The organism is Pseudomonas azotoformans (genome assembly GCF_900103345.1).
Lineage (GTDB): Bacteria > Pseudomonadota > Gammaproteobacteria > Pseudomonadales > Pseudomonadaceae > Aquipseudomonas > Aquipseudomonas azotoformans.
The window spans coordinates 6074946-6130776 of sequence record NZ_LT629702.1 but is presented as its reverse complement, the minus strand read 5'-3'; the positions used below and the strand labels follow the sequence as shown (position 1 = coordinate 6130776).

Genomic DNA, 55831 nt, shown 5'->3' with positions numbered 1-55831 from the left:
GTCTGCTCCAGCACCACCGCACCGCGCAGTTGGCGAACCATATGCTGCACCGCATCCAGGCCGACGCCGCGCCCTGACACTTCGGTGACCTTGTCGCGCAGGCTGAACCCCGGCAGGAACAGAAACGTCAGGAGCTCTTCTTCGCTCAGGCGCAGGGCGGTTTCCAGCGGCGAGAGGTGCCGATCGACGATGGTGCCGCGCAGGCGCTCCAGGTCGACGCCGTTGCCGTCATCGCTCAGTTCCAGTACCAGCAACCCGGCCTGATGGGAGGCGCGCAGGCGTATCAAGCCTTCCGCCGGCTTGCCCGCCAGCAGGCGTTGCTCAGGCATTTCGATGCCGTGGTCGACAGCGTTGCGCAATAAATGAGTGAGCGGCGCTTCGAGCTTTTCCAGCACGTCGCGGTCAACCTGGGTCTTTTCGCCTTCGATCTCCAGGCGCACTTGCTTGCCGAGGCTGCGGCCGAGGTCGCGCACCATGCGCACTTGCCCGGCCAGCACATCGGCAAACGGGCGCATGCGACAGGCCAGCGCGGTGTCATACAGCACTTGCGCACGCTGGCCGGCCTGCCAGCCGAACTCGTCCAGCTCGGCGGTTTTTTCCGCGAGCAGGGCCTGGGCTTCGCTGAGCAGGCGGCGGGTGTCGGCCAGGGCTTCCTGGGCTTCGAGGGGCAGTTGTTGAGTCTTGAGTTGCCCGTCCAGGGTATCCAGCGCGCGCACGCTCTGGCTCTGAATGCGCTTGAGGCGTTGCAGGCTGGCCAGGTAGGGCTTGAGCCGCTGGGTCTCCACCAGGGATTTGCTCGAAAGGTCGAGCAGGCTGTTCAAACGCTCGGCGGTCACCCGCAGTACGCGCTCGCCGCCTTCGGTCATACGCTTGTTCTGGCGTGGCGGCTCGGCGACCACCGGCGGCGCAGGCTCGGGTTCGGGCTCAGGCAGCAGTGCTTCGACAAGGGGCGCCGGTTCTGGCACAGGTGCAGCGTTGACAGGCGCCTGGGACGGGTCGAGCAAACGCTCCATCAGCGCCACATAGGCCTCGATATCCGCCGGCCCCACATCATTGCCCGGCGTGGCGATGCGCATCAGCAGGTCGGTGCCTTGCAACAGCGCATCGATATGTTCGGGTTGCAGATACAGGCGGCTTTCCTGGGCGCTGACCAGGCAGTCCTCCATGACGTGGGACACGCTGACCCCGGCGTCCACTCCAACAATGCGCGCCGCGCCTTTGAGCGAGTGCGCGGCGCGCATGCACGCTTCAAGCTGGTCGGCCTGGGTCGGGTTGCGTTCCAGGGCCAGCAGGCCCGCGCTCAATACCTGGGTCTGGGCGTCGGCTTCCAGGCTGAACAGTTCCAGCAGCGAGGCATCGCGCATCTGGTCGGGGGTCATGTGAGGCTCCGGGTCACGGCAGACAACAATTGCGCCTCGTCCAGCCAACGCAGGCTGCGGCCTTTCCACTGCAACACGCCTTGGGTGTAGCGCGCACTGGCCTGGGTGCCCGAGGCCGAGGCGGCCTTCAAGGTGCGCTCATCGATGGCATGGATGCCATCGACTTCATCCACCGGCACCACCACCGGACCATCCTGCGCAGCGATGATCAACATGCGCGGCATGATGCGCCCACCGCTGGCGCCGTTACTGGTGGCATCCAGGCCCAGCAGTTCCACCAGCGACAGGCACGCCACCAGCGCACCACGGACATTGGCCACGCCGAGCAAGGCGCGGGAACGTTGGTGCGGCAGCGAGTGAATCGGTTGCAGCGGCGCGACTTCCACCAGGCAGCGGGTGGCAATGCCCAGCCACTCCTCACCGAGGCGAAACATCAGCAGGGAGCGGGTGACCACGTCTTCGCCCAGTTCCACGACGGCATGCGGGCGATGCGCGTCCTGCTGCAAGGCGTAGCGGTCCAGCAAGCGTGTGGCCGCTGCGGAGTACACCGAGCAGTTGCGGCAGTGAATATGGTCCGCCAGCAACGGGCAGGACTTGTCGCCGTGGATGCCGATGCGGTTCCAGCAGTCGTCGATGGCCTGGGTATCGGCCAGGGTCAGGTCCAGCCCTGCGGTATCGAGCGCGTCGGTGTTACTCATCGTTTGGACTCACTGTCAGCTCGCTCACTGCGCGCGGCCCGCGCCTGCAAGCGGCGCGCCCCCGCACTGTCGCCCTGGGATTCGAGCAACGCGGCCAGGTGCATCAAGGCCTGCGGGTGCTGGGGTTCCAGGTACAAGGCTTTTCGATAATAACCCTGGGCTTCCAGGGCACTGCCGGCCACGTCGCTGAGCAACCCCAGCCAGTAGAACACCTGGGCGGCCGGCGGATGGTGACTCAAATACTGTTCGCATGCAGCACGGGCGTCAGCGCTTTTGCCTTCGTTGGCCAAGGTGGCGATGCGGCTGAGCAAGTCGCCCGCATCGGTGTGCGGCGTTTTGATCGGCAGCACTTGGGCACCGACGCTACTGAACGGCCTCGGCTTGACCGGAATCGGCGCGGCACTGCGCTGTGGAACCGGTGCAGGCACGGGCACAAACACCGGCTCGGGCTTGACCGGCGCGGCATGCCGACTGAACGCAAAGGACTGCGGCACACCAATCGAGCGCATGCCATGGCGCCCCAGCAGGCTGCCCTCGGCCGGGCCGATAAACAGCACGCCGTCCACATGGGTCAGGCCCTTGAGCACGTCGAACACTTGTTTCTGGGTCGGCTGGTCGAAGTAGATCAGCAGGTTGCGGCAGAACACGAAGTCGTAGCTCGCCTCATTGGCCAGCAGTGTCGGATCGAGCAGGTTGCCGACTTGCAGGCGCACCTGTTCGCGCACGCGCTCGGCAATGTGATAACCGTCGCTGTGTTCGGTGAAATGGCGGTCACGGAAGGCGATATCGCCGCCGCGAAAGGAGTTTTTGCCATACACCCCACGCCGCGCGCGCTCCACCGACAACGGGCTGACATCCAGGCCCTGCACCTTGAACTGATGCGGCGCCAACCCGGCATCCAGCAACGCCATGGCGATCGAGTAAGGTTCTTCACCGGTGGAGCACGGCAGGCTGAGGATACGCAGCGCACGCATCTGCTTGATTTCGGCCAGGCGCGCCTTGGCCAGGCGGGCCAGGGTCGCAAAGGATTCGGGGTAACGGAAAAACCAGGTTTCCGGGACGATCACCGCTTCGATCAGCGCTTGCTGTTCATCCTGGGAGCTTTGCAGGTACTGCCAATATTCGCCGGGGGTCTGCGCGTTGACCGCCTGAGTGCGTTGGCGCACCGCGCGCTCGATAATGGCTTCGCCGACCGAGGCAACGTCCAGGCCGATGCGCTCTTTCAGGAAGGCAAAGAAACGCGGGTCGTGGCTCATAGGCTCAACTCGGGGCAAAACAGCACGGCGCGCACGTCGTCGGTCAACAGGTCATTCACACCGATCCATTGCATCAGGCCCCGCGCATCTTCGCGCACCGGTCCCAGGTACGGCGCCTGGCGGTTGTCCAGGCCATAGGGCTGGAACTCCGCCGGGTCGCAGCGCAGGGTGTCGGTGGCCTGTTCCAGGATCAACCCCAGCCAACGTGGCTCGCGCCAGGGCTCGGGCTGGTAATTGACCAGCACCAGCCGGGTGCTGGTGCGCGCCTGGGCGGCGGTGCCGAAGGTCAGGGCGCTGAGGTCGATCACCGGCACCAGCGCGCCGCGATGGGCAAAGATGCCCGCCACCCACAGCGGGGCATGGGCAATCGGTTTCAACGGCAGGCGCGGCAGTACCTCGGCCACTTCCGTGGCCTTGAGGGCATAACGTTCGTTGCCGATGTGAAACACCAGGAACAACGCCTTTTTCGCTGCCGGGACGGCGCCGCGTTTAGCCGCGAGGTCGCTCATCAGACTTTGAAACGCGACACGCCGCTGCGCAGACCGACCGCCACCTGGCTCAGCTCATCGATGGCAAAGCTGGCCTGGCGCAGGGACTCGACGGTCTGGCTGCTGGCATCGCCCAGTTGCACGAGGGCGTGGTTGATCTGCTCGGCACCGGTGGCCTGGGCCTGCATGCCTTCATTGACCATCAACACCCGCGGCGCCAGCGCCTGTACCTGGTGGATGATCTGCGACAGTTGCTCGCCCACTTGCTGCACTTCAAACATGCCACGGCGCACTTCTTCGGAGAACTTGTCCATGCCCATCACACCCGCCGACACTGCCGACTGAATCTCGCGCACCATCTGTTCGATGTCGTAGGTGGCCACGGCGGTCTGGTCGGCGAGACGGCGCACTTCGGTGGCGACCACGGCAAAACCGCGGCCGTATTCACCGGCCTTCTCGGCTTCGATGGCGGCATTCAGCGACAACAGGTTGGTCTGGTCGGCGACCTTGACGATGGTCACCACCACTTGGTTGATGTTGCCAGCCTTCTCATTGAGGATCGCCAGCTTGGCGTTGACCAGGTCGGCGGCGCCCATCACCGAGTGCATGGTTTCTTCCATGCGTGCCAGGCCTTGCTGGCCGGAACCGGCGGCAACCGACGCCTGGTCGGCAGCGGTGGACACTTCGGTCATGGTGCGCACCAGGTCCTTGGAGGTGGCCGCGATCTCGCGGGAGGTAGCGCCGATCTCGGTGGTGGTGGCGGCCGTTTCGGTGGCGGTGGCCTGTTGCTGCTTGGAGGTGGCGGCAATCTCGGTCACCGAGGTGGTGACCTGCACCGACGAGCGCTGAGCCTGGGACACCAGGGCCGTGAGCTCGGTCATCATGTCGTTGAAGCCGGTTTCGACCGCGCCGAACTCGTCCTTGCGTTCCAGGTTCAAGCGCTTGCTCAGGTCGCCGTCGCGCATGGTTTCGAGGATATCGACGATGCGCTGCATGGGCGCCATGATCGCGCGCATCAGCAGCAGGCCGCACAAACCGGCGGCGAGGATGGCCAGGGCCAGCGATACGAACATGCTGATTTTCGCGGCGGATACGGCATCATCGATCGCGTTGGTCGCACGGTCGGCGACGTTCTTGTTCTCGGTAATGATGTCGTTGAGCTTCATGCGGCCGGCGACCCAACTGGGCGTCATCTGCGTGTCGAACAGCTTGCGTGCGCCGGCTATGTCCTTGTTCTGCAGGCGCTCTATCACGGCAGCCAACGCCTTGTTGTAGGCCTGGTGCTGGGCTTCGAATTTATCGAACTCGGCCTGGTCGTCGCCGCCATTGATGGTCGCCTGGTAGTTGGCCATCTGCTGCATGATGCGCGCTTCATAGGACTTGAAGTCGGCCTTGTCGGTATCGGTCAGGCCCTTGTCTTCACGCAGGCCGATCAACTCCAGAGTCTGCAGGTAACTGTCGACCCACGCGCTGCGGATCATGGAACTGAGGTAGACCCCGGGCACAGCATCGTCGCGCACCGCGACTTCACTGGTTTCGATCTTCAGTAACCGTGAATAGGAGACCACGACCATTAACAGCATGATGGCGATAATGACCGCAAAACTTGCCAGGATGCGTTGGCGCAAGGTCCAGTTCTTCACAGTAATTCCTCGGAGGGCCATTCAAATGGAGGGGAGTATAGCTGAGCAGAAGACCTCATTTATCAACAGGTTTTGATGTAGCGTCCACAGAATGCAAATGTGCGAGGGGGCTTGCCCCCGATGGCGGTGTGCCAGCCAACTGTAAATAGACTGAAACACCACTATCGGAGGGGCAAGCCCCCCTCGCACATTTTGATCGCTGCACGCCCCGTCTTTACGCGTTCAGCCGCACCTGTTTTTCCAGTTCCAGCTTCAAGCCGGGCTCAAGCTTCAGTTGGCGGGCCAGTTCGTCAAGGTAGGCCTTCTCCATGAAGTTCTCCTCATCCACCAGCATCACGCTAGCGATGTACATCTCGGCCGCCATTTCCGGGGTGCCTGCCGCGCGAGCCACATCGGCCGGGTCGAGGGGTTTGTTGAGCTCGGTATGGAGCCAGCTTTGCAGCTCGCGGTCGTTATCCAGCTTGGTGAATTCACATTCGATCAGCGCACGCTCGCGCTCGTCCACATGGCCATCGGCCTTGGCCGCCGCGACCAGCGCCTTCAGGATGGCCTGGCTGTGTTGTTCGACCTGGGCCGGTGGCAAGCGGTCGATGGTCTGTGGCTCGCCCTGGGGTGCGCTGGCCTGATTGGCCTGCCAGTTGCCGTAGGCCTTGTACGCGATAACGCCCAAGGCCGCCAAACCGCCGTAGGTCAATGCCTTGCCGCCGAATTTGCGCGCCTTCTTGTTGCCCAGCAGCAGGCCCATGGCTCCCGCCGCCAGCGCGCCGCCACCGGCACCACCGAGCAGGCTGCCCAGGCCGCCACCGCCGAGCAGACCGCCCAGCGCACCTTTGTCGTCCTGTTTACGCTGGCCGCCAGCCTTGTTTTGCAGCATGTCCTGGCCAGACTTGAGCAACTGATCGAGCAATCCACGGGTATTCATTCGCAGCCTCCAGACACTTGGGTTCATAGGACCAATAGGCCCCCAGCGTAAAACTAAGTGCCAAAAAGCCCTGATCTAGAGTGCTTCCAGATGTAACGCGGCCGCCCTTCACTTAAATCGATATACACTCGGGTAAATCTATAAAAACACCCCACCGGTAATTCCAGCATGATGACCTTGCGTCAAATCCGGCACTTTATTGCCGTGGCCGAGACCGGCTCGATCTCCGCTGCCGCGCAGACGGCGTTTATCTCCCAGTCGACGCTGACCCTGGCGATCCAGCAATTGGAGCAGGAAATCGGCGTCAACCTGTTCAACCGTCACGCCAAGGGCATGACCCTCACCCACCAGGGCCATCAGTTCCTGCGCCAGGCGCACTTGATTCTCGCCACCGTCGACAACGCCAAGCGCAGCCTGCAGCAGAGCACCGACCAGGTCGCCGGGCAGTTGATCATCGGTGTGACCAGCCTGGTGGCGGGTTACTACCTCGCCGACTTGCTGACCCGCTTCCAGCGCGCCTACCCCAACGTGGAAATCCGCGTGATGGAGGATGAACGCCCGTACATCGAGCATTTGCTGGTCAGCGGTGAAATCGACGTGGGCGTACTGATCCTCTCCAACCTCGAAGACCGCCACGCGCTGCAGACCGAAGTGCTCACCCACTCCCCTCACCGGCTTTGGCTGCCGGCACAGCATCCGTTGCTGGAGCACGACAGCATCAACCTGGCCGACGTGGCGCGCGAGCCGTTGATCCAGCTGAACGTTGACGAAATGGGCCAAAACGCCCAACGCCTGTGGACCAGCGCGGGGCTGCAACCGCGCGTCACCCTGCGCACCGCCTCCACCGAAGCGGTGCGAAGCCTGGTGGCAGCAGGCCTCGGCGTGTCGATCCAACCGGACATGACCTACCGCCCGTGGTCGCTGGAGGGCGACATTATCGAAGCACGGCCCATTGCCGACCTCAGCCAGACCCTCGACGTGGGCCTGGCCTGGCGCCGTGGCACGGCGCGCCCGGCGCTGGTGGACCCGTTCCTGACAGTCGCCCGTGAACAGCCGCACCCGCGCAAGCCATCTATTTAATCGAATGCTGCATTCAGTATTTAGTATTTGTTGACCTCGCGCCTGGCCTCTACTCTCAGCTAATCCATAAGAGAAGGCCGGGCGCCTTGTAAGAGAACGCCCATGGCCACACAAGAAAAGAGATCGCGAAAAATGTCCGGCGCGCCCACCCCGCTGCTTACTGCGTTGCTGATCGACGGCGAACTGGTCCAGGGCCAGGGTTTTGCCGAGCCGATCCTCAACCCGGCCACCGGTGAAGTCCTCACCCAGATCGCCGAAGCCAGCACCGAGCAGGTCGAGAGCACGATCCTTGCCGCCCACCGCGCCTTTGCCGGCTGGTCGCGCACCACGCCGCAGCAACGCTCGAACATCCTGCTGGGCATTGCCGATGCCATCGAAAAGCAAGCCGATTACCTGGCCCGCCTGGAATCCCTGAACTGCGGCAAGCCGTTGCACCTGGCGCGTCAGGACGACTTGAGTGCCACCGTCGATGTGTTCCGCTTTTTCGCCGGGGCGGTGCGTTGCCAGACCGGGCAACTCAGCGGTGAATACCTGCCGGGCTACACCAGCATGGTGCGCCGTGATCCGATTGGCGTGGTGGCCTCGATTGCGCCGTGGAACTACCCTCTGATGATGGCCGCGTGGAAAATCGCCCCCGCCCTGGCCGCTGGCAATACGCTGGTGTTCAAGCCGTCGGAACACACGCCGCTGTCGATCCTCGCCCTTGCCCCAGTGCTCAAAGACCTGTTGCCACGCGGCGTGATCAACATTCTGTGTGGCGGCGGTGAAGGCGTCGGCAGCCATCTGGTCAGCCACCCCAAGGTGCGCATGGTCTCGCTGACCGGCGATATCGTCACCGGGCAGAAGATTCTGCAGGCCGCCTCCAAGACCCTGAAACGCACGCACCTGGAACTGGGCGGTAAGGCGCCGGTGATCGTGTGCAACGACGCCGACCTGCAAGCCGTGGTCGAAGGCGTGCGCGCCTATGGTTACTACAACGCCGGCCAGGACTGCACCGCCGCATGCCGCATCTACGCCCAGGCCGGTATCCACGACAAACTGGTCGCCGAGCTTGGCGCCGCCGTGAGCAGTCTGCGCTTTGCCGGCAAGCGCGACGCCGACAACGAGTTGGGCCCGCTGATCAGCACTCGCCAGCGCGACCGCGTGGCCAGTTTTGTCGAACGCGCCCTCGGCCAGCCGCATATCGAACGCATCACCGGCGCCGCCGTGCATTCCGGCGCGGGCTTCTATTACCAGCCGACGCTGCTGGCCGGCTGCAAACAGAACGATGAAATCGTGCAGCGTGAAGTATTCGGCCCAGTGGTCACAGTGACGCGTTTCGACGAGCTGGAACAGGCGGTGGACTGGGCCAACGACTCCGAATACGGCCTGGCCTCGTCGGTGTGGACCCAGAACCTGGACAAGGCCATGCAAGTAGCCTCGCGCCTGCAATACGGCTGCACCTGGATCAACAGTCATTTCATGCTGGTCAGCGAAATGCCCCACGGCGGCTTGAAGCGCTCGGGGTATGGCAAGGATCTGTCCAGCGATTCGCTGCAGGACTACAGCGTGGTGCGGCACATCATGGCGCGCCATGGCCAGCATCTTTAAAACAACAACTAAGCTCTTGCGTTACCGGTTCAAACAACTGCCCCGACCATAATTAAAGAAGAGGGAACCCCCATGTCTGCGCACAAGACCGCACTGCTCAGTGCTTTGACTACCGCGCTGCTGGCCAGCGCCAGCCTCCAGGCCGCCGAACCGCTCAAGGCGGTGGGTGCCGGTGAAGGCCAGCTGGATATCGTCGCCTGGCCCGGCTATATCGAACGCGGCGAAAGCGACAAGGCCTACGATTGGGTCAGCGGTTTCGAGAAGGAAACCGGCTGCAAGGTCAACGTGAAAACCGCCGCCACCTCTGACGAAATGGTCAGCCTGATGGCCAAGGGCGGGTATGACCTGGTGACCGCGTCCGGCGATGCTTCGCTGCGGCTGATCGTCGGCAAACGGGTGCAGCCAATCAATACCGCACTGATCCCCAACTGGAAGAACATCGACCCCCGCCTGAAAGACGCGCCGTGGTACGTGGTCGGCCAGCAAACCTACGGCACCCCGTACCAGTGGGGCCCAAACGTGCTGATGTACAACACCAATGTATTCAAGACCGCGCCCATCAGCTGGAATGTGCTGTTCGAGCCGCAGAACCTGCCGGACGGCAAGCCGAACAAAGGCCGCGTGCAGGCGTACGACGGCCCGATCTACATCGCCGACGCGGCGCTGTACCTCAAGTCGACCAAGCCGGAGTTGGGCATCCAGAACCCCTATGAACTGACCGAAACCCAGTACAAGGCCGTGCTCGAATTGCTGCGCGCCCAGCAACCGCTGATCCACCGCTACTGGCACGACACCACCGTGCAAATGAGTGACTTCAAGAACGAAGGCGTGGTGGCCTCCAGCGCCTGGCCGTATCAGGTCAACGGCCTGCAGAACGAGAAGCAGCCGATTGCCTCGACCATTCCGAAGGAAGGCGCCACCGGTTGGGCCGACACCACCATGTTGCACGCCGAGGCCAAGCACCCGAACTGCGCCTACAAGTGGATGGACTGGTCGCTGCAACCAAAGGTCCAGGGTGATGTGGCCGCCTGGTTCGGCTCCCTGCCGGCGGTGCCGGCGGCGTGCCAGGCAAGCGAATTGCTCGGCGCCGAAGGTTGCAAGACCAACGGGTTCGACCAATTCGACAAGATCGCCTTCTGGAAAACCCCGCAGGCGGAAGGCGGCAAGTTCGTGCCGTACAGCCGCTGGACACAGGATTACATCGCGATCATGGGTGGCCGCTAAGGTCTCCCAGACAACAGAGGTCTCCTGTGGGAGGGGGCTTGCTCCCGATAGCGGTACATCAGACACACTTGTGTCGACTGGTGCACAGTCATCGGGGGCAAGCCCCCTCCCACACTGGGCCGAGTACATCTCAGTACCGCATTGTTTTTTCAGAAGTCCAGGCCGGGCCGCTGCGACGACCCGCGCCTTTTCGGAGCACCGCACCATGACGCTTGCAGTCCAATTCACCCACGTTTCCCGTCAGTTCGGCGAAGTGAAAGCCGTTGACCGGGTTTCCATCGATATCCAGGACGGCGAGTTCTTTTCCATGCTCGGCCCTTCCGGCTCGGGTAAGACCACCTGCCTGCGCCTGATCGCCGGGTTCGAGCAGCCGAGCGCAGGCTCGATCCGTATCCATGGCGAAGAAGCCGCCGGCTTGCCGCCGTACCAGCGCGACGTGAACACCGTGTTCCAGGATTACGCGCTGTTCCCCCATATGAATGTGCGCGACAACGTCGCCTACGGCCTCAAGGTCAAGGGCGTGGGCAAGACCGAGCGCCTCAACCGCGCCGAAGAAGCCCTGGCCATGGTCGCCCTCGGCGGCTACGGCGAGCGCAAGCCGGTGCAGCTCTCCGGTGGCCAACGCCAACGGGTCGCCCTGGCCCGCGCCCTGGTCAATCGTCCACGGGTGTTGCTGCTGGATGAACCCCTGGGTGCCCTCGACCTCAAGCTGCGCGAACAGATGCAAAGCGAGCTGAAAAAGCTGCAACGCCAACTGGGTATCACCTTTATCTTCGTGACCCACGACCAGACCGAAGCGCTGTCGATGTCCGACCGCGTCGCAGTCTTCAACAAAGGTCGCATCGAACAGGTCGACACCCCGCGCAACCTCTACATGAAACCCGCCACCGCGTTCGTCGCCGAGTTCGTCGGCACCTCCAACGTGATTCGTGGCGAGTTGGCCCAGCGCCTCAGCGGCAGCGCGCAGCCGTTTTCGATCCGTCCGGAACACGTGCGGTTTGCCGAGGGCCCGCTGGGCGTCGGCGAAGTGGAAATCAGCGGTTTGCTCCACGATATCCAGTACCAGGGCAGCGCCACCCGCTATGAGCTGAAACTGGAAAACGGCCAGGCGTTGAACATCAGCCAGGCCAACAACCAGTGGCTGGACATCAGCAGCGGCCACCAGGTCGGCCAGTCCATCACCGCCCGTTGGGCGCGGGAAGCCATGACCCCGCTGACCGACAGAGCAGGCGAGGTGTGACATGAGCCTGGCTATTTCCCACCCGCCGATGCGCAGGTTTTCCAACCTGCTGTACCGCAAGCCCAACCTGTACCTGGCGATGCTGCTGGTGCCGCCGCTGATCTGGTTCGGCGCGATCTACCTGGGTTCGTTGCTGACCCTGCTGTGGCAGGGTTTCTACACCTTCGACGACTTCACCATGGCGGTCACGCCAGACCTGACCCTGGCCAACTTCGCCGCGCTGTTCCAGCCGTCGAACTTCGACATCATCGTGCGCACCCTGAGCATGGCGATCGTGGTGTCGATCGCCAGCGCCATCGTGGCCTTCCCCATCGCCTACTACATGGCACGCTACACCACGGGCAAGACCAAGGCGTTCTTCTACATCGCGGTGATGATGCCGATGTGGGCCAGTTATATCGTCAAGGCTTATGCCTGGACCTTGCTGCTGGCCAAGGGCGGCGTGGCGCAGTGGTTCGTGCAGCACCTGGGCCTGGAGCCGGTGTTGCAGTTCGTGCTGGGCATTCCCGGCGTGGGCGGCAGTACCTTGAGCACCTCGCACCTGGGGCGGTTCATGGTGTTCGTCTATATCTGGCTGCCGTTCATGATCCTGCCGATCCAGGCGTCCCTGGAACGCTTGCCGCCCTCGCTGCTGCAAGCCTCGGCCGACCTGGGCGCCAAACCGCGCCAGACCTTCATGCAGGTGATATTGCCGCTGTCGGTGCCAGGGATTGCCGCCGGTTCCATCTTCACCTTCTCGCTGACCCTGGGCGATTTCATCGTGCCGCAACTGGTCGGCCCGCCCGGCTACTTCGTCGGCGGCATGGTCTACGCCCAGCAAGGCGCCATCGGCAACATGCCCATGGCCGCAGCGTTCACCCTGGTGCCGATCGTGCTGATCGCGGTTTACCTGTCCATCGTCAAACGCCTGGGGGCCTTCGATGCACTCTGAAAAATCCTCACTAGGCCTGAAGATCGCCGCCTGGGGCGGGTTGGTGTTTCTGCACTTCCCGATCCTGATCATCTTCCTCTATGCCTTCAACACCGAAGAAGCCGCGTTCAGCTTTCCGCCCCAGGGCTTCACCCTGAAGTGGTTCAGCGTGGCGTTCGCACGGCCGGACGTACTGGAGGCGATCAAGCTGTCGCTGCAGATCGCCGCCATCGCCACGCTGATCGCCATGGTCCTCGGCACCCTGGCCTCGGCGGCGCTGTATCGCCGCGAGTTCTTCGGCAAGCAAGGCGTGTCGCTGATGTTGATCCTGCCGATTGCGCTGCCGGGGATCATCACCGGTATCGCGCTGCTGGCGACGTTCAAGACGCTGGGCATCGAGCCGGGGATGTTCACCATCATCGTCGGCCACGCGACCTTCTGCGTGGTGATCGTCTACAACAACGTCATCGCCCGCCTGCGCCGCACCTCCCACAGCCTGATCGAGGCCTCGATGGACCTGGGCGCCGACGGCTGGCAGACCTTCCGCTACATCATCATGCCCAACCTGGGCTCGGCACTGCTGGCCGGCGGCATGCTCGCCTTTGCGCTGTCGTTCGACGAAATCATCGTCACCACCTTCACCGCCGGCCACGAACGCACCTTGCCGCTGTGGCTGCTCAACCAACTGAGCCGCCCACGCGACGTGCCGGTGACCAACGTGGTGGCGATGCTGGTGATGCTGGTGACGATGTTCCCGATTCTCGGTGCCTACTACCTGACCCGCGGCGGTGAAAGCGTGGCCGGGAGTGGCGGTAAATAGCTTTGCGACTGGAGAAACGCGATTCAAATGTGGGAGCGGGCTTGCTCGCGAATGCGGTCCATCAGACACACATGCTTCGACTGACACACTGCATTCGCGAGCAAGCCCGCTCCCACATTTAGAGCCGGTTTTTTCAGGGAAACAACAATAAATTTGAGGAGAAGACCATGCAAACCAAACTACTGATCAACGGCCACCTGGTCGAAGGCGAAGGCCCGGCGCAGGCTGTATTCAACCCGGCGCTCGGCCGCGTACTGGTAGAAATCAAGGAAGCCAGCGAAGCCCAGGTCGACGCCGCCGTGCGCGCCGCCGATGCGGCCTTCGAAGGCTGGTCGCAAACCGCACCCAAGGATCGTTCGCTGCTGCTGCTGAAACTGGCGGACGTGATCGAGGCCCACGGCGAAGAACTGGCCAAGCTGGAATCGGACAACTGCGGCAAGCCCTACAGCGCCGCGCTCAACGATGAAATCCCGGCGATTGCCGACGTGTTCCGTTTCTTTGCCGGCGCCAGCCGCTGCATGAGCGGTTCGGCCGGCGGTGAATATTTGCCCGGCCATACCTCGATGATTCGCCGCGACCCGGTGGGCGTGATCGCGTCCATCGCGCCGTGGAACTACCCGCTGATGATGGTCGCCTGGAAAATCGCCCCGGCCCTCGCCGCCGGTAATACCGTGGTGCTCAAGCCGTCGGAGCAAACCCCGCTGACGGCCTTGCGCATGGTCGAACTGGCCGCTGATATCTTCCCGGCCGGCGTGCTCAACCTGGTGTTCGGCCGTGGGCCTACCGTGGGCAGCCCGCTGGTGAGCCACCCTAAAGTGCGCATGGTGTCGCTGACCGGTTCCATCGCCACCGGCGCAAACATCATCTCCAGCACCGCCGACAGCGTGAAGCGCATGCACATGGAGTTGGGTGGCAAGGCGCCGGTGATCATCTTCAACGATGCGGATATCGACGCCGCCGTCGAGGGCATCCGCACCTTCGGCTTCTATAACGCTGGCCAGGATTGCACGGCGGCGTGCCGTATTTATGCACAGGCCGATATCTACGATGCGTTTGTCGAGAAGCTCGGTGCGGCGGTCGCCAGCATCAAGTATGGATTGCAGGATGACCCGGCCACCGAGTTGGGGCCATTGATCACCGCGCAGCATCGCGACCGTGTCGCGGGTTTCGTCGAGCGCGCCGTGGCACAGCCGCACATTCGCCTGATCACGGGTGGCAAGGCCGTGGAAGGCAATGGTTTCTTCTTTGAACCGACCGTGCTGGCTGACGCACAGCAGGACGACGAGATCGTGCGCCGCGAAGTCTTCGGGCCGGTGGTATCAGTGACCAAGTTCAGCGACGAAGCTCAGGTGCTGGACTGGGCCAACGATTCGGACTACGGGCTGGCCTCGTCCGTGTGGACCGCCGACGTAGGACGCGCCCATCGCTTGGCCGCACGTCTGCAGTACGGCTGCACCTGGGTGAACACCCACTTCATGCTGGTCAGCGAAATGCCTCACGGCGGTCAGAAACTGTCCGGCTATGGCAAGGACATGTCCATGTACGGGCTGGAGGACTACACCACCGTGCGGCATGTGATGTTCAAGCACTGATCCGCCCCCCCTGTGGGAGCGGGCTTGCTCGCGAATGCATGACATCGGACATACCTATGTCGACTGACACACCGTATTCGCGGGCAAGCCCGCTCCCACAGGGGATCTCCCTATAACAATAAATATTCGTAGGTCCCCCATGGATATCACCCGCCGCGACTTCCTCAACGGCGTCGCTATCACCCTCGCCGCCGGCATGACCCCACTGCAAATCCTGCAAGCCGCCCCCGACGGTCGTTACTACCCTCCTGCCCTGACCGGCCTGCGCGGCAGCCACGCCGGCTCGTTCGAAGTAGCGCACCAGATGGGCTGGGAAAAGAAGGTGTTCGACACCGACAAACTGCCGATCACCGAGCACTATGACCTGGTGGTCGTGGGCGGCGGCTTGAGCGGATTGTCGGCGGCGTGGTTCTACCGCGAGAAGCACCCCAAGGCGAAGATCCTGATCCTGGAAAACCACGACGACTTCGGCGGCCACGCCAAGCGCAATGAATTCCAGGCCGGTGGCCGCATGATCATCGGCTACGGTGGCAGCGAGGCGTTCCAGTCGCCCAACCACCTGTACAGCAAGGAAGTGAACGGGCTGTTGAAAAAGCTCGGCGTGAACATCAAGCGCTTCGAAACCGCCTTCGACCGCCAGTTCTACCCCGGTCTCGGGCTGTCGCGCGGGGTGTTTTTCGACAAGGAAAACTTCGGCGAAGACAAACTGGTGACCGGCGACCCGACGCCGATGGTCGCCGACGACATCGCCCCCGACCAACTCAACGCACGGGCCATCCGCGACTTCATCAATGACTTCCCGTTGCCAGCGGCAGACCGCCAGGCGCTGGTCGAGTTGCACACCGCGCCCAAGGACTACCTGCCAGGCAAGACCGCCAAAGAAAAGGCCGACTACCTGGCCGCCACCAGCTACCGCGATTTCCTGCTGAAGAACGTCGGCCTGTCGGAAGGCGCGGTGAAGTACTTCCAGAGCCGCACCAATGACTTCATGGCCCTGAGCATTGATGCGGTGGCGTCGGCGGATGCCTACAACGTGGGTTTCCCCGGTTTTGCCGGGATGAACCTGGCGCCGATCAGCGAAGAAGCCGCTGCTGAAATGGAAGAGCCCTACATCTATCACTTCCCGGACGGCAATGCGTCGGTGGCGCGCTTGCTGGTGCGCAGCCTGATCCCGGGCGTGGCACCAGGGCACACCATGGACGATATCGTGCTGGCGGCGTTCGACTACGCCAAGCTCGACCAGCCCAAGGCCGCCGTACGCCTGCGACTGAACAGCACGGCGGTCAGCGTGCGTAACGTCGGCGACGGCGTGCATATCGGCTACAGCCGTGGCGGACAACTCGCACAAGTGCGTGGCAAACGCTGCATCCTGGCCTGCTACAACATGATGATTCCGTATCTGTTGAAAGATTTGCCGGCACCGCAAGCGCACGCCCTGAGCCAGAACGTGAAGTACCCGCTGGTGTACACCAAGGTGGTGATCCGTAATTGGCAGTCGTTCCAGAAGCTCGGCGTGCACGAGATTTACGCGGCAACCCAGCCCTACAGCCGAATCAAACTGGACTACCCGGTGAGCATGGGCGGCTATGACCACCCGCGCGACCCGACGCAGCCGATCGGCTTGCACATGGTCTACGTGCCCACCAGCCCCAACAGCGGCATGAACGCCCGCGACCAGGCCCGCGCCGGGCGTGGCAAGTTGTATGGGCAGACGTTCGAACAACTGGAAGCGCAGTTGCGTGACCAGCTGCAACGCATGCTCGGGCCCGGTGGTTTCAACCATCAGACCGATATTCTGGCGATCACTGTCAACCGCTGGTCACACGGTTATGCGAGCTTCTCCAACAGCTTGTTCGATGATGCCGATGAAACCGAAGCGTGGATGAAGCTGGCGAAAAAGCCGCTGGGGCATGTGAGCATCGCCAACTCGGATGCAGCGTGGAGTGCGTATGCCCATGCGGCGATTGATGAGGCGTTCAGAGCAGTGGGTGAAGTCACCTGAAATGCAGTCTAAATGTGGGAGGGGGCTTGCCCCCGATTGCGGTGGACCAGCGCAATATTCAGTGACTGGCATACCGCTATCGGGGGCAAGCCCCCTCCCACCTTTGGATCTTCATATTTCGTAAGTAATGTTTTGGCCACAGAATTGGAAATGTCTTGTCGCACTTGCAATGCCATCACCCCGCTATCAATCAATTTTCCTACGTCATCGAACCGCTTAAGCTATCCGGCGTCTGTTTAATGTCCGTTGCGTTTGGTCGAAGGCATGTCCGAACCGTAATTTCTGATCCGCTACGTGCCAGGAACGGCGCGGGATTTGCTCACGACAGGTTGTCTCTATGCACCGCAGGAATTTGCTCAAAGCGTCCATGGCCATTGCGGCTTACACCGGGTTGTCGGCCAGCGGCCTGCTCGCCGCCCAGGCCTGGGCCGGGAACCGTGCTGCCGATGGCAAGGCCGTGGCGTTCGACTTCGACACGCTCAAGGCCCAGGCCAAACAACTCGCCGGGACCGCTTACAAGGACACCAAACAGGTGCTGCCGCCCACGCTGGCGACCATGACCCCGCAGAATTTCAACGCCATCGGCTACGACGGCAACCATTCGCTGTGGAAAGAATTGAACGGCCAACTGGACGTGCAGTTCTTCCACGTCGGCATGGGCTTCAAGACGCCGGTGCGTATGCACAGCGTCGACCCCAAGACCCGCGAAGCCCGTGGGGTGCATTTCCGTCCTTCGCTGTTCAACTACGAAAAAACCACGGTCGACACCAAACAGCTGACCGGCGACCTGGGCTTTTCCGGCTTCAAGCTGTTCAAGGCGCCGGAACTGGACCGCCATGACGTACTGTCGTTTCTCGGCGCCAGCTACTTCCGCGCGGTGGACAATACCGGGCAATACGGCCTTTCTGCCCGTGGCCTGGCCATCGACACCTATGCGAAAAAACGCGAGGAGTTCCCCGACTTCACGCAGTTCTGGTTTGAAACCCCGGACAAGAACGCCACCCGCTTCGTGGTCTACGCCCTGCTCGACTCGCCAAGCGCCACCGGTGCGTACCGCTTCGATATCGACTGCCAGGCCAACCAGGTGGTGATGGCCATCGACGCGCATATCAATGCACGTACCACCATCGAACAACTGGGTATCGCGCCGATGACCAGTATGTTCAGTTGCGGCACCCACGAGCGCCGCATGTGCGACACCATCCACCCGCAGATCCACGACTCGGACCGCCTGGCCATGTGGCGCGGCAACGGCGAGTGGATCTGCCGCCCGCTGAACAATCCCGTCAAGCTGCAATTCAACGCATTTGCCGATAAAGACCCGAAAGGCTTCGGCCTGGTGCAGACCGACCACGAATTCGCCAGCTATCAGGACACCGTGGACTGGTACAGCAAGCGCCCGAGCCTATGGGTCGAACCGACCACCGCCTGGGGCGAAGGCTCGATCGACCTGCTGGAAATCCCGACCACCGGCGAGACGCTCGATAACATCGTAGCCTTCTGGACGCCGAAAACACCCGTGGCCGCTGGCGACTCGCTCAACTACGGCTATAAGCTGTACTGGAGTGCCCTGCCGCCGGTAAGCACGCCGTTGGCGCAAGTCGATGCAACCCGTTCGGGCATAGGTGGCTTCACCGAAGGCTGGGCACCGGGGGAGCACTACCCGGAAGTCTGGGCGCGCCGCTTTGCCGTGGACTTCAAGGGCGGCGGCCTGGACCGCCTGCCGCCGGGCACCGGCATCGAGCCGGTGGTGACCTGTTCCCATGGCCAGGTGAAGGACTTCAGCGTGCTGGTACTGGATAACATCAAGGGCTACCGCATCCTGTTCGACTGGTACCCGACCAGCGACAGCGTGGAGCCGGTGGAACTGCGCCTGTTCATTCGCACCCAGGACCGCACCTTGAGCGAAACCTGGCTGTACCAGTACTTCCCGCCGGCACCGGACCAGCGCAAGTACACTTGATCCCCACGTAGGAGCTGGCTTGACGACATCGCAGGCAAGCCAGCTCCTACAAGTTCAGAACCGCGACACACTCTTCATCGCCCCAATCAAATAACGCATCGCCACCTGATCGTTCTCGGTCAGCGCGCGGTACTGCGCCAGCAGCTCCACCTCATCCGAGCTCAACCTTCGGCCACGCAAAGACACCCTGCGGGTCAGAAAAGACGCTACCGCACCCGCTACACCATAGGACTTGGCCATGGACTGCTTCTCCTGATATCCATCAAATACTCCTGGTGCCCATTACCCTCCTCCCCTTAAGCGCAACGTCTGCGTGGGAAAACCGACTGACTTCCTGGGCCAGAAATCAGGCTTACCCTAAGCGTAGAAACGATCTCGCCAAGCGTGCGATTTTTTTAGAGTAATCACTTAAATAATTACATCGGTAACAAATACCTACAGCGCGATCCCACGCGATGAACGCAAAAAAACCCACCGGATCAGGGTGGGTTTCGGCGGAGCGTGTCAGGGCTCAATCTCTCAAATCTGACTCATGGATGGGCTGGTCACGATGGGTTGCGCGCTGGTACTGCGCCGGCCAGATTGCCTTGCGCCCACCCAGGTCATCATCGGCGTGCAACGGCCAGTACGGGTCGCGCAACAGCTCACGGGCAAGGAAGATGATATCCGCCTGGCAGGTGCGCAGGATGTGCTCGGCCTGGGCCGGCTCGGTGATCATGCCTACGGTGCCGGTGGCGATGCCCGACTCCTTGCGCACGCGCTCGGCGAAGCGGGTCTGGTAGCCGGGGCCGGTGGGTATCTCGGCATTGGCGGCGGTGCCACCAGACGAAACGTCGATCAGGTCCACGCCCAGGTCTTTCAGGCGACGCGCCAGTTCCACGGTTTCATCCGGGTTCCAGCCGTCTTCCACCCAGTCGGTGGCCGATACCCGCACAAACAGCGGCAGTTCCTGGGGCCAGACCTCACGCACTGCCTGGGTCACCTCAAGCACCAGGCGGATGCGGTTTTCGAACGAACCACCGTACTGGTCCTGACGTTGGTTGCTGATCGGTGACAGGAATTGATGCAGCAGATAGCCATGGGCCGCGTGGATTTCCACCACTTCAAAACCGGCGGTCAGCGCACGCTTGGCCGCGGCGACAAAATCGGCGATCACTTGCTGGATCTGCCCTTCGTCCAACTGCCTGGGTTGGGTGTGCTGGGGGTCGAAGGCGATCGGTGACGGCCCCACCGGCAGCCAGCCGCCGTCCTCCGGCTTGACGCTGCCATGCTTGCCGATCCACGGCCGGTGGGTGCTGGCCTTGCGCCCGGCGTGAGCCAGTTGAATGCCGGCCACTGCGCCCTGGGCCGCAATGAAACGCGTGATGCGTTGCAGCGGTTCGATCTGGGCATCGTTCCACAGGCCAAGGTCCTGGGCGGTGATGCGGCCATCGGCGGTCACGGCGGTGGCTTCGGTGAAAATCAGCCCCGCGCCGCCGACGGCACGGCTGCCAAGGTGAACCAGGTGCCAGTCATTGGCCAGGCCGTCATCGCTTGAGTATTGGCACATCGGTGAGACCGCGATGCGGTTGAGCAGGGTCAATTGACGGAGCGTGTAGGGTTCGAGCAGCTGACTCATGGCGCACCTCTTCTGGTCTGGGCTTTTTGGGCACTTTTGTAGGAGCGAGCTTGCTCGCGAAGGTCTCAATGTCACCGCGTTCATCCAGGATTTACGCGTTATCGTTGAAGTTTTCGCGAGCAAGCTTGCTCCTACACAACGGTGCCTAGAGCCTAGTCGACAACGCTGGATTGCACAGGGTTCAGAAGGAAAAGCGGGAGCCGATTGCCGGCTCCCGTGTGGCTGCCGCTACATTTCGACCTGGGTGCCCAGCTCGATCACGCGGTTGACCGGCAGTTTGAAGAAGCGCAGGTTGCCGTTGGCGTTCTTCAACATAAAGGCGAACAACGCTTCGCGCCAACGGGCCATGCCCTTGATGCGCGAGGCGATCACGGTTTCGCGGCTGAGGAAGTAGGTGGTGCGCATCGGGCTGAAGTCCAGGTCATCGAGGTGACACAGTTTCAGCGCTTCAGGCACGTCCGGCTCATCGGTAAAACCAAAGTGCAGGATCACGCGGAAGAAGCCTTCGCCGTAGGAGTCCACCTCGAAGCGCCGTGCGGCCGGCACCCGGGGAATATCCTCGTAGACCACCGTCAACAGCACCACCTGCTCATGCAACACCTGGTTATGCAGCAGATTGTGCAACAGCGCGTGGGGCACGGCGTCCGGGCGCGCGGTGAGGAACACGGCGGTACCCTGCACGCGATGGGGCGGCTGCACGCGGATACTGCCGATAAAGATCGGCAGCGGCAGGCCGCCTTCGTCGAGGCGCTCCACCAGCAGTTGTTTGCCGCGCTTCCAGGTGGTCATCAGCACGAACAGCACAATCCCCGCCAGCACCGGGAAGGCGCCGCCCTGGATGATCTTCGGCACGTTGGCGGCAAAATACAGGCCGTCGACCAACAGGCAGCACACCAGGACCGGCACGGCCAGGATCGGTGGCCATTTCCACAGCAGCAGCATCACCGCCGACACCAGGATGGTGGTCATCAGCATGGTGCCGGTCACCGCCACGCCGTAGGCCGATGCCAGCGCGTTGGAGGATTCGAAGCCGAGCACCAGCAGAATCACGCCGACCATCAACGACCAGTTCACCGCGCCGATGTAGATCTGGCCCTGTTCGGCGCTGGAGGTGTGTTGGATATGCATACGCGGGATGTAACCCAGCTGGATCGCCTGGCGCGTCAACGAGAACGCACCGGAAATCACCGCCTGGGACGCGATCACCGTGGCCAGGGTGGACAACACTACCAACGGGATCAGCGCCCAGCTCGGGGCCAGCAGGTAGAACGGGTTGCGCGCGGCTTCCGGATCACCCAGCAGCATGGCGCCCTGACCGAAATAATTGAGCACCAGCGCCGGCAGCACCAGCATGAACCACGCCCGGGCAATAGGTTTGCGCCCGAAGTGGCCCATGTCGGCATACAGCGCTTCGGCGCCGGTCAGTGCCAGCACCACCGCGCCGAGGATGGCTACGCCAATGCCGGGGTGAGCCTCGAAGAAGCGTATGGCCCACATCGGGTTCATGGCACTGAGTACTTCAGGGTGCAGGGTGATGCCATACACTCCCAATCCGCCGAGCACCAGAAACCAGGTCACCATCACCGGCCCGAACAGCTTGCCGATATGATCGGTGCCGTGCTTCTGGATCAGGAACAGCGCCACCAGCACCACCAGGGCGATGGGCACGACCCATTTCTCCAGGCCATCGAACGCCAGTTCCAGGCCCTCCACCGCGGACAATACGGAAATCGCCGGGGTGATCATGCTGTCGCCATAGAACAGCGCCGCGCCACACAGGCCGCACACCACGAGGAAACTGCGCAGCTTCTTGCGCTCCCCCGCCGCCCGCCGTGCCAGAGCCGTAAGGGCCATGATGCCGCCCTCGCCCTGGTTATCGGCACGCAGCACGAACAGCATGTACTTGATCGAGACCACCCAGATCAACGACCAGAAGATCAGCGCCAGGATCCCCAGCACGCCATCATGGTTGACCTGAACCCCATAACCGCCGTTGAACACCTCTTTGAGGGTGTACAGCGGGCTGGTCCCGATATCGCCGTAAACCACCCCGACCGCTGCCACCAGCATGCCAATCGGCTTGGCGTTTGACTGCTCGGCACCTGCTGCCTGACTACTCGCGTGACCCATCAACCACTCCTGCCCTTTGACCTGCGGTCTTTTATTAACAACGCGTCTAAGCTGACCCTAGCATGCGCCGTTTTACTTCTCGTAACAGACGTTTTGTTGACCTTAGGGTTTTACCTACGCACAACGGCGCGAAGCATAGCGCAGCACTCGTCGCATTTCGCTGTTCAAGTGATTTGGGCGTGGTTTTGTGCAACCGGTCATAGGTAACAGGGCATTTTGGATAAATGTAGTAAAGGTTAAAAAACAATCCGTGGCGAGCGGGCTTGCCCCGCGTTGGGTTGCGAAGCAGCCCAAAAAAACTGGGAGCGCTACGCACTCCAACGCGGGGCAAGCCCGCTCACCACAGCAAGCCCGCGCGCCACAGGGTATTTATCGCCTGTTCTACCTAAAGACCTTGGAAGGGTTGGGACTAAGAATGTGATAACGGCGGCTTGAATAGCGCAAAGAAGCACTCGTCGCATTTCCCTGCATAAAGCTGGTCAAGTGCGCTGCCCGTCGCTAGAATTGCGCACTTTTTGATCAGAGGCGCACCAAGCGCCCGTCCGCAGCCCTGTCGTGCCCGACGGGCGGCGTCATTCAATACCGAGGTTAGACATGTCCACCACCATCGCAAAAGCCAACCCCAAGGTTGGCTTTGTTTCCCTGGGTTGCCCGAAGGCTCTGGTCGACTCCGAGCGCATCCTCACGCAACTGCGTATGGAAGGCTATGACGTTGTGTCCACCTACCAGGACGCTGACGTGGTGGTGGTCAACACCTGCGGCTTCATCGACTCGGCCAAGGCGGAGTCCCTGGAAGTGATCGGCGAAGCCATCAAGGAAAACGGCAAGGTCATCGTGACCGGCTGCATGGGCGTGGAAGAAGGCAATATCCGCAACGTGCACCCGAGCGTGCTGGCCGTGACCGGCCCGCAGCAGTACGAACAGGTGGTCAACGCCGTGCACGAGGTGGTGCCACCGCGCCAGGACCACAACCCGCTGATCGACCTGGTGCCGCCGCAAGGCATCAAGCTGACCCCGCGCCACTACGCGTACCTGAAGATTTCCGAAGGCTGCAACCACAGCTGCAGCTTCTGCATCATCCCGTCGATGCGCGGCAAGTTGGTCAGCCGTCCGGTCGGTGACGTACTCGACGAAGCCCAACGCCTGGTCAAGTCCGGCGTCAAAGAGCTGCTGGTGATCTCCCAGGACACCAGCGCCTACGGCGTCGACGTGAAATACCGCACCGGTTTCTGGAACGGCGCACCGGTGAAGACCCGCATGACCGAACTCTGCGAAGCCTTGAGCAGCCTGGGTGTGTGGGTGCGCCTGCACTACGTTTACCCGTACCCGCACGTGGACGAACTGATCCCGCTGATGGCCGCCGGCAAGATCCTGCCGTACCTGGACATCCCGTTCCAGCACGCCAGCCCGAAAGTGCTCAAGGCCATGAAACGCCCGGCTTTCGAAGACAAGACCCTGGCGCGCATCAAGAACTGGCGCGAGATCTGCCCGGAGCTGATCATCCGCTCGACCTTCATCGTCGGCTTCCCCGGCGAAACCGAAGAAGACTTCCAGTACCTGCTGGACTGGCTGACCGAAGCCCAACTGGACCGCGTCGGCTGCTTCCAGTATTCGCCGGTGGAAGGCGCCCCCGCCAACCTGCTGGACCTGGCCGTAGTGCCGGACGACGTCAAGCAGGACCGTTGGGAGCGTTTCATGGCGCACCAGCAGGCCATCAGCTCGGCGCGCCTGCAACTGCGTATCGGCAAGGAGATCGAAGTGCTGATCGACGAAGTCGACGAGCAAGGCGCAGTCGGCCGTTGCTTCTTCGATGCGCCGGAGATCGACGGCAACGTGTTTATCGACGATGCCAGCGGTTTGAAACCAGGCGACAAGGTCTGGTGCACCGTGACCGATGCCGATGAATACGACCTATGGGCTGAAAAGCGCGACTGATCGGTGTAAAAAAATCAAAAAGCCCTGCTTCTGGACAAGATGCGGGGCTTTTTTAGGTCTATCGTTTTGCCCATCAGCGCCGATCATCGGCAAGAGGCAGCGGGCATGCGTCAGCATTCGGTTATCCACACACCTAAAACCAGCGACTACACCGAATTGGCGCGGATTTGGGAAGCTTCGGTGCGTGCCACCCATGACTTTCTGCCAGACACTTACATCGAGTTGTTGAAAAACCTGGTGCTGTCCCGCTACCTGGATGCCGTGATGCTGATCTGCACCAAGGACTCCCGCCAACGCATCACCGGGTTTGCAGGGGTAGCGGCCGGCAAGGTCGAGATGCTGTTTATCGACCCGCAGCACCGGGGTGGTGGCCTGGGCCGGCAATTGCTGCGGTATGCAATCGAGCACTTGAACGCCGAAGCGCTGGACGTCAACGAACAAAATCACCAGGCGCTGGGCTTCTACTTCAAACAAGGTTTCGAGGTGATCGGACGCACGGAGCATGATGGGCTCGGCCAGCCTTATCCGTTACTGCATATGCGTTTGCGCCAGATACAACAACATACCCGCCAAGGCTAAATGAAATGGAGCCGGGATTAACCGCGCCCACACAGGTACAATAGCCGCCCCCTTTTGTTACGGCCCTTGTCATGACTGACCCCATACGCCTCTCCAAACGCCTTATCGAACTGGTCGGTTGCTCCCGTCGGGAGGCTGAACTGTTCATCGAAGGCGGCTGGGTCTCGGTGGACGGTGAAGTGATCGACGAACCGCAGTTCAAGGTCACCACCCAGAAGGTCGAGCTGGACCCGGATGCCAAGGCCACCGCGCCCGAGCCGGTGACCATCCTGCTGCACGCCCCCGCCGGCGTAGACGCGGAAACAGCCATGGCGTCGATCAGCGCCGAAACACTCTCCGAAGAACACCGCTTCGGCAAGCGCCCGCTCAAGGGACACTTCCTGCGCCTGACCGCCAGCGCCGACCTGCAAGCCAAGGCCAGCGGCCTGCTGGTGTTCACCCAGGACTGGAAGATCCTGCGCAAGTTGACTGCCGATGCGGCCAAGATCGAGCAGGAATACGTGGTGGAGGTCGAAGGCGACATGGTTGCCCACGGCCTCAACCGCCTGAACCACGGCCTGACCTACAAAGGCAAGGAGCTGCCGGCCGTCAAAGCCAGTTGGCAGAACGAAAACCGCCTGCGTTTCGCGATGAAAAACCCGCAGCCGGGCGTGATCGCACTGTTCTGCGAAGCGGTTGGCCTGAAAGTCATCGCCATTCGCCGTATCCGCATCGGTGGCGTGTCCATCGGCAAAGTGCCGGTCGGCCAGTGGCGTTACCTGTCCGGCAAAGAGAAGTTCTAAGCCGCCGCCCTTTTTCCGACACCGCCTGACTGGCGGTGTCCTCAGTTGAATACCAGGATTGCCCACCATGATTCACAACGACGTACTGCGCAGCGTGCGCTACATGCTCGACATCAGCGACAACAAGATGGTCGAGATCATCAAGCTCGGCGGCATGGACGTGACCAAGGACGACCTGCTCACCTACCTCAAGAAAGACGAGGAAGAAGGCTTCGTGTTCTGCCCGGATGAAGTCATGGCCCACTTCCTCGATGGCCTGGTGATCTTCAAGCGCGGCAAGGACGAAAGCCGTCCACCGCAACCGATCGAGACGCCGGTGACCAACAACATCATCCTCAAGAAACTGCGTGTGGCCTTTGAGCTGAAGGAAGACGACATGCATGCCATCCTCAAGGCCGCCGAGTTCCCGGTGTCCAAGCCGGAACTGAGCGCGCTGTTCCGCAAGTTCGGCCACACCAACTACCGTCCGTGCGGCGACCAGTTGCTGCGTAATTTCCTCAAGGGGCTGACCCTGCGGGTTCGTGCGTAAGCCATGAGTTACCACGTCTCGCCCGTCGGCTTCGTGCGCTCCTGTTTCAAGGAGAAGTTCGCCATCCCGCGCCAACCGCAGTTGGCGCCCGCCGCGCGCGGCGTGCTGGAGTTGGTGGCGCCGTTCGACGGGGGGGAAGCGGTACAGGGCCTGGAGCAGGTCAGTCATGTGTGGCTGCTGTTTCTGTTCCACCAGGCCCTGGAAGACAAGCCGCGCCTGAAAGTGCGCCCGCCGCGCCTGGGCGGCAACACATCCATGGGCGTGTTTGCCACCCGTGCGACCCATCGCCCCAACGGCATCGGCCAGTCGGTGGTCAAGCTGGACAAGGTGGAACCGGGGCGCCTGTGGATTTCCGGGATCGACTTGCTGGATGGCACGCCGATCCTGGATATCAAGCCGTATGTGCCGTATGCCGACATTGTCGACACGGCCACCAACAGCATCGCCAGCGCAGCGCCGCAACTGATCCCCGTGCAGTGGCTGAAGACTGCGCTGCAACAGGCACAAGAGCATGCTCAGCGCCTTGGCGAGCCTCTGGTTGAACTGATTGATCAGTGCCTGGCGCAGGATCCACGGCCGGCGTATCAGGTGCCGGGGCCGGAACGCGAATACGGGGCGCAGTTCTGGGATGTGGATGTGCGTTGGCACTATCCCGAGTCAGGGGTGATTTGTGTGTTGGAAGTGCTACCGGCTGGATAAACCGAAAACCCAATGTGGGAGGGGGCTTGCCCCCGATAACAGTGTGTCAGCTACAGATGTATCAACTGACACGCACTCATCGGGGGCAAGCCCCCTCCCACATTTGGATCTTCTGTGTGGCCCAGTCAGCATATGGCCCGGCTATCTTACTTCTCGACGAACGCGCGCTCGATCAGGTAATCACCCGGCTCACGCATGCGTGGCGAAACCTTCAGGCCGAAGCTGTTCAGCACTTCGCTGGTTTCATCCAACATGCTTGGGCTGCCGCACAGCATGGCGCGGTCGTCCTCGGGGTTGATCGGTGGCAGGCCGATGTCGCTGAACAGCTTGCCGCTGCGCATCAGGTCGGTCAGGCGGCCTTCGTTTTCGAACGGCTCGCGGGTCACGGTCGGATAGTAGATCAGCTTGTCACGCAGAGCCTCGCCGAAGAATTCGTTCTGCGGCAGGTGCTCGGTGATGAATTCGCGGTAGGCGACCTCGTTGACGTAACGCACGCCGTGGCACAGGATCACCTTTTCGAAACGCTCGTAGGTTTCCGGGTCCTGGATCACACTCATGAACGGAGCAAGGCCCGTACCGGTGCTGAGCAGGTAAAGGTGTTTGCCCGGCTTCAAATCGTCAAGCACCAGGGTGCCTGTCGGCTTTTTGCTGATGATGATCTCGTCGCCTTCCTTCAAATGCTGCAATTGGGAAGTCAGCGGGCCATCCGGCACCTTGATGCTGAAGAACTCCAGATGCTCTTCCCAGTTCGGGCTGGCAATGGAGTAAGCGCGCATGAGCGGGCGGCCGTTGGGCTGTTGCAGGCCGATCATCACGAACTGACCGTTCTCGAAGCGCAGGCCCGGATCGCGGGTGCACTTGAAGCTGAACAGAGTGTCGTTCCAGTGATGAACACTGAGGACACGCTCGTGGTTCATGTTGCTCATGTACGGGGGACTCCTGGGAATGGGTCTGCGCCAAATGTAGTTGCGCAATTGCACAGCATTCTAATGGCGGAGACAATATCTGTTAACTGAATTATTAAGATAAGGGTTATCGGTTATATCGATATGCGATTTACTCTCCGTCAACTGCAAGTCTTCGTCGCCGTCGCCCAGCAGGAAAGCGTCTCCCGCGCTGCTGGCCTTCTGGCCTTATCTCAATCCGCCGCCAGCACCTCCATCACCGAGCTGGAGCGTCAATCCAGCTGCCAGTTATTCGACCGTGCGGGCAAACGCCTGAGCCTCAACGCGCTCGGCCACCAGCTATTACCCCAGGCGGTAGCGCTGCTGGACCAGGCCAAGGAGATCGAAGACCTGCTCAACGGCAAATCCGGCTTCGGCTCCCTGGCGGTCGGCGCCACTCTCACCATCGGCAACTACCTGGCCACTCTGCTGATCGGCAGCTTCATGCAGCAGCACCCCGAGAGCCAGGTGAAACTGCATGTGCAGAACACTGCCCATATCGTGCACCAGGTGGCGCACTACGAAATTGACCTGGGTCTAATCGAAGGCGACTGCAGCCACCCGGATATCGAGGTGCAAACCTGGGTGGAAGACGAACTGGTGGTGTTTTGCGCACCGCAGCATCACCTGGCCAAGCGTGGCGTGGCGAGCATGGATGAGTTGACCCACGAGGCCTGGATCCTGCGAGAGCAAGGCTCGGGCACACGCTTGACCTTCGACCAAGCCATGCGCCATCACCGTAGCGCGCTGAATATCCGCCTCGAGCTGGAACACACTGAGGCGATCAAGCGCGCGGTGGAATCGGGACTGGGGATTGGCTGCATTTCGCGCCTGGCGCTGCGCGACGCGTTCCGCCGCGGCAGCCTGGTGCCGGTGGAAACCCCGGACCTGGACCTGGCTCGGCAGTTCTACTTCATCTGGCATAAACAGAAGTACCAGACCTCGGCGATGCGCGAGTTCCTCGAACTGTGCCGCGCCTTCACCGCCGGGGTTCAGCGCAGCGACGAGATCGTACTGCCGAACATTGCCTGAGGCTTAGATCAGGATCACGGCCCACACCAGGGTGATCATGGTCAGCGCCACGAATTGTGCGGCGCTGCCCATGTCCTTGGCGTTTTTCGACAGCGGGTGGCGGTCCAGGGAGATGCGGTCGATCGCCGCCTCCACTGCCGAGTTAAGCAACTCGACGATCAGCGCCAGCAGGCATACAGCGATCAACAGGGCTCGTTCGACCCGGCTGACATTCAGGAAGAAGCTTACCGGGATCAGGATCACGTTGAGCAACACCAACTGACGGAACGCCGCCTCGCCGGTGAACGCCGCGCGCAGGCCATCTAGGGAATATCCCCCAGCATTGAAGATACGTTTGATACCGGTTTGACCCTTGAAAGGCGACATAGATATAGGCAACTGAACCAAAGGAGTGGGGAAACTAGATCACGCAAAGTCAAAAAAGCGTGAATCGGTAACAGCTTAGTGCTGCGAAATTGACTCAAGTTGTTGCAAGAGCAGCGCCGCCTGGGTGCGTGTGCGTACGCCCAGCTTGCGGAAGATCGCCGTCACATGGGCCTTGATCGTCGCTTCCGACACACTCAATTCGTAGGCAATCTGCTTGTTCAACAGGCCTTCGCAGACCATGGTGAGCACCCGGAACTGCTGGGGCGTCAAGCTGGCAAGGCCATCACGAGCGGCCTTGGCTTCGTCAGACACGTTGATTTCTTCAAATGCCTGCGGCGGCCAGGACACATCACCATCGAGCACGGTGCGCACGGCTTTCTGGATATCTTCCATCGCGCTGGACTTGGGAATGAAACCGCTGGCGCCGAACTCCTTGGAGCGCACGACCACGTCGGCCTCTTCCTGGGCCGAGACCATCACCACAGGGATCTGCGGGTATTGGCCGCGCAACAGCACCAACCCGGAAAAACCGTAGGCGCCCGGCATGTTCAGGTCGAGCAGCACCAGGTCCCAGTCGGACTTTTCGGTGAGGCGGGCTTCCAACTCGGCAATGCTGGCCACTTCGACCAGGCGCACGTCCGGGCCAAGGCCCAGGGTCACGGCCTGGTGCAGCGCACTGCGAAACAGCGGGTGGTCATCGGCTATCAGGATTTCGTATGTGGCCATTGATTAAATGATCCTGTTTTTAGGGGTGCCCTGATCGGCGCCCAGCATGCCCAGCGTAGTCTGGAGGGTCAAGCGCTACGCCCGTGGGCATTTTAGCGGGTTGCAGGTGCGTGGTGCCATCATGCAAACGTCGTCTGGTTATGCCGTCGGAATATAGGGCGCAAGGCGCGTATGCACAGTGTCCGTCGGATCCAGCGGCATCTGGAACTTGGCGGCCAGGTAATGGGTGCTGAATACATCCAGGTAAGCGTCCAGGACTTCGCTGGCGACTGCATCATCGGCCAGTTCCAGGCACAGAGCAGCGACTTCGGCGGTGCAGAAGTGGTCGTCGCGCTTGGAACGGCGCAGTTTGTAGCGCGACAGCTGTTCCGGCGCCAGGCTGAGCACCGGCAAATGTTCCAGGTAGGGGCTTTTGCGGAACATCTTGCGCGCTTCACTCCAAGTGCCATCCAGCAGGATGAACAGCGGGCGCTTGCCCTCCTCCACCTTCACTTCACTCACAACGCGCTCGGGCACGACGAATTCGCCGGGGAACACAATGTAGGGCTGCCACTGCGGATCGGCCAGCAAGGTGAGGAGTTCAGGGTCGACCTCAGTGCGCGACCAGGCGAATGCAGTGGTGTCCTTGATGACGTCGGCGATCAACCAACCGGTGTTGCTGGGCTTCATCGGCTCAACGTCGTGCATCAGCAGGCACATGGCGGAGCGCGCTTCGACCTGGGGTCGCCAGGCGCATAGGCAGTATTCGGGGATGACCCGGCAGCCGGGGCAACGCTCGGCACGCGAGCCACGATTGAGGAACGGCCGCACGGCACGTGCCAGGCGCTGGGTGCGCAGGCGGGAAACGGCGTGGCTCATCGGCTGTGCCGTTGGGACGGGTAAATCGACACGGTGAAAACTCGTGGAAGGCGAAAGTGGCTGCAGTTTACCAGCGATACGCCTGGCTGTAGTGGCAACGGCTCACCTATAATTGCGCGCCACTGAACGCACAGCGCAGTGGCTGGTCTATGCACCAGTAACCGAATCAGGAGAGTTTCATGCTGCGTTCCATGCTGCGTTTTGTCGCCCCATCCGTCGCCCTCGCGCTGGTATTGCCCGTGTGCGCCCAGGCGGCCTCGCTGCTGGAGGCCCAAATGAACCGCAAGCTGCAAAGCGTCGCGGCCGAAAGCAACAAGGACCTGCCCCGGGAAATCGACGAAAAGACCCTGGAAGTGGCCTACACCGTGGAAGGCATGCAACTGATCGATCACCTGAGTGTCCTGCCTGACCGCGCCGAACAGATGCGCGCCAACCCCAAGGCAGTGTATTTCCAGCTGGGCCAGAGCGTGTGTCTGAACAAGGGCTACCGCGAACTGATGGCCAAGGGCGCAGTGATGCGCTACGAAATCACCGAGAACAAGACCAACCGTCCTGTGGCCTCGGTGAAGTTCATCGAAGCGGATTGCCCGGCACCGGCGGCGGCAAAAAAGAAAAAGTAACAACGTGACCTTCGCGCGCTGCCGCCCGGTGGCGCGCACTCCCCCGCTTCAACATCCTGCCAACAGCTAAACTCCCTGACGAGTGACCAATAAGCGGTTGCCAGCCAAGGGTTTTGCGGCCCATGATCAAGTCATCCCGACCATTCACTCACAGCACTTTTCATGCTGTTCTGTAACATTTTCAGGGCAAAAGAAGGTTGCCCCCTGCGGCAAGCAACGACACATGCAGTGTCGTCGCCTCCGGCGAACGGCTCGTCGGCCACCCGGGCCCTGCAATAAGGAGAAGTTGAATGCCTTACGAACCGAATGACCGCCTGCTTCGGCACTTTGAAGAAAACGGTGCTGACCTTACGCAGCAGGTCGACGCCCAACTCCAGCTGATCGCTCCCAACAGCCCGAATATTCCCCTGTATCGCGACATGATCCTCACCGTGCTGCGCATGGCCCAGGACGACCGCAATCGCTGGAACGCCAAGATCACCCTGCAAGCCATCCGTGAACTGGACAATGCCTTCCGCGTGCTCGAACAGTTCAAGGGCCGCCGCAAAGTAACGGTATTCGGCTCAGCGCGCACTCCGGTGGAAAGCCCGCTGTACGCCCTGGCCCGCGAAGTCGGCGCAGCGCTGGCACGTTCTGACCTGATGGTGATCACCGGCGGCGGCGGCGGCATCATGGCGGCCGCCCACGAAGGCGCGGGCCTGGAACACAGCCTGGGGTTCAATATCACCCTGCCGTTTGAACAGCACGCCAACCCGACTATCGATGGCACCGATAACCTGCTGTCCTTCCACTTTTTCTTTACCCGCAAGCTGTTCTTCGTCAAGGAGGCAGATGCGCTGGTGCTGTGCCCAGGCGGTTTCGGCACCCTGGATGAAGCGCTGGAAGTGCTGACCCTGATCCAGACCGGCAAGAGCCCACTGGTGCCAGTGGTGTTACTGGACGCACCAGGCGGCGGGTTCTGGCAAGGCGCCCTGGATTTTATCCGCAACCAGCTTGAAGCCAATCGCTACATCCTGCCTACCGATCTCAAGCTGATACGCCTGGTGTACAGCGCCGAAGAGGCAGTGGAAGAGATCAACCAGTTTTATGCCAACTTCCACTCCACCCGTTGGTTGAAGCGTGAGTTTGTAGTGCGCATGCATCACCCGCTCAGCGATGGGGCATTGGCCCACTTGCAGAGCGAATTTGCCAGCCTGCGTTTGAGTGGGGAGTTCCAGCAACTGGCTTACACCGGCGAAGAGCACGATGAACCGCGTTTCAGTCATTTGACGCGGCTGGTGTTCAACTTCAATGGCCGCGATCAGGGCCGGCTGCGGGAGTTGGTGGATTACATCAACTTGCCGGAGAACTGGGCGCAGGCTCAGGGGAAGGTGCAGCAGCGGGTAGCGCCGGAGCCGGCGTGATTTTTTGAAGGCAAAAAAAAGACCCACTATTTTCATAGTGGGTCTTTTGGGTGGTGTTTCAGGTAGTGCTTCAGATGGAGCGGAGGGGAGGCATTTGGGGCTGCTTCGCAGCCCAACGCGGGGCAAGCCCGCTCACCACAACAAGCCTGCTCACCACAGCAACATGTTTAGTCGTCCATATCCCGACCGCTCAACAAGCGACTGATCATCTCCATCGAAAACCCGCGATAACTCAGGAAACGACCTTGCTTCGCACGCTCCCTGGCATCAATCGGAAGATGGCCAGAGAACTTGCGTCGCCAGGTGTCTTCCAACTGCGCCTGCCAACTGATGCCACACTCACGTAGGGCAAGGTCGATATCAGCTCGCTGCAGGCCACGCTGGCTCAGCTCTTCGCGAATACGCGCCGGGCCGTAGCCTGATCGGGCTCGATAGGAGACAAAACTTTCAAGGTAACGGGATTCGGAAAGCAGCCCCTCTTCCGTCAAGCGATCGAGGGCGGTTTCGATCATCTCGGGCTCCGCGCCGCGCTGACGCAGTTTACGCGTCAGCTCGACTCGACCATGCTCGCGGCGAGCGAGCAGGTCCATTGCGGTGCGCCGAACGGCGACGAGTGTATCCAGTACAACAGTCATCGTTTGCTTCAGATGTCAGTGTCAGCTTCTTCCACTTCTTCAACCGGCTCGCGGTTGGCGGCAGCTTTCACGTCTGGCGCTGCGGTCAGCAGCTTGTCGCGGATCTGCTTCTCCAACGTGGCGGCGATGTCCGGGTTATCCGCCAGGAACTTGGCCGAGTTGGCCTTGCCTTGGCCGATCTTGCTGCCGTTGTAGGCATACCATGCACCGGATTTCTCGACGAAACCGTGCAGTACGCCCAAGTCGATCATCTCGCCGTTCAGGTAGATACCCTTGCCGTAGAGAATCTGGAACTCGGCCTGACGGAAAGGCGGGGCCACTTTGTTCTTCACGACTTTGACGCGGGTTTCGCTACCAACAACCTCATCACCTTCTTTCACCGCGCCGGTACGGCGGATATCCAGACGGACCGAAGCGTAGAACTTCAGCGCGTTACCACCGGTGGTGGTTTCCGGGCTGCCGAACATCACGCCGATCTTCATACGGATCTGGTTGATGAAGATCACCAGGCAGTTGGCGTTCTTGATGTTACCGGTGATTTTACGCAGCGCCTGGGACATCAGACGAGCTTGCAGGCCCACGTGCATGTCACCCATCTCGCCTTCGATTTCAGCCTTGGGTACCAGGGCTGCGACGGAGTCGACCACGATCACGTCGATGGCGTTGGAGCGCACCAGCATGTCGGTGATTTCCAGGGCCTGCTCACCGGTGTCCGGCTGGGAGACCAGCAGGTCGTCGACGTTGACGCCCAGCTTGCCGGCGTATTCAGGGTCCAGGGCGTGCTCGGCATCGACGAACGCGCAGGTGGCGCCCATTTTCTGTGCCTGGGCAATCACCGACAGGGTCAGGGTGGTTTTACCGGAAGATTCAGGACCGTAGATTTCAACGATACGGCCTTTTGGCAGGCCGCCAATGCCGAGTGCGATGTCCAGACCCAGAGAGCCAGTGGAAATAGCCGGGATCGCCTGACGGTCGTGATCGCCCATACGCATTACGGCACCCTTGCCGAATTGACGTTCGATCTGACCCAGGGCCGCAGCCAAGGCTTTCTTCTTGTTGTCGTCCATTAAAGTCCTCACGTAATCAATAAGGCCTGGTCGGCCAACACCTGTATAAGTAGACAGTATTGTTCCACAAAGATCGGAGATCGCCTACCCCTGATTTTCTATTTCTGCTGCAGCTCGTCGCAACAAGCCCTCTAGCGCGGCCTTTACCGTTTGTCGGCGGACCTCGTCGCGGTTGCCAGTGAAGTGCTCAAGCTCGGCCGTGACCTCTTCCCCCACGCCAAACGCCAGCCATACCGTGCCGACCGGTTTATCCGGCGAACCGCCGTCTGGCCCCGCTACACCGCTAACCGCAACAGCAAACCGCGCCAGGCTTTTTTCCTGGGCCCCACGGACCATTGCCTCGACTACTTCCTGGCTGACCGCCCCGACTTTTGCAAACAAGGCTTCAGGCACGTTCAATTGCCGGGTCTTCTGCCGATTGGAATAGGTGACATACCCCGCCTCGAACCAGGCCGAGCTCCCCGGAATCCGTGTGATGGCCTCCGCGATACCGCCACCGGTGCACGACTCGGCCGTGGTGACGTGGGCATTGAGCACCTGCAGGCGGCGACCCAGTTCGGCAGCCAGTTGAGTGATTTCCTTCACGGTCGTCTCCAGTCGTGGGCGGGGGTTCGCCTACCCTACAGGAGCCAATCGCGCGCGCAAGTGACGGACTGTCTCAAGACGCTAACGGGCGACGGCGCGTACATACGCCTGGCAGGCGCGCAAGGCAATCAGGGCGCTGTCACCGTCGTCGGTGATGCGGATAATTCGCTGAGCATGCGCTGGGTCAAGTCGGGCTCGCGGGGCTGCATGAACCACGCTGCCGGCGGCGGTGGCGGCTGGCATTGGACAGCCACTGGAAGCGTCGAGAAGGACTGACAGCCGCACATCAGCAGTGGCAATGCGGTCACGCAAAGCTGCTTGAGTACGCTGGGCATCGCTCAACTCCCGGGCATGTTGTTGGTCGCTGGCGCTGAGCTGTTGCTCAAGGGCCAGCCGCTTGTCTTGTTCGGCCTGCTGTTGCTGCTGGGCTGCCCGGGTCTGTGTCGCCGACAGACGTTCAATCTGCGCCCCGTATCGCCACGCCTGCACCTGCCAGACAACAGTCACCAGCACGCATACGCAAAGCACACCTAGGAAACGCATAGCACCGCCTTCGCCCGCGCCCACAGTTGCAAACGGTCCTCCAGGCCATTGAGCCCGCCGTTGATACGCCGGGTGATGGTGGTGAACTGATCCTTGTCGGCGAGTTCATTCAAGCCATTGCTTTGCCAGAACCAGGCGGCGGATTCACAGGCCCATTGTGGTTGCTCCAGCAGCTCGGATTGTTGCAGCAGGCGATCGTCGCCGAACAGGGCCTGGCTGCAGGCCAGGTAGTTGCGGCGACCGGTGATCTGGATCAGACCCCGGCCCCGGTACTTCTGGCCGTCGCCGTCCGCTTCGGGGGTGTTGCCCAGGCGCGCGGCCAACGTACCGGTGTCGTACTTGCTCAAATAAGCATCACTGCCCAATTCGCGCACGTAGCGCAGTTGGCCGGACTCGTGGCCAACTTGGGCGAGGAAGGCGGCAATGCGTTGTGGCGTGTTGATTTGACGGTGGAGCATGGCGCAGTTCAGCGCAGAAATGAAAACTCCCGCCTTGATGCGGGAGCTCGGTAGGATTTTCACGAGTTGTTGCTCAGACAGGACCATGTTGCCTCCACATCAGAAACCTCAAACGAAGCATGAAGGGTGTCAATGCCGTGGTTTATTCCGCGGGGGACAAACCGCTCGCGCTGATCGTGCAGCGATAGCTGTCTTTGCGCTTGCCACTGGCGGTCACGGTATTTATCGACCAACGCCCCTGCATGAAGCCTGGCCATGACTCATCCAGCAGCAACAAGCCTTCAGCAGCGAATGCGGGGTTTCCAGGGCAAATCACCTCGATCTTCAGCCCTTCACGTCTCACACGGCGCATCTCACCTTCAGCAGCGGAACGGGCTTCGGCTTCGTTCTGGTAACGCTGCGTGACCTCTTTAAAGGGCTCGATACCCACCTGCACCACGTTTTTCTTACCGGCCGCCGCATCCCACCAGGAAGCTTGTGCGCCGTCATATTTGGCGCGACTGCCCTCGGACATCTTGGCGCTGATAAACGCGTGCTCACCCGGGCGATTGTCACGCGTCAGCGACAGCCGCACATCCGGCAGGGTCTTGCCCGACAACGACGTGAGCTGGCCTTTTCGGCCCAGCACATAAAACTCGTCGACCGGCTTGGCCACGGCATCGAAACGTCTGGCCAAACGTGTCAGCAACGCCATGTCGCTTTCGTTGGTCTGGTCAATGTGCGGAATCTGCTTGCCTTCAAGCTCAGGCGCCACCCGTGGTGAATAACCGTAGCGCGCCGTCAATTGACGGAACAACGCGCCCAGGGTGATTGGCCCGTGACTGGCGGTGCGACGTTGCTTGAACCCATCCACGTCAAACGGTGCCGCCGTGGCCTCCAATGCCAGGCGCATCGGAAACAGTGACGGTGTGCGCTTGGTGATCTTGAACGTACCCTTGTCCACCAGGCCGGTTTCCAGATACCCCACGCGCAGACCAATTTTCCCGCCCAGGTCGGGCAAGCCCTCAAGGCCCTCGATATCGAGGGTCAACTTGAGATGGTCTGAGACAAGACCGGCCGTATCGCTATGTTCCCACTCCAACAGGCGTTCGTTGAGCAGCGCGGCATTGGCCCCGTAGATTTCCACCACTGGCGTATATCCAAGTGTCATGGTCGCTCCTTAATCCCAGGCCGAAACGGGCTGCTTCGCAATGGGCTGCCTGTCCAGCTCCGGCACAATCACACTGACACCAGCCGGCAGGACTGCGCCCTGCTCGGCCAACCCAGGGTTCAACCGCCACAGCAGTTCCTCGGCGGCATCGTCACAGCGGCCAAGCTCGCGGTACAGCAACAGGTTCACCGAATCACCGGCAATACTTCGCACCCTACGCATTGACGAACTCCTCCAATACCAGCGACCAATTGATAACCATGGCGGTGCCATCGTCGATCACGTTGGATTGTTTTTCGCTCACCGATTTGATCGTCCACAGCCCCCAGCTGAGGCCTACGCCATCGACCAGCGGCAACGGCGCACGCAGGGCTTGCAACGCACGCAGTTCATCCAGGCGCGCCATGCCGGTTGCCCGTGCAGCCTTACCGCCGAAGGTCAGCGTTTCAAGCCCTTGGCCGACCTGGCTGGACTTGGGTTTGCCGGCAATAATCGGCAGGCCGACCCATCCGCCGGTGCTGGCGCGGTCCAGGGTGTCGTAGGCGAATCCACGAGACAGCCCGAAAATAAACGTGCCCAATGCCATCTGTTGCCGCATCACACCCCTCCAATATCGGTCAGTGCCGAATCACGTCGCGACCCCAGCAGGTCGCTCATCGACAGCGGCGAAAATTGCGCTTCGATCTGTTGCACCACCAACTCCGCCAGCTGTTGATAGCTGGCCTGCTCCGTTGCATTGATGGTGATCTGCGGGGCGAACGTGACTTGACGGTTGTCGGCCTGGGCATTGTCCAGGTGCTTGCTGACGTCGGCGGGCGCGGGCAGGCGGTCGTTTGAACCGAACAGCTTGTCACCGAGCCAACTACCGGCCTCACTGCCAAGCAAACCACCTATCGCACCGCCGACCGCTGTACCGACACCGGGGAAAATCATCGTGCCGATGGCCGCACCGGCAGAGGCCCCGGCCCAGGCGCCACCGGCGGCACTGAGCCCGGAGCCGACGGCTTTGGCATCGCCGTTGCGCACCCCCTCGACCACATCCATGGCGGTGTCGACATACCGCATCGGGCCGAGGCGACGGGCGCCGACCGACTCCAGCCGGGTCATGGTGCCGGCCAACCGCGAAGTCGGGGCATGAGGCAAATTGGGCGACGGCGCAGCGTGCAACGCAGGCGGTATGGGCTGAAACGGTGCGCGTGGGTTACCCGGAAAGTCACCGGGCCTGCCGACTGCGCCACGCTCCAACGCCTCGGTCAACCCGAGATGTTTGCCTGTTCCGCCGGTAAGTCCTGGATGACTCCCGAAGGCAGCCCCCCCAGGAAAAGCACCCTGCAGCGAGCCTCCTGCCTGAAACCCGAGCCGCGAGCCGGGCAACATCGCCCTACCCAACCGATCGGATGCATCACGCAACCAATTACCGAGCCTGCCGCTTTTTTTACCCGAGCCCTTGCCCTGGGCTTTACCGGAAGTGCTTTGTCCACGCTCACGCTCGTAGCCCGGCGGCAGAATAATGCTGGGACGCGGGGAGCCGCTCTGCGACTCGCCAGGGCAGCAGCAACCTTTACCCTTGTCCGTTCCTTTATCGTAACCGCCGTCCTTGAACAACTTGCCAACCCCGGGCAACTTGCCCAGCGTCATATCCACCAAATTGCCCGTCACCCGCTCTTTAATCGTCTCGCCCACGCCCGAAAAGAATTCGGAAACCACCGGTGAAACGACCGACGACATCACCGTTTCAGCGGTCTTGAGCGATTCAGCGGCGACCGGTGAATCGCTGGCCCAATTGTTGACGGTGTCCAACACGCCGGTTTTGGCCCGCAGCCATGTGGCTTCTCCCAGGACCGGTACAGGTTCAAGCGTCTTGGTCAACCGCTCCGTGCTTTTGCTCGACTCTTCGCGCAAGCCCGTTATTGATTTTTCCGGGGGAAGTTTCGATCCAAACGCAAAGCTGGCATTCGCCTGCTGAAAAGCCGCGACCGGGTCGAGGCGCTCCATGTTGCGCACCGTCAAGGCTTCGCGGGTCAGGCGCCGATCATCCACCTTGCTCGACTTGAACTCCATGGCGCTGCTCGGCTCAGTCCGCCTGTCAGTTCTGGACGGGTTAACGTCTACGGCTTCAAGCCGCGATACAGAGGCGCGCAGTCCATCCACGCTGCTGCGCAGTAACCCCAGGGACAATGACAGACCACCGAGCTGCACGCTTGCGTTAGTCAGCGCCACGCTCATCGGGTGTATCGGTGTCGCCTCACCAAGGTGTTCAGGTGCCAAGGCGCCTGAGTTGACAATGGCGGCGTCCTTGCCGACGACCGCTTGGCCATCCTTGGCCGTGGCATACGCCAGCGAATACTTGTCTTGCATCCCGCTTACTCCTGTTTGACGCCAAGGCGAGTGATCGCGATGTCGTAGCGGCGCAATGCTTTTCCGGCGTCCCAGTTGAGGATCTCGATCTCATTGACTGAGTAAATCAGCGGCACCACATCGAGGATCACTTCGATGTCGCGCTCCGAAAGAAGTCCGCCGGTTGATTTAAAAAATCGTCGATACGCTCCTGCAGCTCGGTCCAGTCAGGCACGGTCAGGCCGGCCAGGTCAGGAATCATCAGGCCGGCGCAGTGAGCGGTGATGAACTCGGCGCGTTCTTTGTTGGTGGCGAGTTTTTTCATCACTTTGGTAGCGCGTAGCGCGGGCATTTCCAGGGGCAGCTCGGTCAGGGTTCGGCCGGCTGCATCGAGAGGCAGCAACAGTTGGACGGGCTGGTCGTAGGTTGATTCCGCCTGTTCACCGAGGAAGAACGACGCAGGAAGAGTCGACATCTCGTGTACGTACTGGGAAATGCTCACGTAGTCCGGGCGCTTGAGTTGGTCGAGTTCTTTTTCCGACAGGCCGGTGGCGAGTTTCGCCAGTTCAAAGAACTGGTCGTCCTCGTCATCACCGGCCCGGGCCAGCGCGTCTTTTTGCGCGGCGTAGTACAGCGGTTTGAGTTGCACCTGCTCGATCATCGCGCCGGTGTCGGCGGTGATCGGGGACAGCAGGACATGCAGCGGTGGCATCCAGGCCATGGGACAGCTCCTTGGTGAAGTATGGGGGCGAGCACGCCCGCCCCCGGGGCATTACGGCATCAGCACGGCGCGGCGCGCATCGCCGAGGATGTCGACGCCGTTGAGCACGAACTTCTGGGTACGTACGTCGATGTCGATGACCGGAATACCGTTTTCCAGGCGGTTGTAAGTGCGGCAGGACAGCTCCAGGGTGGTGAGTGCCTTATCACCCATTTTCAGCTTCGCTTCCTCCAGGGATTTGAGCTTGCCGCCGACCGTGTGGTAGGTGAAATAGGTCTTGCCGTCCTGATCCTGGCCGGCTTCGCGCACGTTCAGCAGGATGTCGTCACCCAGGCGCACACCCAGGGCCAGCATGATTTCCGGGCCGGCGCCTTGCAGGATCAACTTGGCATTGAGCACCTTGCCGCTCTTGGCCATTTCCTCGGCGATAAAGCGCCCGCCGGACATGGGTTCCATGTCGAACTCGATCTTCGGCGGAGTGAATTCCTCTACCGTCGCGGACAACGGCAGGCCTTGAAGGGTGGCCGCGATGGCCTGTCTGACTCGGTTGGTAAACATTAGAGAACGTCCTCCAGGAACTGCTCGATGATTTCATCGCGGGCATTGAGTTGATAAATCATGTGTTCATTCGGCGCGTAGCGACCGTAGTCGATGACGATGAACCAGGTGCCGTTCTTGTACTTCTCGACACTGTTGAGTTCCGGGTGCAGGTACACGCTGCCGCCGGGGATGGTTTCGTCGGCGACCAGGGTTTGCAGCCAGTCGTTGATGCGCTTGACCTCCTGGTCCATGAAGGACTTGGTGAGGTTCTTGGCCATGGCTTTCTGGCCGGCCTTGACCAGTTTTCGGCTGATCGCATCTTCCAGGCCGACGTAGCTGATGAACTTGCCGGTGATGGAGCGGTTACCCAGCAGCGAGAAGCCGCCCAGGATGGTGCGGGCGTAGTAGCTCACGCCGTAGCGGTTGAGCAGGTCACCTTCGGTGGAGGTATCGAGGATGTTGTACTCGACCACGCGGGAAACGTCCTCGGCGAACGTCACCTGGTTACCCGGGCTTTCCCACTGCTTGACCTTGGCCAGTGCAGCGATGGCCAGGGACGATGGCGCGAGGAATACGTTTTTCTTCGCCGCCTTGGAGTACACCGATGGCATGTTGTGCACCAGCAGGCAACGGTCGAAACCCAGGTCAGCCCCACCCAGTTCGCCGCTGTAGGTCACCTGGTCGGCGACGCTGGCGTCCTTGCCATCCAGCACCACACGGGCCTTGATGCGCTTGCCGAACTCGGCGAACTCGCCGGCCACGGCCTTGGTGCCGGTGAAGCCTGGGGCGCCGATGATGGTGAGGTCTTCCGGCACGCTGGCCAGTGCGGCCAGACCGAGCTTGCGACCGGTGATCGGCTCATCACCGCCGATCACATTGTTGATCGTGTCAGCCGGGGTGGCGCCCTCCTCCACGATCACCACATAGACCGGCACCTTCACCACTTTGAGGATCTGGTACACGGCGTGGAACAGCGTGCCCGACTCAGTACCGGTAGGGTCCAGCAGCGCCTGGGTGGTGAAGCTGTTGATGCGAAACGGCGCGTTCTTCGGGATCGATGCATGCGCCTTCGGCGCCGTGCCGACCAGGCCGATCACGTTATCGCCCAGGCCACCCATGGCCTCGGGGGATTCGGTGGCATTTACGGTGATGCCGTTGTGCTCGAAGTTCAGAACCTCAGCCATGGTTAGTCAGCCTTCTTGGGGGTGGAGTTGAGGACGCTGGTCAGTTCCAGGCGGCCGGCGGTGCGCAGGGCGGATGCTTCGACGTCCAGCAGCTCCAGTTCCTCGCCGACGGCGGACCAATGGCCGTTGCCGGTGGGGAATGGGATTAGGACGGTGTAGGTTTGGCGGTTTGCCATAGGTGAATCTCCGGGCATAAAAAAACCGCAAGCGCGGTTTTAGTGGGTTATTAGAGAGTGAGAAACAGAAAAGAAAACGCCCCTTCGGTGAGGGCCGTTATTAGAGTTGTTCAGCCAGCCAGGTAGGCGGTTCAGGCCTATACCCGATTTGAGGGAAATGCCCCGACTCAGGCCAATCACGCAGGTCTTGTCGGTAGCCCTGAAGTAGCGTGTACTGTTCGGCAGTCAGGGTTGTTGGGCGCTCGACCTCCAACTCGTCACGGTGCCGCGCGATCAACGGGTCGGTAAGCTGCAATGCCCGGGCGCGCGCAGTACGCTCTCGGCTTTCAAGTTCTTCAGCAGTAGCCTCGGGTGAAGGAGCAATGCTTGGACGACCTTTTTTTCCGGGCACAAGAATCGAACCACCCATTGCCAGCAAGCGAAATATTTCGGCATGCTCAGCTTGAGAGATTTCAACAAGCTCAGCCTCGGGAGGAAGCAAACACTGCGGGTTAGGGACAACAATCAAAGGTGCCGAGGCACCGCTGTCCGGCACATCAATCATCGGGGCTAAAGCATCCACGTCCAGTCCCAAGGTAGTTTCAGGTTGCGATTCGCCACCCCACGCGAGGGTAGGGACTTCATTACTTGGGCGAATCCAATCAGGATCGGGAATCTTCACGATCGGTCGGCGCCATTCAGGATCGGGCACTTCGATAGTGCGAGGACCATGAAAAACCTCATTGAAAAACGTATTTTCTTTTGAACTATAGAATATTTTCATTTTTAGGCACCCCTCACCTCTATAACTATCACCATTCCTGTTTGAATTGCACCTCCCCACTCTTCCAAGCGCAATGTACAGCCAGTTACAGTCGCACCAGAATATGAAACCTGCGTTGCACATTGGGTTTGACCATTTGGCATTTTCAAACTGAATTTAGCGTTTATAACTTGATTAGGAAATTGAAAAGGCCACGTGATGTTAAGCACTAATGACGCGGGATAATCCCCCTGTGCATATTCAAACCACTGCTTTATTTCGCCAGTATCTGCATTTTTACTCCATCCATTGGTGGAAAGCAGTGCAGTATCTTTAGGCCGGTTACCCGCGTGCCAAATAGTATGCGCCACTTGCCCCATTGACCATCCACCAACTTTCAATTGATTGTCAGTGTCGAGACCAAAATTGACACCGAAACTACCCGGACGGTGAAACTGCATCAGAGCCGCAGAGGGGGTACCATTCGCGGGCCCGCTATTGACCTCAAGCCCTCCTGACGAGCCGCCCATGGTAGCCATTGCGCCGACCTGAAAGCTCGAAAACTGGGGGGCCGAACCAGCAGGAACTGCGGTTCCGAGCTTGATGTATTCGGCAGGACGAAAGTTGTTTTCGTTCCAAAGAAGTCCAAGGTCAAGATTGTCGACAGTTGCCTTAAGCCCTTGCGGGGACCAACCAATACTGATTTTATTGGTAGATTGCCCTACCCCTCCGCCCTGCTGTATGGGCTGAAAACCAAGCGTAGGCTGGAGCATGCACAATTTACCATCTGACTTCCTTTTGAAATACGGCTGCTTCTCGTCATTAGACGCAAGCCCCGCAGTAGAAACCCAGTCACCCTCTATTTTAGACGCCGGATTGAAGTTAGTCGTATTCCATACAGCGCTACCGAACACATAGGCTTCTTTACTTGGAATATTTAGAAGAAACGGTGTCGAGTCAACCCCGTCACTTCTCGCAAAAAATCGAAGATTTTTGTTATACAAATCAAAATAGGCTTCCGTGCTTGGCGTCTTAAATCCAAACTCTGGGGAGTCCTCTGTTCCGTTTGTCAGCGTCAAGCCCCCCGACAACGTGGCTCCACTCTTAGAGACTACCCCGCCCATCGCTTCGGCAAGCAAAGTCTTCGTTACGCCATCAGTGATACCGCTTTCTGCAAGCGTCGTCGGGTTTGTCGCCGCAATAACGCGGCCGTTCCTATCCACAGTCAAGCTACGATAAGTGCCAGCGCCCACTCCAGTTCTGCCAGTCACCGCCTCAAAGGCCAGTGCAGTAGTACCCAACACGACCGGCGCCTTGGTGATTAGTTGCCAGGTAGTGCCAGCGTTCTGCGCCCCCTCCTCGACAAAAAAACTCAGCCCTGGCGTCACTTTCTGTCTGCTATCGGCATCAGTAGCGCGCATCCACGGGCCATTAGCAACGACCCAAATCCCGTTATCCTGTGTCGCAGCTTGACGAACGACCCCAACCCGATCGCCCGCCACGGCAGCCACACCGTCAACTTGCTGCGCACCGCTCAGTACCATATTCGCAGTTGTGGCCAGCCGAACCGACTGCTTGCTATCCAGCTTGGTCAATTCATCAGCCACATAACCCAATACCCATGCCCGCGTCGCTTTGACTACCGTGTCATCGATTAGCAGCTTCACCTCCGAAGCATTGCTCGTTTCGAAAATCGAACGGATGTAGAACTCTTTTCCGGAGCCCGACGTAGCCAACACGGGTTTAAACGACTCGGGGTATTTGACAATCGCATAGAGAATGCCCGTATCAGTCCAAATCCCCGCCTCACGTACGTACCAACCACCCACTTCTGGCGGGATGGTTACCTCGGCCAGCAACCAACTCGGATTTTTTGCATCCTGGAACAACGCATTCAAAGGCCCACGCCACACTTCGCGCTTGAGCGCAGTAGCCGTCGCCGCGGGGTTGTAAACGGCGCCGTTCCCATCACCGACCGAGATTTGCGACAGCTTGATTGGCAGTCCTGCAGCCTTGCAGGCGGTTTCATAAGCGATCCCTGCATTGGTGAGCAGGGTGTAGTAGTCAGCCATTTAGAACTCCTGTGGATAAAGGGTGGTGATTTCGACGGTGTAGAGGCCTGGGACCATAAAGGCACTCCCAGACGCCTCGACCCCAGCCACCACTATCGGATAAATCGTCGTCAACTCTCCGCACACCGTGGTGGCGCCGATGCTATGGCTACCAAGTGCGCTCAAGCCCACAGAGACAGACAGAATGTCGCGCTCGCTTTTGGCATCGGATAAACGACGGTCGAGACGTGCGTCGATTTCTTCGCTGTAGGGCAGTTCGATGTAGGCCCGGACGGAAAAGCTGTAAGGCTCGCCGGGCGGCGTCTGTTCGTACCAGGCACGAACCTCAGGAACCAACTGCAAGCCCTTGGCCGCGTTCTCCAGGCCTTGGCGGGTGCCAGCCCGGCGTGCGATGGGCCAGGCAAGTTTTACCGTCAGACGTTTTTCGGCTTCAGGGGCGTTGGTGTTCCATTCGTTGACCGCGCGATCAGCCGCCAGGTAGGGCAAAAACGCTACGGGAGTTCGGGCCGGGTCCATCAATTCAGGAAACGGCGGCACAACCCGATCGAGCAACGTGCCAAACCCCAAGTCCAACGCCTTTTCCAGCGGTGAACTGTTGGCCGGTAACAGGCTCGCTTTAGGCGCACTCATAACGTACGCACCTCCACCTCGACGCCCGTGCAATACGGAGCCTGGAACGCTGTACTGATAATCGGCTCCAGCGGTTCGAGGATCTGCAGTTGCACCGCGCCAGCGCTGTGGATGGCGTAGTCGATCCAGCTTGGGTCGACGCGGCCTTCCAGGCGATGACAGGAATCGGCGTAGGTTTGCAGCAGTTTTTGTGCAGCGACCTGGGTCAATCCCGAATCCGGGCCGGCGTTGATCTTGGCGATCACGCGGATTTTGTAGCGCTGGATCTGTGCTCCCTGGACGGTAACCAGATCGGTTTCCGGTCTTACATCGGGCCGTGCGAAATGTCGCCGTACGCCGTCCAGCAAATCAGCGGACGCCGTGCCATCACCTTCCCTGGAAAGCACGGTGACCATCACCTCGCCGGGGGCGGTACGCCGACCGTTACCATCCTTGATCTGGGCCGCATAGCCGTCCGGGTCAAAGGTGTAGCTGACGGTCACTACGCCCGGCGTGGCGCTTTGCACCTTGACCGATGGCCGCTCGCCCAGGGTGAACACCTCGCGGCGATACTGCATGCGCGAGCCCGCCGCCGGGGCGTGAGGAGCCAGGTAGTAACGCAGCCGGGCGTCGTCGTCGCTTTCCAGAATCGGCGGCACCGGCGGGAACGCGGCCGGGTCGCCAGGGTCGAGGACCTGGCGTTCCAGGCCCATATCGGCCAGGCGTGCATCCAGGTTGCTGCCGGTGGCCCACCACGCCAGCATCTGCTTGATGCGCGCGTTGTACTTGCGCTCGTGGGTTTGCAGGCGCACGCAAAATGCTTCCAGGGCCAGGGTCAGCAGTTCGCTTTCATTGTCGAGGCTGACCTTGAGTTTGGCTGCGCTTTGCGGTGCGCGGGTGGCGACGTAATCAACGACGAAGGCCTTGAACTCGGCCAGCAATGGTTCGAACTCATCGACCGCGATGATGGCCGGTTCGGCCAGTTGGTTCTGGCCGGGTATCAACATGCTCATGTCACGACCTCGAAGGATTGCTGGCGGTTTTTCCAGGTGCCGGCAAAGCGCAGCAACAAACCTGCGCCCTGGCGGGTGGCGACGATGACCTGGGGCTGAAAGTCGGCGATACCGTTCTGGGCGTTGTAGAAGGCCTGGGCGGCGTGGCTTTGGGCGAGAATCAGCAGGTCGTCACCGAGGTTCTGCCCGAGCAGTTGCGGGATCAACGAGCCGTACAGCGGGCGTTTCTGGCGAGTACCCACGGGGGTGGTCAGCGCTCGGGTGGCGCGCTGCACGAATTGCAGCCAGTCGTCGACGGCTGCCCCGGTGTTCCTATCGATTCCGATCATGGCAAATCCTTATGCACTGCTGATCATACGGCCCTGGTGGTCCACCACTGGGCCGCTCAAATGCACGCCGGCGGCATCCAGCAACACGCCACTGGCACCGAGTTGCAGGGTGATACCCTGGGCGTTCAGGGTCAGGCTGGCTGCACCGACGTTGACGACGACCTGCTCGCGGGAGCCGCTGACTGTGGTGGGACCGTTGACCCAATTGAAGGTGTGGCTGGCGTCGTCGTAATCGCTTTGGGTGCCGTCCTGATGGCGACGCCGCGTCAACGAAGCGACGTCGGACACGGGCGGAAAGAGACTGCTGTTGAGGCCGAACAAGGCCACAGACTGCAAGCCTCCTTCCCCACCGCCATAGTTGAGCAACAAGCATTGTTCGCCCACTGACGGAATACGGGTCTCGGTTTGCGCCCCCGCACTCGGATTGAAAAACCGAATCGCCGGGCTGAGCAGATCACCGTGACTGACCTTGCAGGTATTGCTGGCAGGGTCGACCTCCTGGCACACGCCAATCCGGCAGAAGCTTTCTGCGCGTCGATACAGGTCTTCAAGCTGGGCTTCCATTTCGGCCAGGCGCTCGACGATCGGCCCCAGTTGCATGCGTAGCAATGCATCGAACATGGGCTACTCCTGCAACGGACGGTATTGGTCGGGATCGTCGATGTTCGTGACTTCCCAGGTGCAGGCAAACAGCGCCTTGCCCGTAGGATCTTCGAGCAGCGACGGGCCGAGATAGAGGTTTTGGGTGAAGGAAACAGTCCAGGTGTCGTAGTCCGTTTCCGCACTGCTGAGCACGGAAGGTGCCGCGACAATCGCAGTGGGCAGGTCGCATTGTTCGGGCGGCAGACCCCAGCGGTTATCCAGGGCCAAGTCCATCAATTGGCTGGCCAGGTCGCAGGCGTCAAACGGTGCCGAGCCGCTGGCAATCATGGCCCTGAGTGACACCGACAAGGCATGCGCCTTGCGCCCGGCGAGGGAGCGAACGCCCGGGCCATTGCGCTCCACGCTGATCAAGATGCCGGTTTTGTCGGCCGTGTCGGAAAAGTCATGGTGATTACCGACCCGTAGCTGTGGGAACGCGCGCTTCAGCGCGTCCCCAATCGCCACGGGCAGTTGCGAAGGTTTTTCGAGAGGTGTCATCTGCTTGCATCCTTGCAGCGGTTACTGCTGATCCGGGCGAGAGGTCGGGGCCTGATTGACCCCGATGCGCTTGGCCGCCCAGCGTTCATAAAGGCCGATGGCCACGTCCGCACCGGCCATGGCGGTGAGGCAGCCGATGGCGCCGGCGGTCCAGATCGACATGCCGGCGGCGTAGCACAGCATCAAGGCCGAGACCCCGCAGACCATGCACGCCCCGGACCGCAACGCCAGGCGCCGTACCAGCGACCAACCGCGGGCGCCCTCCTTGTCGGCGCGCCACATTTCTCCGGAGACCCCGCCGATCAGGGCCAGTACGATCACCAGCCAGATAGGCATTTCCGCTAACGCTTGCTGCTCGTTTGTCATGTCACGCCTCCTGGCTGAGCACTACCGGCGCGGGGCCGGCTCTTGGGTAAATCCATTTTGTAGGTAGGCATTCCAAAAAGCCCGGTTGCCCGGGCTTTTCAGTAATGCGGTCCATCTTCGATCTTTCGGCGCTACTGGCGCGGTACGGATCTTTCCTCGATGTTTTTCCGACCACGATCCCTGTCTGCCGGATAACTGCTTCTGGTGCTTTACGCTGCACACCCGGGTCAGTTGCCAACCCTCTGAACCGTTATGAGGCCGGTTCATCGCTGCCTGTTCTTGAAGCGGTAAAACTAAAGAGCGTCGGCATCCTTGCCGGTGTTGCCTGGCCTCCCTGCCATCGCTCAGATGGCGTCCTTGCCGGTGTTGCGTGCCTTCCTTGTCTTTCCTGGCAGCATCCTTGCCGCCTCCACCAAGCCTTGTTTGGCTGGCTTGAGATGAAGAATAAGTATGTATGCATATACAGTCAATGCATAGATGCATTTATTTTTACCGAAGAAATGCACATGTGCATTTTAAGCCTCGTGGGCCGAGGGTTTGGCGATTTTCTGCAGACGAAAAAAAGCCCGCTCGTTGGCGGGCTTCGTCTTACGCAAGAAGGTTAACGGGCGTACATACCCCACCAGAACACATGGCCGAGGATGCTGATCTGCTCATCCTGGATATCCTGGAAGCTGTAGTCCTCATCCGGGTGCTCGTCGCGATTGAAACTGCGCAGGCGAATCCCGGAAGGCAGGCGATAGAGCTGTTTCACGCGTAATTGGCCGTTGTGATTGATGGCATACAAGTCGCCATCGACGATATCACCAATGCCGCTTTTGCCTGCGTTCACCCCGACTGTTGCACCGTCGCGCAGCACCGGCAACATGCTGTTGCCACGCACCGTCACGCACTTGGCCTGGTCGAACTGCACACCGTTATGCCGCAGGCTGCGCTTGCCGAACCGCAGGCTGGCCTTCTCGCTTTCCTCGATGACGAATCTTCCTGATCCAGCAGCCAATTCAACCTCGCGCAGAAAAGGGATCGACACCTCATCATCATTAACGGGCGTGTCGTCGTCCCACAGGCTTATGTCCTTGAGTTCCGAATGCATCGGGTCACGCACGTCATCGCGCACAGCGCCCATCGCCGCGCGCCCGCGCAGGTAATCGGTGCTGACGCGGAAGTACTCGGCGATACGGGAAATGTGCTTGTCCGACGGATCAACGATCTTGCCGCTGAGGATCCGAGAGAGTGTGGATTGAGGCACGCCAGTACGCCGGTGAAGCTCCGTGGGGGAGATCCGGTCGCGGTCCAGCAGTTCTCTTAAGACGATAGAAACGTTGCGTTTTTGCATAACGGGGATAGTGACGGGAGTTTTTTGGCTTGGCAAATGCTAATTTGCATTTTTTGTGCATACTACCACGCACTATGACCACCAAAATCTCCGCCCACGCATCCCGCGCCGAGTACGCCCGGCGTATGAACCGCGTACTCAACTACATCGATGCCCACCTGGACACCCCATTGGATGGCGCCCAGTTGGCCGATATCGCCAACTTTTCGCGCTTCCATTTTCATCGGATTTTCGCGGCGTGGATGGGCGAGACATTGGGCATTTACGTCCGGAGGCGGCGACTGGAGAAGGCAGCGTTCCGCCTGTCCTGCGGCAGCCATGAAAGCGTGCTTGAAACGGCATTGGCCAGCGGTTTCAACTCAGGCGAAGCATTCGCACGGGCCTTCAAACTCCAGTTTGGCTGCACGCCATCCAAGTGGCGCGCCAACACACCGCAGCGGCTGGCAGCGCAGGCGGCTGCCATCGGGCTGCGGCCGGGTCCGCAGGAGAGCAATCCTGATCAGGTCTTCGGCAATGCCCATCAGGCACATGAGCGTACGTTCAACGACGCTGGGTTCTCTTCTCCTCCAGTGAAAGAGCCCACCATGGACGTACGCATTATTGACTTACCCAAGGTACGCGTTGCCTACCAACGCCTGATCGGCCCCTACGGCCCCGCAATCGGCCACTTCTGGCGCGGGACCATGGCGCCATGGATGCACTCCAACGGCCTCGGCGGTGAACGGTGTTACGGCATAGGCTATGACGATCCCTCCATCACGCCCCCAAACAAGTGCCGGTATGACGCCTGCGTTGAAGTGCCAGCCTGTTTTGTGACCAGCGCCCAGGCAGACATCCAGACCCTGCCGGGCGGCCGCTATGCCGTAGCGCGCTTCAAAGGGAAAACAGACAAAATAGCCGATGCCTGGATGTGGCTGACGCGTGAATGGATGCCCTCCAGCGGTCTGCAATGCGATGACCGGCCATGTTTCGAGATGTTTTTTACGGCGAACGCAACCGACTCTGGCACCGGTGAATTCACCTGCGACATTTGCATCCCCGTGCGGGCGCTGTAATACAAAGGCATGGCAGATACACGCGGCGCGCTGATTTGCAGTTAAGTAAATGCGCCGCACCCTTTTGCGTTTTACCTATCCGTTTGTGACCTGCGAAGCTCCGACCTTGCATGTTAACCTTGCGCCCACCGCAAAATCGCAGGGCGGAATGCCCCACATTTGCCCCACTCCTTTCAACGAATTTGCCTACGACCCAATGAGTAAAACCACTTCAGACCTGTCCTCCCATACCCCGATGATGCAGCAGTACTGGCGCCTCAAGAACCAGCACCCTGATCAGTTGATGTTCTACCGCATGGGCGACTTCTACGAGATCTTCTACGAAGACGCGAAGAAGGCCGCCAAGCTGCTGGACATCACCCTGACCGCGCGTGGGCAGTCGGCGGGGCAGTCGATTCCGATGTGTGGGATTCCTTACCATTCGTTGGAAGGTTACCTGGTCAAGCTGGTGAAACTGGGCGAGTCGGTAGTGATCTGTGAGCAGATCGGCGACCCGGCGACCAGCAAGGGGCCGGTTGAACGCCAGGTGGTGCGCATTATTACGCCGGGGACGGTGAGTGATGAGGCACTGCTGGATGAGCGTCGCGACAACCTCATTGCTGCGGTGTTGGGCGATGAGCGTCTGTTTGGCCTGTCGGTGCTGGATATCACCAGCGGCAACTTCAGTGTGCTGGAGATCAAGGGCTGGGAGAACCTGCTGGCGGAGCTGGAGCGCATCAATCCGGTAGAGCTGTTGATCCCGGATGATTGGCCGAAGGATCTGCCGGCAGAAAAACGTCGTGGGGCCAAGCGCCGTGCGCCGTGGGATTTCGAGCGTGATTCGGCGCTGAAAAGTCTGTGCCAGCAGTTCTCGGTGCAGGACCTCAAAGGCTTCGGGTGCGAAACCCTGACCCTGGCCATCGGCGCCGCCGGTTGCCTGCTGGGCTATGCCAAGGAAACCCAGCGCACCGCCCTGCCGCACTTGCGCAGCCTGCGTCATGAGCGTCTGGACGATACCGTGGTGCTCGATGGCGCCAGCCGTCGCAACCTGGAGCTGGATACCAACCTGGCCGGTGGTCGCGATAACACCCTGCAATCGGTGGTCGATCGTTGCCAGACGGCCATGGGCAGTCGCTTGCTGACCCGCTGGCTGAACCGTCCGCTGCGGGACCTGGTGGTGCTGCAAGCGCGCCAGACGTCCATTACCTGCCTGCTGGACGGCTATCGCTTTGAAAAGCTGCAGCCGCAGTTGAAGGAAATCGGCGATATCGAGCGCATCCTTGCGCGGATCGGCCTGCGTAACGCACGACCCCGCGACCTGGCGCGCCTGCGCGATGCCCTCGGTGCCCTGCCGCAACTGCAGGTGGCGATGACTGAGCTGGATACGCCGCACCTGCAACAGCTTGCAACTACAGCCGGGACTTACCCGGAGCTGGCGGCCTTGCTGGAAAAAGCCATCATCGACAACCCGCCGGCGATCATCCGTGACGGCGGCGTACTCAAGACCGGTTACGACAGCGAGCTGGACGAGCTGCAATCCCTGAGCGAAAACGCCGGACAGTTCCTGATCGACCTGGAAGCCCGTGAAAAAGCCCGCACCGGCCTGGCCAACCTGAAAGTTGGCTACAACCGTGTGCATGGCTACTTTATTGAATTGCCCAGCAAGCAGGCCGAATCGGCACCGATCGACTATCAGCGTCGCCAGACCCTCAAAGGTGCCGAACGGTTTATCACCCCGGAGCTGAAAGAATTCGAAGACAAGGCGCTCTCGGCCAAGAGCCGTGCCTTGGCTCGAGAGAAGATGCTCTACGAAAACCTGCTGGAAGACTTGATCAGCCAACTGGCACCGCTGCAGGACACCGCCGCCGCCCTGGCCGAACTGGACGTGTTGAGCAACCTGGCCGAACGGGCGCTGAACCTTGATCTGAACTGCCCGCGCTTTGTCAGCGAGCCATGCATGCGCATCGTGCAAGGTCGTCACCCGGTTGTAGAACAGGTGCTGACCACGCCGTTCGTCGCCAACGACCTGTCGCTGGACGACGATACCCGCATGTTGGTGATCACCGGTCCGAACATGGGCGGTAAATCCACCTACATGCGCCAGACCGCCTTGATCGTGCTGCTGGCGCATATCGGCAGCTTTGTGCCGGCGGCCAGTTGCGAACTGTCCCTGGTGGACCGCATTTTCACCCGGATCGGCTCCAGCGATGACCTGGCCGGTGGCCGTTCGACCTTTATGGTGGAAATGAGCGAGACCGCCAACATTCTGCACAACGCCACCGAGCGCAGCCTGGTGCTGATGGACGAAGTAGGTCGCGGCACCAGCACCTTCGACGGCTTGTCCCTGGCCTGGGCGGCTGCCGAACGCCTTGCTCATCTGCGCGCGTATACGCTGTTCGCCACGCACTACTTCGAGCTGACGGTGTTGCCGGAAAGCGAGCCGCTGGTAGCCAACGTGCATCTGAACGCCACTGAGCACAACGAGCGCATCGTGTTCCTGCACCACGTGCTGCCTGGGCCGGCCAGCCAGAGCTATGGCCTGGCCGTGGCGCAATTGGCCGGGGTACCGAACGATGTGATCACCCGCGCCCGCGAGCACCTCAGCCGCCTGGAAACCACGGCCCTGCCCCATGAGACTGTGGTTGCCAGCCCCGCCAAAACCACCAGCAAACCGGCCGCGCCGCATCAGAGCGACATGTTCGCCAGCCTGCCCCATCCGGTGCTGGATGAGTTGGCTAAGCTTGACTTGGACGGCTTGACGCCGAGAAAAGCGCTCGAAATGTTATATGCACTGCAGGTTCGGATATAACGCTGAGGCTTGCAAGCTGGTAGACTCTCGCGCGGTTTGGGATGCTGGAGGCTTTTAGCCGGGCCTGCAGACTATCGCTCCCGAACCTCGCGAGCCCTGCCACAAAGGGTTTCGCTGCCGCCGCCTGAGGAGAGAATTAGAAATGACCTTCGTCGTTACCGACAACTGCATCAAGTGCAAGTACACCGACTGCGTCGAAGTGTGTCCGGTGGACTGCTTCTACGAAGGCCCGAACTTCCTGGTTATCCACCCGGATGAGTGCATCGATTGCGCCCTGTGTGAACCTGAATGCCCGGCCGTCGCTATTTTCTCCGAGGATGAAGTCCCGGCGGAGATGCAGGAATTCATTCAGTTGAACGTCGAGCTGGCGGAAATCTGGCCGAATATCACTGAGCGCAAAGATCCGATGCCGGACGCAGCGGAGTGGGATGGCAAAAAAGGTAAGATTGCAGACCTCGAACGCTGATAGCGTCGCCCCATCCAAAAGGCCCCTTGCGGGCCTTTTTGCGTTTCTGGATGGTCGGTTTTACTTTCCTGCAGGCAAAAAAAGGGGCGGTATGACCCGCCCACATTTTTTCCCTAGTCCCTGTATTCCTTTTCATCATCCTGATGAATCGCATCCTGCGACGTTCCTTCAACCATCGTTCCTTGATGGCTGTGCCAATCCGTGGACACAGGGCTGATCTTAAAGAGTTCCAAAGGAAGTTCAACGGGATCCAACCCATGAACTGACATGCAATCGTCCTGAACCTTGAATAATTAATTGTTAAATTTCAATTGGTTAGAAAAAGCTCTCGAAGAAAACGGACGTCCATGGAAGAAAAAAAACCCAAACACTTACGAAAAAGTAAGCAAATGCTTACACGACCAGCTGAGTAATTGCGAAACAAACCCACCTTGCCCATCTTCCAGGCATGAAAAAGCCCCGACACCGTCGAGGCTTTTTCCCTTCAACCACCTCAGTCGTCGCTGACGGTGATGGTCGGCATGGCTGGCGTGGCAGCTTCCTGCAGGACTATCCGCGCACCGACATGACGCGCCAGCTCCTGATAGATCATGGCGATCTGGCTATCCGGTTCTGCCACAACGGTAGGCTTGCCACCATCCGCCTGCTCGCGGATGAGCATCGACAGCGGCAACGAGGCCAACAGTTCCACGCCGTACTGAGTGGCCAGCTTCTCGCCACCGCCTTCGCCGAACAGATGCTCGGCATGGCCACAGTTGGAACAGATGTGCACCGCCATGTTCTCCACCACACCCAGCACCGGGATGTTGACCTTGCGGAACATTTCCACACCTTTCTTGGCGTCGAGCAAGGCCAGGTCCTGAGGCGTAGTGACAATCACCGAGCCGGCCACCGGGACTTTTTGCGCCAGGGTCAGCTGGATGTCGCCGGTGCCTGGCGGCATATCGATCACCAGGTAGTCCAGGTCGCCCCAGGCGGTCTGGGTGACCAGTTGCAGCAAAGCGCCTGAGACCATCGGGCCGCGCCAGACCATCGGCGTGTTGTCATCGGTGAGGAAGGCCATGGACATCACTTCCACGCCCAGGGACTCGATCGGCACGAACCATTTCTGGTCCTTGACCTTCGGCCGCGTGCCTTCGGCGATACCGAACATCACGCCTTGGCTCGGGCCATAGATATCCGCATCGAGAATGCCCACGCGCGCACCTTCGCGAGCCAGGGCCAGGGCCAGGTTGGCTGCCGTGGTGGATTTACCCACGCCGCCCTTGCCGGACGCCACGGCCACTACGTTCTTGACGTTGGCCAGGCCAGGGATCTGCGCCTGGGCCTTGTGCGCGGCGATCACGCATCGGATGTCGACCTTGGCCGACCGCACGCCGTCGAGACCTTCGATGGCCATTTGCAGCATCTGCGCCCAACCGCTCTTGAACAGACCGGCTGCATAGCCCAGTTCCAATTGGACCGACACCTGGTCGCCCTGGACGTCGATGG

General features: G+C 60.7%; 58 protein-coding genes (2 of these 58 only partly in view). 21 read left to right on the top strand and 37 right to left on the bottom strand.

Annotated elements, in window-relative coordinates:
- From BLR69_RS27775 to BLR69_RS27750, 6 genes are all read right to left on the bottom strand, one after another.
- Positions 1-1379 carry the 5' portion of a hybrid sensor histidine kinase/response regulator gene (locus tag BLR69_RS27775; protein ID WP_071492631.1) on the bottom strand. It extends 895 nt beyond the left edge of the window, so the window shows 1379 of its 2274 coding nt (coding positions 1-1379); it begins with the start codon at positions 1377-1379; its stop codon lies off the left edge, out of view.
- Positions 1376-2077: a chemotaxis protein CheW gene (locus BLR69_RS27770; RefSeq protein ID WP_071492632.1), complete on the bottom strand. Its 702-nt coding sequence runs from the start codon at positions 2075-2077 to the stop codon at positions 1376-1378. The genes BLR69_RS27775 and BLR69_RS27770 overlap by 4 nt, the downstream gene beginning before the upstream one ends.
- A complete protein-coding gene (locus BLR69_RS27765) occupies positions 2074-3333 on the bottom strand; it encodes a CheR family methyltransferase (protein WP_071492633.1) in 1260 nt (419 codons plus the stop codon). The genes BLR69_RS27770 and BLR69_RS27765 overlap by 4 nt, the downstream gene beginning before the upstream one ends.
- Entirely contained in the window at positions 3330-3842 is a 513-nt protein-coding gene (locus tag BLR69_RS27760) for a chemotaxis protein CheW (RefSeq protein WP_071492634.1), read from the bottom strand. The genes BLR69_RS27765 and BLR69_RS27760 overlap by 4 nt, the downstream gene beginning before the upstream one ends.
- The gene (locus BLR69_RS27755; RefSeq protein WP_071492635.1) at positions 3842-5464 is read right to left on the bottom strand and encodes a methyl-accepting chemotaxis protein; all 1623 of its coding nucleotides are present in this window, start codon (positions 5462-5464) and stop codon (positions 3842-3844) included. The genes BLR69_RS27760 and BLR69_RS27755 overlap by 1 nt, the downstream gene beginning before the upstream one ends.
- A gap of 214 nt (positions 5465-5678) precedes the next feature.
- Positions 5679-6386, bottom strand: coding sequence for a tellurite resistance TerB family protein (locus BLR69_RS27750; RefSeq protein WP_071492636.1), 708 nt, complete (start codon positions 6384-6386; stop codon positions 5679-5681).
- 168 nt (positions 6387-6554) lie between these two features.
- Between BLR69_RS27750 and BLR69_RS27745 the strand changes: the two genes are divergently transcribed.
- From BLR69_RS27745 to BLR69_RS27705, 9 genes are all read left to right on the top strand, one after another.
- Positions 6555-7466 carry a LysR family transcriptional regulator gene (locus BLR69_RS27745; RefSeq protein WP_032891728.1) on the top strand — a complete coding sequence of 304 codons (912 nt, stop codon included), beginning with the start codon at positions 6555-6557 and terminating at the stop codon, positions 7464-7466.
- A 132-nt stretch (positions 7467-7598) separates the two neighbouring features.
- Positions 7599-9056, top strand: coding sequence for a gamma-aminobutyraldehyde dehydrogenase (locus BLR69_RS27740; protein WP_071492637.1), 1458 nt, complete (start codon positions 7599-7601; stop codon positions 9054-9056).
- 72 nt (positions 9057-9128) lie between these two features.
- On the top strand, positions 9129-10280 hold the full coding sequence (gene ydcS, locus BLR69_RS27735; protein ID WP_071492638.1) for a putative ABC transporter substrate-binding protein YdcS: 1152 nt from the start codon (positions 9129-9131) through the stop codon (positions 10278-10280).
- 205 nt (positions 10281-10485) lie between these two features.
- Positions 10486-11520: an ABC transporter ATP-binding protein gene (locus BLR69_RS27730; protein ID WP_071492639.1), complete on the top strand. Its 1035-nt coding sequence runs from the start codon at positions 10486-10488 to the stop codon at positions 11518-11520.
- A 1-nt stretch (position 11521) separates the two neighbouring features.
- A complete protein-coding gene (locus tag BLR69_RS27725) occupies positions 11522-12451 on the top strand; it encodes an ABC transporter permease (protein WP_071492640.1) in 930 nt (309 codons plus the stop codon).
- Entirely contained in the window at positions 12441-13250 is an 810-nt protein-coding gene (locus BLR69_RS27720; protein WP_025856826.1) for an ABC transporter permease, read from the top strand. The genes BLR69_RS27725 and BLR69_RS27720 overlap by 11 nt, the downstream gene beginning before the upstream one ends.
- Positions 13251-13417: 167 nt before the next feature.
- Positions 13418-14842, top strand: a complete 1425-nt coding sequence (locus BLR69_RS27715; RefSeq protein ID WP_071492641.1) for a gamma-aminobutyraldehyde dehydrogenase — start codon at positions 13418-13420, stop codon at positions 14840-14842.
- A 139-nt stretch (positions 14843-14981) separates the two neighbouring features.
- Positions 14982-16844 (top strand): NAD(P)-binding protein, encoded by a 1863-nt coding sequence (locus tag BLR69_RS27710; RefSeq protein WP_071492642.1) that lies wholly within the window; start codon positions 14982-14984, stop codon positions 16842-16844.
- Between the two features lie 337 nt (positions 16845-17181).
- A complete protein-coding gene (locus tag BLR69_RS27705) occupies positions 17182-18807 on the top strand; it encodes a glucan biosynthesis protein D (protein WP_071492643.1) in 1626 nt (541 codons plus the stop codon).
- A 54-nt stretch (positions 18808-18861) separates the two neighbouring features.
- On the opposite strand, the gene BLR69_RS27700 is transcribed toward BLR69_RS27705, so the two are convergent.
- The 3 genes from BLR69_RS27700 to BLR69_RS27690 all read right to left on the bottom strand — a co-directional run bounded on the left by BLR69_RS27700 (position 18862) and on the right by BLR69_RS27690 (position 22555).
- Positions 18862-19047, bottom strand: a complete 186-nt coding sequence (locus BLR69_RS27700; RefSeq protein ID WP_071492644.1) for a hypothetical protein — start codon at positions 19045-19047, stop codon at positions 18862-18864.
- Positions 19048-19318: 271 nt separating this feature from the next.
- A complete protein-coding gene (locus BLR69_RS27695; RefSeq protein WP_071492645.1) occupies positions 19319-20425 on the bottom strand; it encodes an NADH:flavin oxidoreductase/NADH oxidase in 1107 nt (368 codons plus the stop codon).
- Positions 20426-20653: 228 nt separating this feature from the next.
- The gene (locus BLR69_RS27690; protein ID WP_071492646.1) at positions 20654-22555 is read right to left on the bottom strand and encodes a potassium transporter Kup; all 1902 of its coding nucleotides are present in this window, start codon (positions 22553-22555) and stop codon (positions 20654-20656) included.
- 594 nt (positions 22556-23149) lie between these two features.
- Between BLR69_RS27690 and rimO the strand changes: the two genes are divergently transcribed.
- The 5 genes from rimO to tsaA all read left to right on the top strand — a co-directional run bounded on the left by rimO (position 23150) and on the right by tsaA (position 27079).
- Positions 23150-24490 (top strand): 30S ribosomal protein S12 methylthiotransferase RimO, encoded by a 1341-nt coding sequence (gene rimO / locus BLR69_RS27685; RefSeq protein ID WP_003231334.1) that lies wholly within the window; start codon positions 23150-23152, stop codon positions 24488-24490.
- A gap of 105 nt (positions 24491-24595) precedes the next feature.
- Positions 24596-25069: a GNAT family N-acetyltransferase gene (locus BLR69_RS27680; protein WP_071492647.1), complete on the top strand. Its 474-nt coding sequence runs from the start codon at positions 24596-24598 to the stop codon at positions 25067-25069.
- Between the two features lie 71 nt (positions 25070-25140).
- Positions 25141-25851: an rRNA pseudouridine synthase gene (locus BLR69_RS27675; protein WP_071492648.1), complete on the top strand. Its 711-nt coding sequence runs from the start codon at positions 25141-25143 to the stop codon at positions 25849-25851.
- Positions 25852-25918: 67 nt separating this feature from the next.
- Complete coding sequence (locus tag BLR69_RS27670) at positions 25919-26380, top strand: YehS family protein (protein WP_010212675.1); 462 nt, start codon at positions 25919-25921, stop codon at positions 26378-26380.
- A gap of 3 nt (positions 26381-26383) precedes the next feature.
- Positions 26384-27079, top strand: a complete 696-nt coding sequence (gene tsaA / locus BLR69_RS27665) for a tRNA (N6-threonylcarbamoyladenosine(37)-N6)-methyltransferase TrmO (protein ID WP_071492649.1) — start codon at positions 26384-26386, stop codon at positions 27077-27079.
- Positions 27080-27225: 146 nt separating this feature from the next.
- On the opposite strand, the gene fpr is transcribed toward tsaA, so the two are convergent.
- Positions 27226-28005 carry a ferredoxin-NADP reductase gene (fpr, locus tag BLR69_RS27660; RefSeq protein ID WP_003189055.1) on the bottom strand — a complete coding sequence of 260 codons (780 nt, stop codon included), beginning with the start codon at positions 28003-28005 and terminating at the stop codon, positions 27226-27228.
- 123 nt (positions 28006-28128) lie between these two features.
- Here fpr and BLR69_RS27655 point away from each other — a divergent pair, with 123 nt between their 5' ends.
- The gene (locus BLR69_RS27655; protein WP_071492650.1) at positions 28129-29055 is read left to right on the top strand and encodes a LysR family transcriptional regulator; all 927 of its coding nucleotides are present in this window, start codon (positions 28129-28131) and stop codon (positions 29053-29055) included.
- A 3-nt stretch (positions 29056-29058) separates the two neighbouring features.
- Here the strand turns inward: BLR69_RS27655 and BLR69_RS27650 are convergent, their stop codons facing one another.
- From BLR69_RS27650 to BLR69_RS27640, 3 genes are all read right to left on the bottom strand, one after another.
- Positions 29059-29427 carry a diacylglycerol kinase gene (locus BLR69_RS27650; RefSeq protein WP_172832168.1) on the bottom strand — a complete coding sequence of 123 codons (369 nt, stop codon included), beginning with the start codon at positions 29425-29427 and terminating at the stop codon, positions 29059-29061.
- A gap of 69 nt (positions 29428-29496) precedes the next feature.
- Positions 29497-30147, bottom strand: a complete 651-nt coding sequence (gene erdR / locus BLR69_RS27645) for a response regulator transcription factor ErdR (RefSeq protein WP_003189050.1) — start codon at positions 30145-30147, stop codon at positions 29497-29499.
- A gap of 138 nt (positions 30148-30285) precedes the next feature.
- Entirely contained in the window at positions 30286-31005 is a 720-nt protein-coding gene (locus tag BLR69_RS27640) for a tRNA-uridine aminocarboxypropyltransferase (RefSeq protein WP_071492651.1), read from the bottom strand.
- 179 nt (positions 31006-31184) lie between these two features.
- Between BLR69_RS27640 and BLR69_RS27635 the strand changes: the two genes are divergently transcribed.
- Both BLR69_RS27635 and BLR69_RS27630 read left to right on the top strand, forming a co-directional pair.
- The gene (locus BLR69_RS27635) at positions 31185-31625 is read left to right on the top strand and encodes a PA3611 family quorum-sensing-regulated virulence factor (RefSeq protein ID WP_058423758.1); all 441 of its coding nucleotides are present in this window, start codon (positions 31185-31187) and stop codon (positions 31623-31625) included.
- A gap of 290 nt (positions 31626-31915) precedes the next feature.
- Positions 31916-33028, top strand: coding sequence for an LOG family protein (locus BLR69_RS27630; protein ID WP_071492652.1), 1113 nt, complete (start codon positions 31916-31918; stop codon positions 33026-33028).
- Between the two features lie 167 nt (positions 33029-33195).
- On the opposite strand, the gene recX is transcribed toward BLR69_RS27630, so the two are convergent.
- From recX to BLR69_RS27530, 22 genes are all read right to left on the bottom strand, one after another.
- Complete coding sequence (gene recX, locus BLR69_RS27625) at positions 33196-33663, bottom strand: recombination regulator RecX (RefSeq protein ID WP_012722522.1); 468 nt, start codon at positions 33661-33663, stop codon at positions 33196-33198.
- Positions 33664-33671: 8 nt separating this feature from the next.
- Positions 33672-34730 carry a recombinase RecA gene (gene recA / locus BLR69_RS27620; RefSeq protein WP_003189042.1) on the bottom strand — a complete coding sequence of 353 codons (1059 nt, stop codon included), beginning with the start codon at positions 34728-34730 and terminating at the stop codon, positions 33672-33674.
- Between the two features lie 84 nt (positions 34731-34814).
- Positions 34815-35315, bottom strand: coding sequence for a CinA family protein (locus BLR69_RS27615; protein ID WP_071492653.1), 501 nt, complete (start codon positions 35313-35315; stop codon positions 34815-34817).
- Positions 35316-35396: 81 nt separating this feature from the next.
- On the bottom strand, positions 35397-35858 hold the full coding sequence (locus BLR69_RS27610) for a lysis system i-spanin subunit Rz (protein WP_076955271.1): 462 nt from the start codon (positions 35856-35858) through the stop codon (positions 35397-35399).
- Positions 35846-36403, bottom strand: coding sequence for a glycoside hydrolase family 19 protein (locus tag BLR69_RS27605; RefSeq protein ID WP_071492656.1), 558 nt, complete (start codon positions 36401-36403; stop codon positions 35846-35848). Before BLR69_RS27605 ends, BLR69_RS27610 begins: the two co-directional genes overlap by 13 nt.
- A 55-nt stretch (positions 36404-36458) precedes the next feature.
- The gene (locus BLR69_RS27600; protein WP_071492657.1) at positions 36459-37466 is read right to left on the bottom strand and encodes a contractile injection system protein, VgrG/Pvc8 family; all 1008 of its coding nucleotides are present in this window, start codon (positions 37464-37466) and stop codon (positions 36459-36461) included.
- Positions 37467-37475: 9 nt separating this feature from the next.
- A complete protein-coding gene (locus BLR69_RS27595) occupies positions 37476-37688 on the bottom strand; it encodes a tail protein X (RefSeq protein WP_071492658.1) in 213 nt (70 codons plus the stop codon).
- The gene (locus BLR69_RS27590) at positions 37681-38064 is read right to left on the bottom strand and encodes a phage tail protein (RefSeq protein WP_071492659.1); all 384 of its coding nucleotides are present in this window, start codon (positions 38062-38064) and stop codon (positions 37681-37683) included. The genes BLR69_RS27595 and BLR69_RS27590 overlap by 8 nt, the downstream gene beginning before the upstream one ends.
- On the bottom strand, positions 38064-39824 hold the full coding sequence (locus BLR69_RS31275; protein WP_071492660.1) for a hypothetical protein: 1761 nt from the start codon (positions 39822-39824) through the stop codon (positions 38064-38066). The genes BLR69_RS27590 and BLR69_RS31275 overlap by 1 nt, the downstream gene beginning before the upstream one ends.
- A gap of 5 nt (positions 39825-39829) precedes the next feature.
- Positions 39830-39955: a hypothetical protein gene (locus tag BLR69_RS31330; RefSeq protein ID WP_255337130.1), complete on the bottom strand. Its 126-nt coding sequence runs from the start codon at positions 39953-39955 to the stop codon at positions 39830-39832.
- Positions 39952-40524, bottom strand: coding sequence for a phage tail assembly protein (locus BLR69_RS27580; protein WP_071492661.1), 573 nt, complete (start codon positions 40522-40524; stop codon positions 39952-39954). Before BLR69_RS27580 ends, BLR69_RS31330 begins: the two co-directional genes overlap by 4 nt.
- A 51-nt stretch (positions 40525-40575) precedes the next feature.
- A complete protein-coding gene (locus BLR69_RS27575; protein ID WP_071492662.1) occupies positions 40576-41082 on the bottom strand; it encodes a phage major tail tube protein in 507 nt (168 codons plus the stop codon).
- The gene (locus BLR69_RS27570; protein ID WP_071492663.1) at positions 41082-42248 is read right to left on the bottom strand and encodes a phage tail sheath protein; all 1167 of its coding nucleotides are present in this window, start codon (positions 42246-42248) and stop codon (positions 41082-41084) included. The genes BLR69_RS27575 and BLR69_RS27570 overlap by 1 nt, the downstream gene beginning before the upstream one ends.
- A gap of 2 nt (positions 42249-42250) precedes the next feature.
- A complete protein-coding gene (locus BLR69_RS30985; protein WP_166794324.1) occupies positions 42251-42424 on the bottom strand; it encodes a hypothetical protein in 174 nt (57 codons plus the stop codon).
- Positions 42425-42524: 100 nt separating this feature from the next.
- A complete protein-coding gene (locus BLR69_RS31270) occupies positions 42525-43187 on the bottom strand; it encodes a hypothetical protein (RefSeq protein ID WP_071492664.1) in 663 nt (220 codons plus the stop codon).
- A 2-nt stretch (positions 43188-43189) separates the two neighbouring features.
- A complete protein-coding gene (locus BLR69_RS31265) occupies positions 43190-45238 on the bottom strand; it encodes a phage tail protein (protein WP_083365831.1) in 2049 nt (682 codons plus the stop codon).
- Positions 45239-45868 carry a phage tail protein I gene (locus tag BLR69_RS27555; RefSeq protein ID WP_071492665.1) on the bottom strand — a complete coding sequence of 210 codons (630 nt, stop codon included), beginning with the start codon at positions 45866-45868 and terminating at the stop codon, positions 45239-45241.
- On the bottom strand, positions 45865-46860 hold the full coding sequence (locus BLR69_RS27550; RefSeq protein ID WP_071492666.1) for a baseplate J/gp47 family protein: 996 nt from the start codon (positions 46858-46860) through the stop codon (positions 45865-45867). Before BLR69_RS27550 ends, BLR69_RS27555 begins: the two co-directional genes overlap by 4 nt.
- Positions 46857-47189 (bottom strand): phage baseplate protein, encoded by a 333-nt coding sequence (locus BLR69_RS27545; protein WP_071492667.1) that lies wholly within the window; start codon positions 47187-47189, stop codon positions 46857-46859. The genes BLR69_RS27550 and BLR69_RS27545 overlap by 4 nt, the downstream gene beginning before the upstream one ends.
- Positions 47190-47198: 9 nt before the next feature.
- Entirely contained in the window at positions 47199-47810 is a 612-nt protein-coding gene (locus BLR69_RS27540; protein ID WP_071492668.1) for a phage baseplate assembly protein V, read from the bottom strand.
- Between the two features lie 3 nt (positions 47811-47813).
- A complete protein-coding gene (locus BLR69_RS27535) occupies positions 47814-48329 on the bottom strand; it encodes a hypothetical protein (RefSeq protein ID WP_071492669.1) in 516 nt (171 codons plus the stop codon).
- A 21-nt stretch (positions 48330-48350) separates the two neighbouring features.
- On the bottom strand, positions 48351-48695 hold the full coding sequence (locus BLR69_RS27530; RefSeq protein WP_058423767.1) for a phage holin family protein: 345 nt from the start codon (positions 48693-48695) through the stop codon (positions 48351-48353).
- A gap of 104 nt (positions 48696-48799) precedes the next feature.
- Here BLR69_RS27530 and BLR69_RS30980 point away from each other — a divergent pair, with 104 nt between their 5' ends.
- A complete protein-coding gene (locus BLR69_RS30980) occupies positions 48800-49300 on the top strand; it encodes a hypothetical protein (protein ID WP_166794321.1) in 501 nt (166 codons plus the stop codon).
- Here the strand turns inward: BLR69_RS30980 and BLR69_RS27525 are convergent.
- On the bottom strand, positions 49297-50031 hold the full coding sequence (locus tag BLR69_RS27525) for a LexA family transcriptional regulator (RefSeq protein ID WP_076955270.1): 735 nt from the start codon (positions 50029-50031) through the stop codon (positions 49297-49299). The genes BLR69_RS30980 and BLR69_RS27525 overlap by 4 nt on opposite strands.
- 74 nt (positions 50032-50105) lie before the next feature.
- Here BLR69_RS27525 and BLR69_RS27520 point away from each other — a divergent pair, with 74 nt between their 5' ends.
- The 3 genes from BLR69_RS27520 (at position 50106) to fdxA (ending at position 54340) form a co-directional block, all read left to right on the top strand.
- Positions 50106-51086: an AraC family transcriptional regulator gene (locus tag BLR69_RS27520; RefSeq protein ID WP_071492671.1), complete on the top strand. Its 981-nt coding sequence runs from the start codon at positions 50106-50108 to the stop codon at positions 51084-51086.
- A gap of 196 nt (positions 51087-51282) precedes the next feature.
- Positions 51283-53874 carry a DNA mismatch repair protein MutS gene (mutS, locus tag BLR69_RS27515; protein ID WP_071492672.1) on the top strand — a complete coding sequence of 864 codons (2592 nt, stop codon included), beginning with the start codon at positions 51283-51285 and terminating at the stop codon, positions 53872-53874.
- Between the two features lie 142 nt (positions 53875-54016).
- Positions 54017-54340, top strand: coding sequence for a ferredoxin FdxA (fdxA, locus tag BLR69_RS27510; RefSeq protein WP_003208688.1), 324 nt, complete (start codon positions 54017-54019; stop codon positions 54338-54340).
- A gap of 493 nt (positions 54341-54833) precedes the next feature.
- Here the strand turns inward: fdxA and apbC are convergent, their stop codons facing one another.
- Positions 54834-55831: the 3' portion of an iron-sulfur cluster carrier protein ApbC gene (gene apbC / locus BLR69_RS27500; RefSeq protein ID WP_071492673.1), read on the bottom strand. It continues 97 nt past the right edge of the window; 998 of the gene's 1095 nt are visible here — the last part of the coding sequence; its start codon lies off the right edge, out of view; it ends in the stop codon at positions 54834-54836.

Bases quoted from the DNA above. Each gene is read 5' to 3' on its own strand.
- BLR69_RS27770 (WP_071492632.1), bottom strand. From the start codon at position 2,077: ATGAGTAACACCGACGCGCTCGATACCGCAGGGCTGGACCTGACCCTG.
- BLR69_RS27765 (WP_071492633.1), bottom strand. From the start codon at position 3,333: ATGAGCCACGACCCGCGTTTCTTTGCCTTCCTGAAAGAGCGCATCGGC.
- BLR69_RS27760 (WP_071492634.1), bottom strand. From the start codon at position 3,842: ATGAGCGACCTCGCGGCTAAACGCGGCGCCGTCCCGGCAGCGAAAAAG.
- BLR69_RS27750 (WP_071492636.1), bottom strand. From the start codon at position 6,386: ATGAATACCCGTGGATTGCTCGATCAGTTGCTCAAGTCTGGCCAGGAC.
- BLR69_RS27745 (WP_032891728.1), top strand. From the start codon at position 6,555: ATGATGACCTTGCGTCAAATCCGGCACTTTATTGCCGTGGCCGAGACC.
- BLR69_RS27740 (WP_071492637.1), top strand. From the start codon at position 7,599: ATGTCCGGCGCGCCCACCCCGCTGCTTACTGCGTTGCTGATCGACGGC.
- ydcS (WP_071492638.1), top strand. From the start codon at position 9,129: ATGTCTGCGCACAAGACCGCACTGCTCAGTGCTTTGACTACCGCGCTG.
- BLR69_RS27730 (WP_071492639.1), top strand. From the start codon at position 10,486: ATGACGCTTGCAGTCCAATTCACCCACGTTTCCCGTCAGTTCGGCGAA.
- BLR69_RS27725 (WP_071492640.1), top strand. From the start codon at position 11,522: ATGAGCCTGGCTATTTCCCACCCGCCGATGCGCAGGTTTTCCAACCTG.
- BLR69_RS27720 (WP_025856826.1), top strand. From the start codon at position 12,441: ATGCACTCTGAAAAATCCTCACTAGGCCTGAAGATCGCCGCCTGGGGC.
- BLR69_RS27715 (WP_071492641.1), top strand. From the start codon at position 13,418: ATGCAAACCAAACTACTGATCAACGGCCACCTGGTCGAAGGCGAAGGC.
- BLR69_RS27710 (WP_071492642.1), top strand. From the start codon at position 14,982: ATGGATATCACCCGCCGCGACTTCCTCAACGGCGTCGCTATCACCCTC.
- BLR69_RS27705 (WP_071492643.1), top strand. From the start codon at position 17,182: ATGCACCGCAGGAATTTGCTCAAAGCGTCCATGGCCATTGCGGCTTAC.
- BLR69_RS27700 (WP_071492644.1), bottom strand. From the start codon at position 19,047: ATGGCCAAGTCCTATGGTGTAGCGGGTGCGGTAGCGTCTTTTCTGACC.
- BLR69_RS27695 (WP_071492645.1), bottom strand. From the start codon at position 20,425: ATGAGTCAGCTGCTCGAACCCTACACGCTCCGTCAATTGACCCTGCTC.
- BLR69_RS27690 (WP_071492646.1), bottom strand. From the start codon at position 22,555: ATGGGTCACGCGAGTAGTCAGGCAGCAGGTGCCGAGCAGTCAAACGCC.
- rimO (WP_003231334.1), top strand. From the start codon at position 23,150: ATGTCCACCACCATCGCAAAAGCCAACCCCAAGGTTGGCTTTGTTTCC.
- BLR69_RS27680 (WP_071492647.1), top strand. From the start codon at position 24,596: ATGCGTCAGCATTCGGTTATCCACACACCTAAAACCAGCGACTACACC.
- BLR69_RS27675 (WP_071492648.1), top strand. From the start codon at position 25,141: ATGACTGACCCCATACGCCTCTCCAAACGCCTTATCGAACTGGTCGGT.
- BLR69_RS27670 (WP_010212675.1), top strand. From the start codon at position 25,919: ATGATTCACAACGACGTACTGCGCAGCGTGCGCTACATGCTCGACATC.
- tsaA (WP_071492649.1), top strand. From the start codon at position 26,384: ATGAGTTACCACGTCTCGCCCGTCGGCTTCGTGCGCTCCTGTTTCAAG.
- fpr (WP_003189055.1), bottom strand. From the start codon at position 28,005: ATGAGCAACATGAACCACGAGCGTGTCCTCAGTGTTCATCACTGGAAC.
- BLR69_RS27655 (WP_071492650.1), top strand. From the start codon at position 28,129: ATGCGATTTACTCTCCGTCAACTGCAAGTCTTCGTCGCCGTCGCCCAG.
- erdR (WP_003189050.1), bottom strand. From the start codon at position 30,147: ATGGCCACATACGAAATCCTGATAGCCGATGACCACCCGCTGTTTCGC.
- BLR69_RS27640 (WP_071492651.1), bottom strand. From the start codon at position 31,005: ATGAGCCACGCCGTTTCCCGCCTGCGCACCCAGCGCCTGGCACGTGCC.
- BLR69_RS27635 (WP_058423758.1), top strand. From the start codon at position 31,185: ATGCTGCGTTCCATGCTGCGTTTTGTCGCCCCATCCGTCGCCCTCGCG.
- BLR69_RS27630 (WP_071492652.1), top strand. From the start codon at position 31,916: ATGCCTTACGAACCGAATGACCGCCTGCTTCGGCACTTTGAAGAAAAC.
- recX (WP_012722522.1), bottom strand. From the start codon at position 33,663: ATGACTGTTGTACTGGATACACTCGTCGCCGTTCGGCGCACCGCAATG.
- recA (WP_003189042.1), bottom strand. From the start codon at position 34,730: ATGGACGACAACAAGAAGAAAGCCTTGGCTGCGGCCCTGGGTCAGATC.
- BLR69_RS27610 (WP_076955271.1), bottom strand. From the start codon at position 35,858: ATGCGTTTCCTAGGTGTGCTTTGCGTATGCGTGCTGGTGACTGTTGTC.
- BLR69_RS27605 (WP_071492656.1), bottom strand. From the start codon at position 36,403: ATGGTCCTGTCTGAGCAACAACTCGTGAAAATCCTACCGAGCTCCCGC.
- BLR69_RS27600 (WP_071492657.1), bottom strand. From the start codon at position 37,466: ATGACACTTGGATATACGCCAGTGGTGGAAATCTACGGGGCCAATGCC.
- BLR69_RS27595 (WP_071492658.1), bottom strand. From the start codon at position 37,688: ATGCGTAGGGTGCGAAGTATTGCCGGTGATTCGGTGAACCTGTTGCTG.
- BLR69_RS27590 (WP_071492659.1), bottom strand. From the start codon at position 38,064: ATGCGGCAACAGATGGCATTGGGCACGTTTATTTTCGGGCTGTCTCGT.
- BLR69_RS31275 (WP_071492660.1), bottom strand. From the start codon at position 39,824: ATGCAAGACAAGTATTCGCTGGCGTATGCCACGGCCAAGGATGGCCAA.
- BLR69_RS27580 (WP_071492661.1), bottom strand. From the start codon at position 40,524: ATGGCCTGGATGCCACCGCTGCATGTCCTGCTGTCCCCGATCACCGCC.
- BLR69_RS27575 (WP_071492662.1), bottom strand. From the start codon at position 41,082: ATGTTTACCAACCGAGTCAGACAGGCCATCGCGGCCACCCTTCAAGGC.
- BLR69_RS27570 (WP_071492663.1), bottom strand. From the start codon at position 42,248: ATGGCTGAGGTTCTGAACTTCGAGCACAACGGCATCACCGTAAATGCC.
- BLR69_RS30985 (WP_166794324.1), bottom strand. From the start codon at position 42,424: ATGGCAAACCGCCAAACCTACACCGTCCTAATCCCATTCCCCACCGGC.
- BLR69_RS31270 (WP_071492664.1), bottom strand. From the start codon at position 43,187: ATGAAAATATTCTATAGTTCAAAAGAAAATACGTTTTTCAATGAGGTT.
- BLR69_RS31265 (WP_083365831.1), bottom strand. From the start codon at position 45,238: ATGGCTGACTACTACACCCTGCTCACCAATGCAGGGATCGCTTATGAA.
- BLR69_RS27555 (WP_071492665.1), bottom strand. From the start codon at position 45,868: ATGAGTGCGCCTAAAGCGAGCCTGTTACCGGCCAACAGTTCACCGCTG.
- BLR69_RS27550 (WP_071492666.1), bottom strand. From the start codon at position 46,860: ATGAGCATGTTGATACCCGGCCAGAACCAACTGGCCGAACCGGCCATC.
- BLR69_RS27545 (WP_071492667.1), bottom strand. From the start codon at position 47,189: ATGATCGGAATCGATAGGAACACCGGGGCAGCCGTCGACGACTGGCTG.
- BLR69_RS27540 (WP_071492668.1), bottom strand. From the start codon at position 47,810: ATGTTCGATGCATTGCTACGCATGCAACTGGGGCCGATCGTCGAGCGC.
- BLR69_RS27535 (WP_071492669.1), bottom strand. From the start codon at position 48,329: ATGACACCTCTCGAAAAACCTTCGCAACTGCCCGTGGCGATTGGGGAC.
- BLR69_RS27530 (WP_058423767.1), bottom strand. From the start codon at position 48,695: ATGACAAACGAGCAGCAAGCGTTAGCGGAAATGCCTATCTGGCTGGTG.
- BLR69_RS30980 (WP_166794321.1), top strand. From the start codon at position 48,800: ATGCGGTCCATCTTCGATCTTTCGGCGCTACTGGCGCGGTACGGATCT.
- BLR69_RS27525 (WP_076955270.1), bottom strand. From the start codon at position 50,031: ATGCAAAAACGCAACGTTTCTATCGTCTTAAGAGAACTGCTGGACCGC.
- BLR69_RS27520 (WP_071492671.1), top strand. From the start codon at position 50,106: ATGACCACCAAAATCTCCGCCCACGCATCCCGCGCCGAGTACGCCCGG.
- mutS (WP_071492672.1), top strand. From the start codon at position 51,283: ATGAGTAAAACCACTTCAGACCTGTCCTCCCATACCCCGATGATGCAG.
- fdxA (WP_003208688.1), top strand. From the start codon at position 54,017: ATGACCTTCGTCGTTACCGACAACTGCATCAAGTGCAAGTACACCGAC.